General features: G+C 67.7%; 41 protein-coding genes and 7 pseudogenes. 29 read left to right on the top strand and 19 right to left on the bottom strand.

The features are described from left to right. Positions 1-83: 83 nt before the first annotated feature. A pseudogene (locus ABZ312_RS29895) lies at positions 84-706 on the top strand (transposase); the annotation flags it as partial. On the opposite strand, the pseudogene ABZ312_RS29890 reads toward ABZ312_RS29895, so the two are convergent. Next, positions 701-1,243: pseudogene (locus ABZ312_RS29890) on the bottom strand (winged helix-turn-helix domain-containing protein); the annotation flags it as partial. The pseudogenes ABZ312_RS29895 and ABZ312_RS29890 sit on opposite strands and share 6 nt — an antisense overlap. 178 nt (positions 1,244-1,421) lie before the next feature. Between ABZ312_RS29890 and ABZ312_RS29885 the strand changes: the two are divergent. Together ABZ312_RS29885 and ABZ312_RS29880 are read left to right on the top strand one after the other, a co-directional pair. After that, positions 1,422-2,432 (top strand): helix-turn-helix domain-containing protein, encoded by a 1,011-nt coding sequence (locus ABZ312_RS29885; protein WP_500356402.1) that lies wholly within the window; start codon positions 1,422-1,424, stop codon positions 2,430-2,432. A 147-nt stretch (positions 2,433-2,579) separates the two neighbouring features. Beyond that, positions 2,580-2,984 (top strand): hypothetical protein, encoded by a 405-nt coding sequence (locus ABZ312_RS29880; RefSeq protein ID WP_500356404.1) that lies wholly within the window; start codon positions 2,580-2,582, stop codon positions 2,982-2,984. A gap of 83 nt (positions 2,985-3,067) precedes the next feature. Here the strand turns inward: ABZ312_RS29880 and ABZ312_RS29875 are convergent, their stop codons facing one another. Together ABZ312_RS29875 and ABZ312_RS29870 are read right to left on the bottom strand one after the other, a co-directional pair. After that, complete coding sequence (locus ABZ312_RS29875; RefSeq protein WP_500439143.1) at positions 3,068-3,514, bottom strand: hypothetical protein; 447 nt, start codon at positions 3,512-3,514, stop codon at positions 3,068-3,070. After that, a pseudogene (locus tag ABZ312_RS29870) lies at positions 3,511-4,714 on the bottom strand (IS256 family transposase). The gene ABZ312_RS29875 and the pseudogene ABZ312_RS29870 overlap by 4 nt, the downstream one beginning before the upstream one ends. Positions 4,715-5,225: 511 nt before the next feature. Between ABZ312_RS29870 and ABZ312_RS29865 the strand changes: the two are divergent. Beyond that, positions 5,226-5,624, top strand: a complete 399-nt coding sequence (locus tag ABZ312_RS29865; protein WP_500356407.1) for a nuclear transport factor 2 family protein — start codon at positions 5,226-5,228, stop codon at positions 5,622-5,624. Between the two features lie 936 nt (positions 5,625-6,560). Here the strand turns inward: ABZ312_RS29865 and ABZ312_RS29860 are convergent. Continuing rightward, complete coding sequence (locus ABZ312_RS29860; protein WP_467714927.1) at positions 6,561-7,163, bottom strand: TetR/AcrR family transcriptional regulator; 603 nt, start codon at positions 7,161-7,163, stop codon at positions 6,561-6,563. Between the two features lie 396 nt (positions 7,164-7,559). Here ABZ312_RS29860 and ABZ312_RS29855 point away from each other — a divergent pair, with 396 nt between their 5' ends. Continuing rightward, positions 7,560-8,435: a pyridoxamine 5'-phosphate oxidase family protein gene (locus ABZ312_RS29855; protein ID WP_500356408.1), complete on the top strand. Its 876-nt coding sequence runs from the start codon at positions 7,560-7,562 to the stop codon at positions 8,433-8,435. 92 nt (positions 8,436-8,527) lie between these two features. Here the strand turns inward: ABZ312_RS29855 and ABZ312_RS29850 are convergent, their stop codons facing one another. Continuing rightward, a complete protein-coding gene (locus tag ABZ312_RS29850) occupies positions 8,528-10,753 on the bottom strand; it encodes an ATP-binding SpoIIE family protein phosphatase (protein WP_500439142.1) in 2,226 nt (741 codons plus the stop codon). A gap of 351 nt (positions 10,754-11,104) precedes the next feature. Here ABZ312_RS29850 and ABZ312_RS29845 point away from each other — a divergent pair, with 351 nt between their 5' ends. From ABZ312_RS29845 to ABZ312_RS29835, 3 genes are all read left to right on the top strand, one after another. After that, entirely contained in the window at positions 11,105-11,971 is an 867-nt protein-coding gene (locus tag ABZ312_RS29845; protein ID WP_500328729.1) for an alpha/beta fold hydrolase, read from the top strand. A 219-nt stretch (positions 11,972-12,190) separates the two neighbouring features. After that, a complete protein-coding gene (locus tag ABZ312_RS29840; RefSeq protein WP_500439141.1) occupies positions 12,191-12,850 on the top strand; it encodes an MOSC domain-containing protein in 660 nt (219 codons plus the stop codon). Then, positions 12,784-13,782: a 2Fe-2S iron-sulfur cluster-binding protein gene (locus tag ABZ312_RS29835; RefSeq protein WP_500439140.1), complete on the top strand. Its 999-nt coding sequence runs from the start codon at positions 12,784-12,786 to the stop codon at positions 13,780-13,782. Before ABZ312_RS29840 ends, ABZ312_RS29835 begins: the two co-directional genes overlap by 67 nt. 8 nt (positions 13,783-13,790) lie before the next feature. Here the strand turns inward: ABZ312_RS29835 and ABZ312_RS29830 are convergent, their stop codons facing one another. Further along, on the bottom strand, positions 13,791-14,285 hold the full coding sequence (locus tag ABZ312_RS29830) for a winged helix-turn-helix transcriptional regulator (RefSeq protein ID WP_500356414.1): 495 nt from the start codon (positions 14,283-14,285) through the stop codon (positions 13,791-13,793). A gap of 104 nt (positions 14,286-14,389) precedes the next feature. On the opposite strand from ABZ312_RS29830, the gene ABZ312_RS29825 reads away from it, so the two are divergent. From ABZ312_RS29825 to ABZ312_RS29815, 3 genes are all read left to right on the top strand, one after another. After that, positions 14,390-15,454, top strand: a complete 1,065-nt coding sequence (locus ABZ312_RS29825) for a Glu/Leu/Phe/Val dehydrogenase dimerization domain-containing protein (RefSeq protein WP_500328732.1) — start codon at positions 14,390-14,392, stop codon at positions 15,452-15,454. Between the two features lie 410 nt (positions 15,455-15,864). After that, positions 15,865-16,443: an NADPH-dependent FMN reductase gene (locus ABZ312_RS29820; protein ID WP_500328733.1), complete on the top strand. Its 579-nt coding sequence runs from the start codon at positions 15,865-15,867 to the stop codon at positions 16,441-16,443. Between the two features lie 14 nt (positions 16,444-16,457). Then, entirely contained in the window at positions 16,458-16,832 is a 375-nt protein-coding gene (locus tag ABZ312_RS29815; protein WP_500328734.1) for a winged helix-turn-helix transcriptional regulator, read from the top strand. An 892-nt stretch (positions 16,833-17,724) separates the two neighbouring features. Here the strand turns inward: ABZ312_RS29815 and ABZ312_RS29810 are convergent. Both ABZ312_RS29810 and ABZ312_RS29805 read right to left on the bottom strand, forming a co-directional pair. Then, positions 17,725-18,540, bottom strand: coding sequence for an alpha/beta hydrolase (locus tag ABZ312_RS29810; RefSeq protein ID WP_500439149.1), 816 nt, complete (start codon positions 18,538-18,540; stop codon positions 17,725-17,727). 465 nt (positions 18,541-19,005) lie between these two features. Further along, positions 19,006-19,455, bottom strand: a complete 450-nt coding sequence (locus ABZ312_RS29805; RefSeq protein WP_500328735.1) for a nuclear transport factor 2 family protein — start codon at positions 19,453-19,455, stop codon at positions 19,006-19,008. A 502-nt stretch (positions 19,456-19,957) separates the two neighbouring features. On the opposite strand from ABZ312_RS29805, the gene ABZ312_RS29800 reads away from it, so the two are divergent. The 5 genes and pseudogenes from ABZ312_RS29800 (at position 19,958) to ABZ312_RS29780 (ending at position 25,041) form a co-directional block, all read left to right on the top strand. Continuing rightward, the gene (locus ABZ312_RS29800) at positions 19,958-21,181 is read left to right on the top strand and encodes an MFS transporter (protein ID WP_500439139.1); all 1,224 of its coding nucleotides are present in this window, start codon (positions 19,958-19,960) and stop codon (positions 21,179-21,181) included. Positions 21,182-21,481: 300 nt separating this feature from the next. Further along, complete coding sequence (locus tag ABZ312_RS29795; RefSeq protein ID WP_500328737.1) at positions 21,482-21,931, top strand: Rrf2 family transcriptional regulator; 450 nt, start codon at positions 21,482-21,484, stop codon at positions 21,929-21,931. Positions 21,932-22,397: 466 nt separating this feature from the next. After that, positions 22,398-22,811 carry a nuclear transport factor 2 family protein gene (locus tag ABZ312_RS29790; protein ID WP_500439138.1) on the top strand — a complete coding sequence of 138 codons (414 nt, stop codon included), beginning with the start codon at positions 22,398-22,400 and terminating at the stop codon, positions 22,809-22,811. 146 nt (positions 22,812-22,957) lie between these two features. Beyond that, a pseudogene (locus ABZ312_RS29785) lies at positions 22,958-23,314 on the top strand (YceI family protein); the annotation flags it as partial. Positions 23,315-23,574: 260 nt separating this feature from the next. Further along, the gene (locus ABZ312_RS29780; protein ID WP_500328739.1) at positions 23,575-25,041 is read left to right on the top strand and encodes an FtsW/RodA/SpoVE family cell cycle protein; all 1,467 of its coding nucleotides are present in this window, start codon (positions 23,575-23,577) and stop codon (positions 25,039-25,041) included. 344 nt (positions 25,042-25,385) lie between these two features. Here the strand turns inward: ABZ312_RS29780 and ABZ312_RS29775 are convergent. After that, positions 25,386-25,535 (bottom strand): annotated as a pseudogene (locus ABZ312_RS29775) (zinc finger domain-containing protein); the annotation flags it as partial. Positions 25,536-26,438: 903 nt separating this feature from the next. Continuing rightward, positions 26,439-26,669 (bottom strand): hypothetical protein, encoded by a 231-nt coding sequence (locus ABZ312_RS29770; protein WP_500328740.1) that lies wholly within the window; start codon positions 26,667-26,669, stop codon positions 26,439-26,441. Between the two features lie 301 nt (positions 26,670-26,970). Between ABZ312_RS29770 and ABZ312_RS29765 the strand changes: the two genes are divergently transcribed. The 6 genes and pseudogenes from ABZ312_RS29765 (at position 26,971) to ABZ312_RS29740 (ending at position 32,409) form a co-directional block, all read left to right on the top strand. After that, positions 26,971-27,984, top strand: coding sequence for a helix-turn-helix domain-containing protein (locus ABZ312_RS29765; RefSeq protein ID WP_500439137.1), 1,014 nt, complete (start codon positions 26,971-26,973; stop codon positions 27,982-27,984). 631 nt (positions 27,985-28,615) lie between these two features. After that, entirely contained in the window at positions 28,616-29,599 is a 984-nt protein-coding gene (locus ABZ312_RS29760; protein ID WP_500439136.1) for a helix-turn-helix domain-containing protein, read from the top strand. Between the two features lie 114 nt (positions 29,600-29,713). Continuing rightward, positions 29,714-30,814 (top strand): annotated as a pseudogene (locus ABZ312_RS29755) (IS701 family transposase). Positions 30,815-31,143: 329 nt separating this feature from the next. Then, the gene (locus ABZ312_RS29750; protein WP_500439135.1) at positions 31,144-31,614 is read left to right on the top strand and encodes a hypothetical protein; all 471 of its coding nucleotides are present in this window, start codon (positions 31,144-31,146) and stop codon (positions 31,612-31,614) included. A gap of 221 nt (positions 31,615-31,835) precedes the next feature. Further along, the gene (locus ABZ312_RS29745; protein WP_018559404.1) at positions 31,836-32,054 is read left to right on the top strand and encodes a DUF6364 family protein; all 219 of its coding nucleotides are present in this window, start codon (positions 31,836-31,838) and stop codon (positions 32,052-32,054) included. After that, the gene (locus ABZ312_RS29740; protein ID WP_500328744.1) at positions 32,038-32,409 is read left to right on the top strand and encodes a fic family toxin-antitoxin system, toxin component; all 372 of its coding nucleotides are present in this window, start codon (positions 32,038-32,040) and stop codon (positions 32,407-32,409) included. The genes ABZ312_RS29745 and ABZ312_RS29740 overlap by 17 nt, the downstream gene beginning before the upstream one ends. Positions 32,410-32,596: 187 nt before the next feature. Here ABZ312_RS29740 and ABZ312_RS29735 read toward each other — a convergent pair whose 3' ends face one another. After that, positions 32,597-33,502 (bottom strand): LysR family transcriptional regulator, encoded by a 906-nt coding sequence (locus tag ABZ312_RS29735; RefSeq protein ID WP_500439134.1) that lies wholly within the window; start codon positions 33,500-33,502, stop codon positions 32,597-32,599. A 129-nt stretch (positions 33,503-33,631) separates the two neighbouring features. Between ABZ312_RS29735 and ABZ312_RS29730 the strand changes: the two genes are divergently transcribed. Then, the gene (locus ABZ312_RS29730; protein ID WP_500439133.1) at positions 33,632-35,008 is read left to right on the top strand and encodes an amidohydrolase family protein; all 1,377 of its coding nucleotides are present in this window, start codon (positions 33,632-33,634) and stop codon (positions 35,006-35,008) included. A 259-nt stretch (positions 35,009-35,267) separates the two neighbouring features. Here the strand turns inward: ABZ312_RS29730 and ABZ312_RS29725 are convergent, their stop codons facing one another. The 3 genes from ABZ312_RS29725 to ABZ312_RS29715 all read right to left on the bottom strand — a co-directional run bounded on the left by ABZ312_RS29725 (position 35,268) and on the right by ABZ312_RS29715 (position 38,900). Then, entirely contained in the window at positions 35,268-36,887 is a 1,620-nt protein-coding gene (locus ABZ312_RS29725) for a tannase/feruloyl esterase family alpha/beta hydrolase (protein ID WP_500328746.1), read from the bottom strand. A 494-nt stretch (positions 36,888-37,381) separates the two neighbouring features. After that, positions 37,382-37,942, bottom strand: coding sequence for a cysteine hydrolase family protein (locus tag ABZ312_RS29720; RefSeq protein ID WP_500328747.1), 561 nt, complete (start codon positions 37,940-37,942; stop codon positions 37,382-37,384). Positions 37,943-38,411: 469 nt separating this feature from the next. Continuing rightward, positions 38,412-38,900: a TetR/AcrR family transcriptional regulator gene (locus tag ABZ312_RS29715; protein WP_500328799.1), complete on the bottom strand. Its 489-nt coding sequence runs from the start codon at positions 38,898-38,900 to the stop codon at positions 38,412-38,414. Between the two features lie 195 nt (positions 38,901-39,095). Between ABZ312_RS29715 and ABZ312_RS29710 the strand changes: the two genes are divergently transcribed. Beyond that, positions 39,096-40,670 (top strand): MDR family MFS transporter, encoded by a 1,575-nt coding sequence (locus ABZ312_RS29710; RefSeq protein ID WP_500439132.1) that lies wholly within the window; start codon positions 39,096-39,098, stop codon positions 40,668-40,670. A 217-nt stretch (positions 40,671-40,887) separates the two neighbouring features. Here the strand turns inward: ABZ312_RS29710 and ABZ312_RS29705 are convergent, their stop codons facing one another. The 3 genes and pseudogenes from ABZ312_RS29705 to ABZ312_RS29695 all read right to left on the bottom strand — a co-directional run. Then, positions 40,888-41,133, bottom strand: coding sequence for a type II toxin-antitoxin system RelE family toxin (locus tag ABZ312_RS29705; protein ID WP_500328749.1), 246 nt, complete (start codon positions 41,131-41,133; stop codon positions 40,888-40,890). After that, positions 41,130-41,390, bottom strand: a complete 261-nt coding sequence (locus tag ABZ312_RS29700) for a type II toxin-antitoxin system Phd/YefM family antitoxin (RefSeq protein WP_500328750.1) — start codon at positions 41,388-41,390, stop codon at positions 41,130-41,132. The genes ABZ312_RS29705 and ABZ312_RS29700 overlap by 4 nt, the downstream gene beginning before the upstream one ends. A 351-nt stretch (positions 41,391-41,741) precedes the next feature. Continuing rightward, positions 41,742-42,029: pseudogene (locus ABZ312_RS29695) on the bottom strand (NF041680 family putative transposase); the annotation flags it as partial. A 1,528-nt stretch (positions 42,030-43,557) separates the two neighbouring features. Between ABZ312_RS29695 and ABZ312_RS29690 the strand changes: the two are divergent. After that, positions 43,558-46,200, top strand: coding sequence for an outer membrane protein assembly factor BamB family protein (locus ABZ312_RS29690; RefSeq protein ID WP_500439131.1), 2,643 nt, complete (start codon positions 43,558-43,560; stop codon positions 46,198-46,200). A gap of 226 nt (positions 46,201-46,426) precedes the next feature. On the opposite strand, the gene ABZ312_RS29685 is transcribed toward ABZ312_RS29690, so the two are convergent. Beyond that, entirely contained in the window at positions 46,427-47,410 is a 984-nt protein-coding gene (locus ABZ312_RS29685) for a helix-turn-helix domain-containing protein (RefSeq protein WP_500328800.1), read from the bottom strand. A gap of 1,739 nt (positions 47,411-49,149) precedes the next feature. Between ABZ312_RS29685 and ABZ312_RS29680 the strand changes: the two genes are divergently transcribed. From ABZ312_RS29680 to ABZ312_RS29670, 3 genes are all read left to right on the top strand, one after another. Further along, positions 49,150-51,195 carry a multicopper oxidase family protein gene (locus ABZ312_RS29680; protein ID WP_500439130.1) on the top strand — a complete coding sequence of 682 codons (2,046 nt, stop codon included), beginning with the start codon at positions 49,150-49,152 and terminating at the stop codon, positions 51,193-51,195. Positions 51,196-51,895: 700 nt separating this feature from the next. Next, entirely contained in the window at positions 51,896-54,682 is a 2,787-nt protein-coding gene (locus tag ABZ312_RS29675) for an AAA family ATPase (protein WP_500439129.1), read from the top strand. A 489-nt stretch (positions 54,683-55,171) separates the two neighbouring features. Continuing rightward, positions 55,172-55,831, top strand: a complete 660-nt coding sequence (locus ABZ312_RS29670; protein WP_500328755.1) for a hemerythrin domain-containing protein — start codon at positions 55,172-55,174, stop codon at positions 55,829-55,831. A gap of 158 nt (positions 55,832-55,989) precedes the next feature. On the opposite strand, the gene ABZ312_RS29665 is transcribed toward ABZ312_RS29670, so the two are convergent. Next, positions 55,990-56,133 carry a hypothetical protein gene (locus ABZ312_RS29665; RefSeq protein WP_500328756.1) on the bottom strand — a complete coding sequence of 48 codons (144 nt, stop codon included), beginning with the start codon at positions 56,131-56,133 and terminating at the stop codon, positions 55,990-55,992. Between the two features lie 154 nt (positions 56,134-56,287). Here ABZ312_RS29665 and ABZ312_RS29660 point away from each other — a divergent pair, with 154 nt between their 5' ends. Further along, positions 56,288-57,199, top strand: coding sequence for a LysR family transcriptional regulator (locus ABZ312_RS29660; RefSeq protein WP_500439128.1), 912 nt, complete (start codon positions 56,288-56,290; stop codon positions 57,197-57,199). Positions 57,200-57,671: the final 472 nt, after the last annotated feature.

Raw genomic sequence — 57,671 nt, 5'->3', positions numbered from 1 at the left:
CTCGCGGCTGGGTTCGCGCTGACCAAGTGCCGTGGAGTCCTTTTAGAAGTCATCTCAATTGGCTGGTTCGGTAGTCTGCGGGCGTGGGGATCGTTGAGCGGCTGGTGCCGGATGAGTTGCGGGCCTTGTTTCAACGGGTGGTGCCGCCTGCGCCGACCAGGCCGCAAGGCGGTGGCCGGCGACGGAACGGGGATCGGGAGGTTCTGGCGGCCATCGTGTTCGTGGCGACGTCGGGCTGCACGTGGCAGCAGTTGCCGGCGCCGTCGTTCGGGCCGTTGAGAGCGACTGCGCATCGCCGGTTCACGGAGTGGACGAAGGCCCGGGTGTGGGCGAAGTTGCACCGCCTGGTGCTCGACGAGCTCGGCTCGCGCGGCGAGCTGGATTGGAGCCGGTGCGCGATCGAATCACTGAAGGCTCCGGTCTGCCCATCTCTATCGGGATCTCGGGAGCGAACACGCATGACAGCCAGGCCCTGATTCCCCTGATCCGCGGCGTACCGCCGATCCGCTCCCGCCGCGGACCGCGCCGGCGCAAGCCCTCCAAGCTCTACGCGGACAAAGCGTACGACTACGCTCACGTGCGACGATGGTTACGGCAACGAGGCATCACCCACCGCATCGCCCGCAGGGGCATCGAGTCATCAGCACGCCTAGGTCGGCATCGCTGGAAGATCGAACGAACCGTGGCCTGGCTCGTCGGATGGCGTCATCGCGAACCCGGCTTCGTCCTCAAAGGGTCCAGGCCCCGAGCGCCGCCGCGGTGCTTCCACAGGGGCCAGACCTCCTTCTTCCACAGCTCCACGGCGCCCTTCGTCCCGTTGCAGCGCCCTCCGGGCCGGGCTCTGCCATGACCAGCCGTGCCGTTGCAGCAGCCGCCACACCCCGGCCACCGACAGGGAGATCCGGAACCTGCGGTCGATCACCGTCTGGACCCCGGCCAGGATCCACCGCTGGTCTTCCCAGCCGTGCGCGGCCGGCCCCCTGCCCAGCTCCTCCTCCAGGACGGTGAACTGCTGGGCGGACAGCTTCGGTGCCTTCGCCGGGCCGGCCGACCGCAGACCCTCGATGCCGCCCGCACGCCAGGTCCGACGCGACCGCTCCGCCGGCCGCTCGCTGACCCGTAACTCCTTCGCGATCGCGGCGGTCTTCTCACCGCGGGCGAATCGCCCTGCGGCCTCAAGCCGGACCTGTTCACGAAACGCCCGCCGCTCAGCGGTTGGGCCCCCACCCTGTGCATACCGCATGGCAACGGCATACCGCAGGGATCATCACCCGTCACTACCCGACGCCCACACGAAAACCTCAGTAACGGAAGACATGCTTAAAGTTTAGCAAAGCCATTAAGAATGGATCATTTGCCGCAGTACGGTAGGTATCTGCCGTCCAATGCAGGCTCCGCGACCGGTTCAGGAGGAAGCCCGCATGGCAGATCAACTTGACGTAGCGTCGCTGGCTCCCGGCGATCGAGCGAATGCGATCCGTGAACTCTCGGGGTCCGTCGTCAACGGCCGCGCAGAGGTGGACCTTCCGTCGGACCCGAATCGCCAGCGGGCTTACGCGACCACCAGCGCATTGGGGTCGGTGAAAGTCTCGGAGATCGGCTGGAACGTGACCCGCATCCGGCGCACTGATGCCCCGGTGGACGGGGACATGGTGCCGCAGATTCTCGTCTCCATCCGGGAAGCGGGGGTTTCCCAGTTCCACCAGGCGGGCAGACACGGACTGATAAAGGCCGGGGATCTCATGGTGCTCGACAATGCGAAGCCCTACGAGGTTTTGTTCCACGGCCCAGTACGTGGAGTTCTAGTGAGCGTTCCCACGCACATCCTGGGGCTGCGGCCGTCCCTGCTCGATCAGATCACGGCTGGTCGACTCAGTTCGGAGCAACCGGCCGTGGGCGCCACAGCAGCGTTCTTCACCCGACTGGCTCGTCATCGGGGCGCTGCCGGTAAATCCGATACCGCCCTGTTCACGGAGCCCAGTGTCGACCTGATCAGGGCCGTGGTCACCATGGTCCTGCACGGGGACGACCTGGCCAGAACGCTCCTGAACAGCACACTTCTTGAGCGTGTTCAGGAATACGTGCGCCTCCATTTGGCAGACCCCGATCTGACTGCCGAGCGTATCGCAGCCGAGCACGACGTTTCCGTACGCTGGCTCTACCTGACCCTGTCCCGAGCGGGAATCACCCTTGGTGAATGGATCAGGACGCAGCGCCTCGAGGAATGCAGGAGGGAACTGGCGTCGCCAGTGCATCAGTTCATCACGATCGAGGCCATCGCCCACCGGTGGGGGTTCGCCAGCGCACCCCACTTCAGTCGCGTCTTCAAGACGGCGTACGGCGTGAGCCCCCGCGACTTTCGGTTGGGTCAGAGTGGGCTTTCACCGGAGACAAAACATCCCAGGCAGAGCACTTTGGACGGACCACCCTGACCGTTCCGGGCCCACCTGGAAGGCGACACCGGAGCCGCCTCGCGCCCCGCTCGGAACGTTCGACTGTGAGCGGGGCAGACGACAGGGCCCCCGCCGGCCGACCACATGAGATCCGCCCCCGATGAACGCGACAGCATCCAGACCGCGATGGACCGCATCCTGGGCGGCCGACCGGAACACTCCAACGGGGCGCTGACCATCGTCGCGCTCGCGGCGGAGACACAGGTGCCCCGCAACGCGCTCACCCAGCGCCATCCGGATCGGAAGAACGCCTTCTACGACCAGGTCCGCGCCCGCGACCAGACGCCGGACAGCGAGAAGCGGCTGCGCCAGCAGGTCCGCAAGCTCAAAGAGTTGTGGGCCGCCGAAGCCGCGGAAATTGCCCAGCTGAAGACCGACGTCGAGGCGCTGGTCGGCGCCCTGCACCAGTCGATGACGGAGAACCGTCTGCTGCGCCAGCAGCTCGCCGACCGCACCGGCGTCCTCCGCACGCTGCCCACGCAATCCCGCATCGGAGACACCACACACCCGCTGCCGTCCGACCTCATGTGATCGTCTACTTCCGCAATCTCACCCGGGGCCGCCTTCACCTACCTCACCGCGTGGATGGTCCGCCCCCCCTTGCCCGGGGCAGGTCACCAGCCGGTGATGCGGGGCCAGCGCGCATGGATCACCGGGGCGGGCTCCGTGCCCTTGCTGCTGTCGACGACGTGGTAGCCGTGGTGCTGGGCGGCGGTGGCGCAGGCGTGGTTGGGCAGGATGCGCAGCCGGGTGCCGACCGGCAGGTCGGGCAGGTCGGTGCCGTCGCGGGCGGTGAGGGTGCCATGTTCCTGGCTCGCGGCCGTCATGACCAGGTTCGGGATGAGGTGGCCGGCCATGTCGGTGACCAGACCGTAGCCCTGGTCCTGGGCCTGGGCGGCGGTGCCGCGGTCGCGGGACATGGCCATCGTCTGGTCCGGATCGCTGAGCACGCCGCTGACCAGGTCGACCTCGTCCGCATCGGCGACGTGCTGCAGCTCGTCGAGGTAGGCCACGAAACGGAAGTGTTCGTCCGGATTCTGCAGGATGTCGCGGACGGTCATGCGGCTTGTTCCTCTCGCTCGACCAGGACTCCGCTCTCGAACCGTGCGCCGGCGCGGACCAGGGGCACCAGGTGGGCGCCGCTGATCGCGCGCCATCTCGCCTGGCTGGACTCGGCCAGCTTGAACACCATCGCGAGCGCGGCCGCCGGGCTGCCCGCGCCTCGGGTGACCTTGGTTCGGAGCTTGACAGTGGAGAAAGTCGACTCAATCGGGTTCGTGGTCCGTAGGTGGATCCAGTGCTCGGCCGGGAAGTCGTAGAAGGCCAGGAGCTCGTCCCGGTTCTCGGTGATCTTCGCGACGGCCTTCGGGAGCTTGGCACCGTAGGTCTTCGCGAACGCCTCGATCGCCTTCTCGGCGTGGCCGAGGTCCTCCGCGTTGTAGATCTCCTGCATCGCCTTCGTCGACCCGGGCTGTGCTGACTTGGGCAGGCAGTTGGTGACATTGCGCGTTTTGTGAACCCGGCACCTCTGCGGCCGGGCGGTCGGGAAGACCTCGGCGAGCGCCCGCCAAATGCCCATCGCGCCGTCGCCGACCACCAGCTCGGGGTCGCGCATGCCCCTGCGGCGGCAGTCGCGCAGCAGGTCGGCCCACGACTCGGTGGACTCCCGCAGGCCCTCGGCCAGGGCGATCAGCTCCTTCGTGCCATCGAGACGGACGCCGATCAGGACCAGGACGCACGAGTGGGCCTGGCCGAGGCGAACGAACGGGTCCCGGTCCTGGAAGGCGGCGTGGTCGTCGCTCCACTGCTTGGTCAGCCGGGTGACGGTGGCCAGGGACAGGCCGGCGGTACCGCCGAGGAACTGCTCCAGCGCGGGGACAAAATCCCCGGAGGACAGTCCGTGCAGGTAGAGCAGTGGCAGCACCTCGGAGACCTTCGGCGGCTTGCGGCACCACGGCGCGAGGATCTTCGAGGAGAACCGCTTGCGCTCGCCCGTCGCGTCGTCGACGCGGCGGTCGTTCCCCCGCGGGGCCTGACCTCGACGGGACCTGCGGCGGTGACCACGGTTCGGGGCCGGTGGTGGCCGTTCGGACCACCAGGCGGTGCCCGCGCTCGTCAGTCTCGGCAACCAACTCGGCTATGTACTGGTTGACCTCTGCCTCCAGCGCGGCAGCCAGCATCCGGCGAGCGCCCTCGCGCACGATCTCATCGATCAGGGAACCGGACTGGGTAGAGCCGTCTTCGGTGACTACGCTGAGCACGTGCCTTGCCGACCCGCGCTGCAACGCGGGCCTACTCGGAGACCTTACGGATCATTCGGGAAGGTACGCCCTCTGCATGCCCCCCCGGAACCGAAACGATCCACAAGTTCTGAGCATTGCTCGCGACATCCCACCGAGATCATCAATAGTCCGCCCGGATTCGGCTCGGCAGGTTGTGACGAACGTCGCTTCCAGTGCCATGCGTGCGCCTGCTAGATGACCCGCCCCCGAGTGGGAGTGCCCCCTTGCGCTGGGACGGCCGCGAACTGGCCCTGGTACTTGCCGATCGCCTTGCGGGAGGGGTGCGGGTGAGAACGGCGTCGACAGTTTTTGACTCTACGGTCCACATCTGCTCTACTGCATGTGCGAAGTGCACGGGTTTCCCCCGAAAGCTATCGAGATTTCTTGTTTCGCACACAAAAAGCCAGGCCCGCAGTGACCCGGTCATTCGTGCATCAACCTCTCGTCCTGAACTGAGACTGCATGTCTCCTGCTCTGGAAGGTATTGATCATGACAACACGTGAGATTGTGGAGAAGTTCTTCGGGCTGCTGGCCACCGGGGACCCGGATGCAGTCACTGAGGTATTCGCGGAAGAAATCGACTGGTACGTTCCCGGATCTTCTTCGCTGCCCTGGACGGGGCATCGTCACAGGGGAAGCGACGTGGCGGACTATATGCGAACCCTCGTGGCAAACATCGTTCCTGAGAGGAACGTCGACCAGGTGGAAGCACTTCTCGTCGACGGCGACCATGCGGTCATGCTGGGCCGGTTCACGCGCGTCGCCAAGAGCACGGGGCGCATCTACGAGATGCCCATAGCCATGCACTTTCAGGTAGCCGGTGACAAGATCGTCAAGATGTATCTTTACGAGGACACGCTTAAGGTGTCCGAGGCCTACGCGAACTGACGAGGTCGAAGGGGAGTTGTCCACACCTGCTTTTCACCGCGCGCCCAGGGGGCGTAAAATGGGGGGAATTCCACGTAATGGAACGCACCCACACCGGCCTCATCCCCTCCGACAAGACTGGCTGGACGACTCCGGCCGATATAAGTGACCGTTGAGGACCGGCACGCCCCTTATGTCGCTAGATTGTCCGTCCATGGACGGTATGGCGAATCTGGGTATGCGCCGCCTACCTGTCCGCATGGCCCGAGTCCGGATTCGGCAGCACCTGCGGAAGATTGGTCTTTAGCCCAAGAGCACTGGGGCGCGGCGCCAAAGCGTGACCCACAAGGCCGCCCGACGCCTCTCGGAAAACCGAGGCGGTCGCATACGTCGACAGTGGCACTCCACCGAGTTCCCGCCGAAGACAGCTGCATCATGGCCTCTTGGAATCGGACCTCCCGGTCCAGCCGACGATCGTTCGGGAGTACTTGTCCACGGCGAACGCGATGTGGATGGTTCAGCGACCCACCGCTCGCTCGGACGGGACACGGCGTCGAGGCAGTTCAGGGTCCTCTTATGGCCGTCGTTGTGGATGGTGGTGCGCATGCACCAACCGCGGCGAGTGGCGTCCAGACCGAGGTCGCGCATCAGCCGCGCGACCGGTGGCGGGCTACCGGTATGCCGGCACGTTCAGATGCCGCCAGACCTTGCGGACCCGGTAGACGCTGAAGTTGCCGGCGTGCATGCGGCTGATCTGCGCTATGAGTTCGACGTCCAGGACCGACCGACTGTTTGCAGAAAGCGGACCTTGTCAGGGCGGGGTCCTGATCATGTGCGGCCCCACAGGTGTGCGCAGGGGGATGGGCGGTCGGTCCCCAGCGATGCTCTTTCAGGGCGAGGGCACGGGGTGCGTTCGTGTCCGGAGACCCAGTCTGGTAGCAGGGCTCAGGGACGACCTCATCCGGTCTCCTGGCGTCCGCCCGGCAGCTGGTTCAGCGCGGCTCGGCCGATCTGCAGAAGCGCCGAGGCGTCCATGTTGGTCTTCGCGAGAAATTCAATGCCCTGCAGGGCTGCCAGGAGTAGCCGGCCCAACTCTTGCGGGTCAGCGCTCGCGTCGACCGCCCCTTCTTTTTGTGCCTCCTTCACGCAGGCGACCAGGAGGTCTTCAACGCGTTGGTACGTTGCCCGGGCCAGGGCGGCGACGTCGGATTCTTGCCCATGAAGCTCAGAGGTGCTGTTGACCATGAAACAGCCTCGGCGTTGCGCATCGGCTGCGTAGCCGTTGGCCACGCCTTCGAAGAGTCGAGTGAGGCATTCCATGGCAGTGCCAGGACCGGTGAGTGTCTGCTCAACGTCACGCAGTTGCTCGCTGCAGTAAGTGTTCAACAGGTTCAGGAAGAGTTGACGTTTGTCCCCGAACGCTCCGTACAGGCTGCCCTTGCCCAGGCCTGTGGCGGCAACCAAGTCCTCGAGCGTTGTGGCAGCGTAACCGCGGTTCCAAAATTGCTCACGTGCCGAATCCAGGACCTGGGTCTCATCGAAGCTTCTAGGGCGTGCCATATCGCCACCCTATCAGTTCTTGACTCTTTGTTCCATATCTTCACTTTGAGTGGCTGTCTCGTCGCATGCTGCCTCCGTCCAAGTCTCTCGCGGAGACCTTGCGGGTCGCGACGCGTCGCCGTGATTGGGATCGACTTCTGACGGATGTCAGCCTTGCACCCGCGGCGCTCTGCACCCCCCCCCAGGCCCACACCCCGCGTGGGAGCGCCCGCAACGGCTCCACGTGCCACGGCTTTATAGGCCGTCTTCTATCGCGGGCTGTTTGCCGTTGCCATATCCTGAAACGGGGGCAGAATTTCTGCCCGCACAGTTCCGCGACGGGTTTGTAAACCATCGACGCCAGGTGCGCTTATGACTGGTCATCAGCAAGATCCAGCGTCTTACCATGCAGGCGAGTTGGCCGCTCAGACCCGGGCCGGGGTCCGTCTGGAGGCCAACCGTATCCGGCCGATGATCGGGCGCGCTCTTCCCTTGGGAGCATCGGATTTTCTGGCGCGTCAAAGGATGCTCATCATTGGTGGATCGGATCAGTCGGGACGGGTGTGGGCTTCCGCCCTCTACGGTGAGCCAGGATTCATCCGTGTTCGGGATCCAAATACACTCGAAATAGCTGCCGTACCCGTGGATGTTGATCCGCTTGCCGAAGCACTTCGCACTGGCACTCGACTGGGGACACTGTCCATCGATTTCGCCAGACGGCGCAGGCTGCGTGTCAACGGCCGTGTGACACCACTTCCCGACGGCCTGCTGCTTTCTGTCGACCAGGCATACGGCAACTGCCCCCAGTACATTCAAAGCCGGACGGCGGAGTCCGCGCCAAGGGCCGGCGATCGACTCGCGTCGAGAAGTACCGACCTCGGCGGTCCGCAACAGAAGATGATTGCTATAGCCGACACGTTCTTCGTCGCGTCACTCTCGACCGATGGCGATGCCGATGTGTCTCATCGAGGAGGGAACCCAGGATTCGTCCGGGTGGTCACATCGAACCACCTCATCTGGCCCGACTATCACGGCAACAACATGCTGATGACTCTCGGCAACATCGTGGAGAACCCGGCCGCCGGACTCTTGTTCGTCGATTGGCAGTCCGCCACATCGCTCCAACTGACAGGCGCAGCGCGAATAAACTGGGATCCCCAGGACGACGAGGCGTTCCCTGAAGCAAATAGAGTTGTGGAGTTCGAAAGCAACCAGGTAGTTCAGATAGAGCATCATTCCGACGGTCTGACATGGTCTGTGCCTGGCTTCTCGCGTTTCAATCCTCCGGTTTGACGGTGTGCGTGTGCATGGGAGCGCTAGATTCTGGCCGCGCCCGCAATATCTCTCGTTCCACCCGCTTAGGCGTCTTTCTGTAGGCGTTGAAACTACTTGGTGCCGGTGAATGAAAGATCAATCCAAACCGTCTTTCCTCGGCCGTGGGGGGATGTTCCCCAGTCGGAGGAGAGATTTTCTACTATGCCGAGTCCCCGGCCGTGTTCCGCGACAGAGTTCTCTTCCTCGCTCTCGATGAATGATGTGGGAACAGGGGGCCTTGCGTTCGTGTCTTGAACTTCTATGTGAATCCGATCTGGGTATCCTCGCAATCGCAGTTCCACGTCACTGTCCGCATGAATCAGGCCGTTTGTTATGACTTCAGAGACGATCACTTCGGCGTCGCCGACGATGTCGGATCGATCTCGGTCGAGGAGATAGTTCCTTACGAATTTCCGGGCTGACTTGACGCTCCGGATGTCACGCTTTCGGATCGACATGCGGGCCACCCTGCTGAATTCTCCGTGAGTGTCTCCCCCCTCATACAGTGCCAGCAGGAGAGCGAGGTCATCAATATTCCGTCTGCCGTTCGTGACATGTGAGACCATGAGGTCTGTCAACGCGTGCAGTGAGTGATGATCAGCGGTTCCGGCGGCCTCAAGGAGAGTGCGGGCGTCGGAGACGGGATCTACGTCGAAGAGAATGCCGTCCGTGTACAGCATCAAAAGGGTGCCCGGACGTATAGTGACCTCGGTGCTGCTGTAGGCGTAACCGGACGTTACGGCGAGCGGGATGTTGGCACGTGTTGGGGGGACCACGACTCCTGCATCGGGACACCGGAGGACCGGAGGGGGATGGCCGGCGAGTGCGATCTCGCAGACGTCGCTTCCGGGGTCGACGCGCACAAAGCAGCACGTGGCGTACAGATCCGTATCCAGTTCGGCCAGCAGGTCACTGGCGCGCGCCAATACGTCAGTGGGCCGGTGCCCTTCGGCAGCGTAGGCACGGCAACCGCTACGCAACTGTCCCATGATTGCGGCGCTGTTGACGTTGTGTCCTTCTACGTCCCCGACGATCAGGCCGACCTGGCTCCCGGGCAGGGGGACCACGTCGTACCAGTCACCGCCCAGGCCGGTGCCGGCCGACTCAGCGGGTAGGTAGCGCGCGGCTAGCGTGACCTCCGGAAAATCTGGGAGGGTGCGCGGCAGGAGTTTCTGCTGAAGGACATCTGCAAGGGCGTGCTTACGTTCGTGAAGGTGGGCCCGTTCGACAGCCGTGGCGAGCTGTGCCGCCATCATCATGAGGACGGCCTGCTCCTCTGCTTTGATGCGGCGTGGAGTCCCGAAGGCGAGGAGAAGGAACCCTTTCAGACCGCCACTGGCGTTGAAGGGCACAATGGCGGCCGCTGCCGAATCACTCATGAGAGCGCAGGAGTATTGCGCGAGTGTTTTAGTATCAGGAATAAAGATGGGTGCCCTCGTCCGCAGAGTGTCGGAGCCCGTGAAAGCATCTTCGATGCTGGAGCCATGTATCTCGCGTGCCGCGGCCGCGGCCTCATGGCGACCGACGATTCGGACCCTCCCCTCCTGAACTATCGCCACCAGAAATGCGTGGGCGCGGAACGGAACCATGATGCGGTCGCGGGTTGCTCGCATCACATCGTCCAGCTGGAATGCTTCGTTGAAGGCGGCTGAAAGTTTGTGTACTTGGTACATCATCGAGAGCGCAGAGGACCCGGGCGCGTCATTGAGTCCCCAGGGATTCTCGGTGGCGTCGTGACGCGGCGGTGGGTTGGAGAGCACCGGAATGATGATGGGAGTTTGCATGAACGATGCGCCAAGGTCTTCAGGCTGGCAGTCGACCAGCTCTGAACTCAGCCGTCGGCCTAGTTCTTCCATCCGCTCGAGCACCCACAGTCGATCGCTGGGAAAGGCTGGCGCCCACTGGCCGGTGAGTACTCCGTACGTCTCCCCGGCATCTGTCAGTGGTACAGAGACGACATAATGCGGGTAAGGCATGAGAGGCGGAGAGTCCCTGTCACTGTATTCGGAAGAGCAGGGATCGGGGCGAGACACGACACGTGCCGTGCGATACGCGACGGCAGGTGAGCTGTCACTGTCGTAGGAAACCCACTCGGGCACGGTGAAGACGCTGGGCGGTGCTCCTCCCACCACTGCCGAGAAAAGCTGGGAGCGTTTTGACTGCGCGAGGTAGACGACCCCATGGAAAGCGCCGAGTTCATTCACCAGGAACTGGAAGGCCTCAACCAGTAGCAGGCTCCTGCCGGTGGGGCCTCCGGATGCCGCCGCATTGGGGCGGCTGTCACCGAACCGCTGCATGCTGCCAGATTTCCACACTTGGTGAGACGCTGCGTCCGCTGCGGGTGATCTCGTGTCGCGGATCGGCCAGGCCGAAGACGAAGGCGCCGTCCGCGCCACCGCGGACGCGATGCCCTCGGCGGCCTGACCTGGGCACTTCACCACCGCGCGGCGATGGGGGCTGCCCTCCTTCCCAGTGGCCCGTCCTCAAAGTCGGGTCTAGCGTTTGAAGGGAACACAACCTGGAGCGTTGTTCCCGCTCCGTCCACCGTCAAAGGGGACGAAGCCTGCGGTTTCTTCGACGTTGTGTTGTCACGTCGAACTGCCGCTTGACTCCCTTCACAGACTCGGGTGCTTCCTCGGAGGGCCAGAATGCTCCCTACCCACCACCGCACCGCAACAGTCGACGGCCAGCAGGTCTTCTATCGCGAGGCGGGTCCCGCCGATGCGCCGGTCGTCTTGCTCCTGCATGGCTTTCCGAGCAGCTCCCACATGTTCCGTCATCTCATCCCTGCGCTTGCCGACAACTACCATGTGATAGCCCCGGATCACATCGGCTACGGCCAGTCCTCCATGCCAAAGGTCGACGATTTCGAGTACACCTTCGACAACCTCGCGACGGTCACCGGCGGACTGCTCGACAGTCTGGGAATCAGCCGTTTCTCGATTTACGTCCACGACTATGGCGCTCCCATCGGGTGGCGGCTGGCGCTCAATCCCGCGTACGACGTCACCGCGATCATCTCGCAGAGCGGCAACGCCTACATGGAAGGGTTCGCCAAGCCCTTCTGGGACGACCTGTTCGCGTACGCCACGGCCCCCGGAGCAGACACCGAGCCTGGCGCACGAGCCAAGTTCAGTGCCGAGACGACCCGTTGGCAGTACGAGAACGGCGCTTCGGACAAGAGCCTCGTCAGCCCGGACAACTGGTTGCACGATCAGACTCTGCTGGACCGGCCCGGCAACGACGAGGTCCAGCTTGCGCTCTTCCGGAACTACCCGACCAACATCGACGGCTACCCCCAGCTGCAGGAATACTTCCGCACGAGCCAGGTGCCGCTGCTTGCGGTCTGGGGCGAAAGAGACGAGATCTTCGGGCCGGACGGTGCACGGGCGTTCACCCGCGATCTGCCGGACGCCGAAGTCCACCTGCTGCCGGCCGGGCACTTCGCTCTGGAGACGCACCTGGACACCATCAGCGGCTACATCCACGGATTCCTCGGCCGCGTCCTCAGCTGAGGTGCAAGCCGGATCAGGTCCCCGCGTGGGAGGGCCGTGCGGTGGTCGCGACCTTGATCGCAGTCAACGTCGGAACCTCAGGACGTCCCCTGGCACGGCAAGACCGTCTACACGGGGGTCTACAAGCAGACCGTATCCGGACCCCGGATGGTGAGGAGACTCAACATCGATGGGGACGGCCAGGGCGACTTGGGTGGCCACGGCGGGGAGCAGCGGGCAGTGGTCTACCAGATGGACTCTTACCGGTTCTGGGCCGGGCGGTTGGGGCGGGATGATCTGAAGCCGGGCAGTTTCGGTGAGAACTTCACGGTGGACGGGCTCCCGGACAGTGAGGTGTGCATCGGCGACCGGTACCGCATCGGTGAGGCGCTGTTCGAGGTCACCCAGCCGCGTGTGACGTGCTACCGGGTGGGTCTGCGCATGGGAGAGCCTCAGATGGCGGCCTTGCTGGTTTCCCACCGCCGGCCGGGGTTCTATCTGCGGGTCCTCGAGGAAGGTGAGGTGGAGGCTGGTCAGGAGATCGTCACGGTTTCCACCGGCCCGGAAGCCATGACCGTCGAGGACATCGACGCGGTTCTCTACCTCCCGGGGCACACACGCACCCAAGTAGAACGGGCCCTGCGTGTCCCGGCCCTGAGCCCAGGCTGGCAGGCATCGATGCGCACCCTCCTGGAACAGGCCGATGGAGACAAGGCCGCATCCTCGGGCAGCGCCGGCCTCACGGCCGCGGCCGGCGCTCCGCCCCCTGCATGGACCGGCTTCCGTTCCCTGACAGTCACGGGCATCCAGCCCGAAAGCCAGAGCTGGTCTCCGTGTCCCTGGCTTCCGCCGATGGTGCCGCGCTGCCGCCCAATCTGCCGGGGCAGTTCCTCACCGTGAAGGTACGGATCGAAGGTGATGCCTCGCCGTTGATCCGGAGCTACTCCCTGTCCGGTGAACCTGGGACGGGCACATACCGGATCAGCGTGAAGGTCGAGCCGCATGGCGCGGCCAGTAACCATTTGCGGACTCACCTCAGGCCCGGTGACATCCTCGACGTCGCCGCACCTCGCGGTACGTTCTGCCTGTCCGATGGTGAGACCCCTGTGGTGCTGCTGTCGGCCGGGGTGGGAGTGACTCCGGTGCTCGCCATGCTGCATTCTCTGGTTCGCAGCCGCTCGGGCCGCCAGGTGTGGTGGCTGCACGCAGCCCGGAACGGCACTGAGCACCCCTTCGCCATGGAGGTCCGTGAGCTCCTTGCGGAGCTGGGAGACGCCCGGTCGATCGTCTATTACAGCAAGCCGGGCGTTGCGGACCGCGAGGGCGGCGACTACACGCAGGCCGGCCGGCTCTCGGCTGATCGGATTCTCGGTCTGGGTCTCCCGGCCGATGCCGATGCCTACATCTGCGGACCGGTGCCGTTCATGGACAGCATGAGCGCCGCTCTTGTCGAAGCCGGCCTGGACGCTTCCCGCGTGCACACCGAGATATTCAGCGGCGGTCCGTCTCTCACTCCCGGGCTCAAAGACGCATCGGGCACTCGCGCTCCTCACCTGCCTCCCGGAACGCCGGGCGCCGGCCCTTCTGTGTCGTTCGCCCGCAGTGGCCTGTCGGTCCCCTTCAACGACGAGCAGGACTCGCTGCTGGAACTGGCCGAGGCGTGTGACGTCCCGGTTCAGTGGTCGTGTCGCACCGGTGTCTGCCACACCTGCGAGCTTGCCTTGATGTCCGGTTCAGTTGACTACGCGCCCGATCCGGTCGAACCGCCGGCGGACGGCAACATCCTCATCTGCTGCTCCAAGCCCGCCCAGGACATCGTCTTGGATCTTTAGCATCTGCGTCATTCGGATGCCGCGGCCTGCGCTACCCCAGGGGCCGCCACGACCTCGAGGTCGCTGGGGGACAGTGCGTGTCCGTCAGCGCAGGAGAGCGCCACGTGCACAGGAGCGTCGCAATGCCTGTGCCGCAGGCGAACCGGTCCACCGTCGGCCGTGGCGTGGCGGTCTCCCCATTCCATCAGCGCGAAGTAGGCGGTCATGAGGTCCTCGCCCGGCCCGGTCAGCTCATAGCGGTCGCGTGTCCGCTGTCCCGCCGTCTGGTAGGGGGTACGCCGTAGTAGCCCGACCTCGACGAGCTCCTTCAGGCGCTTGGCCGCTGCGGGTTCACTCAGCGGGGTGTGACGGACGAAGTCGTTGAAGTAGGTCGTGCCGTAGAAGGCCTCGCGCAGTACGAACAGATTCGACGGCGTCCCGAGTACGTCCAGGGCCCGGGCAGCCGAGCAGCGGTGGTCACTCCAGCTGTCCCGGTCGGTCAGCGATCCAGTAAGTGCGGACATCACAGGCATCCCGTCTATCGAAGCACCAGACTTATGCTAGCTTAAGCCAGCCCTGACTTACGTACTGCTAAGTCAGCTTGTGATTTCCATCTGGAGGCCTGAGCATGTCGTCGTTCGCGCTGGAGACCACGCTCGACCACGAGGAGGTGGCGGTCCGGCAGGGCCGCCGGACCAGCCTGCCGATCATCATCGCCATCCACTCCACCCGCCTCGGGCCCGCCGTCGGTGGCATGCGGGTCGCCCGGTACGCCTCCCCTGTCGAGGCCCTGGTGGACTGCCTGCGCCTGAGCCGGGGGATGACGTACAAGGCAGCCGCCGTCCGCAACGGCACAGGCGGCGGCAAGAGCGTCGTCCCGTTGCTGCCCGGAGGTCCGCAGCATCTGGACGGCAGTTTGCGCGAAGCCCTGCTGCTCGATGTAGCCGAACTGGTGCACGACCTCGGTGGCGCCTACTTCGTCGCTCCTGACGTCGGCACCAGCTCTGCCGACATCCAGCTGATGCGACGCAGAACCCCCTACGTCGGCGGCTACACCTCCATGGAGGACGGTCTGGGTACCACCACCTTCGGCACTGCGGCCGGCGTCGAGCACGCGATGAACGCGGCGGCCGAGCACCTGTGGGGAGTCCCGCAACTTCGGGGGCGCGAGGTGGTGGTGATCGGATTCGGCGGGGTGGGGCACGAACTCACCAAACGCCTGATTGCACAAGGCGCCCGAGTGCGAGCCACCGACACGGACCCCGAGCGCCGCCGGGTCGTCGAGGAGACCGGAGCGCAGTGGGTCGACCTCGAAGGTGCTTACACCCTGGAGACCGACATCCTGGCGCCGTGCGCCCTGGGCGGCGTGCTGACCTCCCAGCTCGTCGGATCCCTGCGCTGCCGTGCGGTCGTCGGCTCGGCCAACAACCAACTGGCACACGATGGCGTCGCAGAGGAGCTGACAAAGGCGGGAATCACCTGGGCCCCGGACTTCGTGGCCAATGCGGGCGGAGTCATGTACGCGTCCGGCCTGGAACTCCACCAACTCACCCCGGCGCAGTCCCTGCATCGGCTCGCATCCATTGGAACCACCACTGCACAAGTCCTCCGAGAGAGTGCGAACGACGCGACAACCCCCCTAGCTGTCGCCAACCGCATCGCGGAAGCTGCCCTGGCCGCCGCAGGCAGCTGATCGAAGAGTCAAGGCAACCGGTCCGCGACAGGCCGTTGCCGTCGAACCTCCCCTGGGAGCCGATTTCTGGGCGGCCACGATCGCCAGCCCGGCAGGCCACCGGGCGGCCACTTGCGGCAATCGAGTGGTGCAGTCCGCCGGCCTTGCCGCGCCGTCGCACTCGAAGAGAGCGAGTGCGCATGGATCGGCCGGCCGTGGCCGCGCTGGCCGGGACATGCGTCACACCGCAGCCGACCCCTTTGCGGCTGTCGCAAGGGGACCCCATGTGCCGACCCTGTGCCGAGTCCAGCGTTTGCGGCCGGCGGCCGCTCAAGATGCTTTAGTCACTAAATTTAATTGATAGGCTCCGTCCGCGGTCGAGTCCCCCCACCTCGGCCGATCATGTCGAGGGGATCAAAGGAGCAGTCCTGATGACCACGTTGAAGATCATTGTTGCCAGCACCCGTCCGGGGCGCGTGGGCCTGCCGATCGGGCAGTGGACCCATGGGCAGGCGGTTGCTCACGGTGGCTTCACCAAGGTCGAACTGCTCGACCTGGCCGAGGTGAACCTTCCGTTCATGAACGAGCCCAACCACCCGCGGGCGCAGCAGTACGTCCACCAGCACACCCGTGACTGGAGCGCGACGATCGCCGAGGCCGATGCCCTCGTCTTCGTCATGCCGGAGTACAACCACGGCTACAACGCGGAGCTGAAGAATGCCATCGACTACCTGTTCAACGAGTGGAGCCACAAGGCGGTAGGCCTGGTCAGCTATGGCGCCGTGGCCGGCGGTACCCGTGCCGTCCAGCAGATCAAGCAGGTCGTCACCGCGGTAAAGATGACGCCGATCGTCGAATCCGTCGTGGCTCCCTTCGGCTTCAACCTCATCGATGCGGAGGGTAAGGTTGCGGCCGATGAAGCTATGACAGGTGCAGCCAAGGCCATGTTCGACGAGATCGTCCGGGTGGATGCCGCACTGCGTCCGCTGCGTGAGGGCGCTGCGGCCTAGCAATCGGAGCGATCGTGAACGAAGTGCGTCGGGTCTGCTCGCGCTACCACGCGGGGATCGAACTGATCGGTGCCCGCTGGACGGGTGCGATCGTGCGCGCTTTGTTCACGGGTCAGGCCCGCTTCGTGCAGATCAAGGCAGCGGTGCCCGGCCTGAGTGACGCCATGCTCACTCAGCGATTGCGCACCTTGGAAGAGGAGGGCATCGTCGAGCGTCGGGTTGTTCCCTCTTCGCCGGTGCAGGTCGAATACCACCTCACCGCCAAGGGACAAGACCTTGAACAAGTCGTCGACGCCGTGATGCGTTGGTCCCACCGCTGGATCCCCGCCCCTCCGTCAACCACTTCGGAAGCAGGGCCGGCGGGGGCCGAAGGCGCACAAGCCCCCTGATGCCGCGTGGAGCGTGTCCGGAGACACGCTCCACGCGGCCAGGCGGGTGTATGGGCATGATCCGCGGGCGGCACCCCGGCCCCTCGTTCACGCCGGCATTCTGGGGCCGCAGGTGCGTGGAGGTTTCCCGGTGCGCGCGAACCGGGCATCCGCCAGGTGTTCTGTGTGCCGCTGCGACCCCGGCCAGGCCACGCGAGGCGCTCGTGATCCTCTGCGGGACTCTGCCACCCGTAGCTGCCTGGCTCACGTCCGATTAACGCCGGGACCCGAGCCGACGAGATTCCGCAAGACCGATCACGACGAGGCCGGCGCGCGATCACAACTTCGGCACTTGTCCAGTGGCCCGGCACACATCAAAGTCACTGACCACATGGTTCACCACTCAGTTTCTACCGCATGGTCCATAAAAGAGGCCGCGGACCCATCACACGCGAGGTCGGTGCGGGGGCGGTGCCAGCGTTCGGGGTGGCGCTGCCAGCCGACGGTGCCGGCTGGCGACGTCGGCGCCGACTTCCGCGGGCTGCATCAGCGTGACTTCAGGTCTCCCGGCTCCGCATCCGACGGATGACGACCACCCCGACCACGGATGCCCGCGCGCCATAGAGAACAGTCCAGCGACCGCAGCGCCGGCTGCGGCGAGGGAGGGTGGTGGTGCGGCCGATGCACTGCGGCTGTCCGTGGTGGTCGCATCCGCCGAGCAGCAGCGTTCGCGGAGCCGGCGATGGCGCCGACGATCGCTTCGTGGTCTCGCGGAACCGGCACTTCAACTAGCCCCCACCCGCGGGCCGGTAGGGATCATCCAGCCGCTCTGGGTGCCGGTGAGGGATGGGGGTGGTAGGGCCGCGGACGGCGCCGCATGTGGCACACCCTGGATGACGCGGCGTTCAACCCGTCACGGTCGCTTCCGCCGGCGCATCGCCATCATCAGGCTTCCGCCGAGTGTCGCCGTGCCTACGGCCGCGCCTGCCAGCAACCATGTGGGGCGCCGACCGGTCGCGGCCAGAGATGGGGCCGTCTGGGATGTGGTGGCACGTGCAGCCGTTTCGATCAGGTCGGTGACTGCTTCGGGGTGTGAGACGGGCGCGACGTGGGAGGAACTCACCTCCACGGACACTGCATGCGCACGGTTGGCCATCCATCGCTGCACCGCGGCAGGGATGTTCTTGTCGTTGGCGGTGATCAGGTCGAACGCCGGGACGGTCCTCCAGGCGGCGCCGGTGGCCTTGTCGTCCAGTGCCCTGGCGTCCACCGGGCGCTGGGTGACTGCCATGATCGACGACTTTGACAACGGTACGTCGGCGGCAAACTGCTGCGGGAACAGGTCCTCCTTGACGTACACGTCCATGCCTGTACCGCCACCCATCAGCGGGTAGGGCACCTGCTTCAGCGTTTGGGCCAGGGTGCTGCCGGGGAACTTGCCCACCAGTTCAGCCGAGCTTTCCCCCTTTTGCGGGAGGAAACCGGCCACAGGCACGAGAGCCTTGACGGCGGGGTTCCCCAGGGCGGCCTCGTTGGTGACCGCGCTGCCGTACGAGTGGCCGACGAGCACAATCGGTCCCTTGATGCTGCGCAGCACACTCGCGGTGTAGGAAGAGTCGTACGGCAGACCCCGTAGGGGGTTGGCGGGGACGACCACGGGATATCCGGCATCGCGCAGACGCCGGGCCACCTCGTCCCATGAAGACGAGTCCAAGTTGGTTCCGTGCACGAGAACCACAGTTGGTTTGGAGTGGGCTCCACCCGAAGCCGCGGGCACACCGCCGGCGAGAGCTGGAACGGCCCATGCAGGGCCGACCGCGGTGAGCACCGCCAGCATGCCGGCACCACGTTTGATTCCCGCGCCGAGACGAGCGTGCGAGCGCATTTGGTGCCCTTTCCGTTGTCCTGAGGTCTCATCGTCGGGGGACCGAGGACGTGGTGGTACCGGAGCGGGGCGAGCGGGTGACGCGGAGCCACTCCAGCGGACGCCGGTGTAGCACGCCGTTGCAGCGGAAAACCGGCATGACCTGGCTGACGCTCCAGCCGTTTGGCGGGGCCGCGGCCATGGCCGGTGCTTCCCTGGCTTGGCGCGGGTTGCAAACGGGCGACACCGCGGACCTCTGCGCGGGTGAGACGCAACATCAATGGTGCGTCCGCGAGCACCTTGTCGTCAGGGCGTGCAGGGCGGGACCGGCTACATGCTGTCGCGCACCGATTCACCCCAGGCCACTCCGTCGGTGTGCGTACTGGCGAAATCCGGGTCTTCGTAGATGTGGACCCTCTTGATGAGGTCGCCTTCGAATTCGAATACGTTACAGAACAGTCCGTAGGAGGAGACGCCGTCAGGGAAGGCCACACCCGATGTCGTCGTCCCCTTCACCGAACCTTCAACCACCACATAGTTTCCAGACGACAACACGGTGAAACCGGGGATGTCGTGCTCAATCGCCGAAATTCCCCTCCCGAGACCCTGTGCAAATGCCCCGATCTGATCCTTCCCGGTTGCGAAGCCGAACTTCGGGAAGAACATCCGGGCGTTGTCCACGAAAAGATCCAACACGGCGGGATCGGCAGCATCCACCAATCGGAAGTAGTTGACGGCTGCCTCTTCGCGCGCCCTCTGGAGATCGCTAGTACCGTTCATCTTTTCCTCCTGGTGCGTTGCATCCTTGCGCAGGCGCGTTATGCGGCCCGGCGTGATGGCGACTGTGTCGACGAGTACCGCGGCAGCCGAGTGCTCGGGCCCGCGGGAGCGGGATGAAGGCGAGCCGATCGCGCCTCACGTTGCCTATCTGCCGTGAAGCGAAAGCCGCCCATTCCTTACCAAGCGGTCCATAACGTAACAAAATTGGACCAACCTGTCAAAAACCCGATGTCGCGGCTCCCGGCCGTACCTACCCTTCGGGTCGGCGATCGGGGCCGCGGCGGGGCTGCCGCTCGGGGGTGCCTACCGCCGCCCCTGGTGTAACCTACACTGTTACAACTGCGGGTGGTGGGGCGGACCAGAAGTTCGCCGCTGGGACGCCCGCCTTTTCTCAGGTCACACCGGTGTGACCGTTGTCCGCTTCCGCCTCTGCGAAGCACAGGCTCCGCGCCTTGGCGCGGCACGGATCAACAGGGCCCAGGGCCCTCCCAGGAGAGCAAGCATGAGCAACCCTTCCAGCGTGGCTTCGCCCATTCAGGAGCCGGCATCGATACAGGACTTGGTCGAAGGTGGGCCTTCCCCGCGGGGTGGCTGGTCTGCCGTCGTCTCCGTCGCGCTGATGTCCTTCGTCCTGGTGCTGTCGGAGTTCCTGCCGATCGGGCTGCTGCCCGTGATCTCCTCCAGCCTGGGTGTGTCCATCGGCACGGTCGGTCTGGTGGTGGTCGTGCCCGGTCTGACGGCCGCGGTGACGGCTCCCTTGGTCACCATGGCATCCGGACGGCTGGACCGGCGCAGGGTCCTGATCGCCCTCGCCCTGTTCATCGCCGCCTCCAACGCCCTGGCAGCCGTGGCCCCGAACATGGCCGTGATGGCGGCGGCGCGGGTGCTGCTCGGCGTCGGCGTCGGCGGATTCTGGGCCATGGGCGCCGGTGTCGCCGCCCGACTGGTGCCCGCCGAGGCCCTCCACCGGGCCACGTCACTGATCACCGCCGGAATCTCGGCCGGCACCGTGGTCAGCTTGCCGCTCGGCGCACTGGTGGGTCACCTTGCCGGGTGGCGGACCGCATTCGTCGTTGCAGCCGGTGCCGCTCTCCTCGCCCTGGCAACCCTGACGGTGCGGCTGCCCGCCCTGCCGCCCACCGGGGCAATCCGCCTGACCACGCTCACCTCCGCTCTGCGCAATCCCGCAGCCCGGATCGCCCTGCTGGCCACCGTGCTGATCTTTTTCGGGCACTTCGCCGCCTACACCTACGTGACCCCGTACCTGGAGGAGAAGGCGCACTTCGGGTCCTCCGCTGTGACGTCGGTCCTGCTGGCCTATGGTTTGGCGGGGCTGGTCGGCAACTTCGCCGCCGGAGCGATCATCGGCCGCCGTCTGCGTGCGGTGTACGTCGCCGCGACCGTTCTGGTCGCAGTCGCTGCCGCCCTCCTCAACGTCGCAGCAGGCACGGCACCCGCGGTGGTCGCGCTCGTCAGGGTCTGGGGCGCGGCATTCGGTGCAGTACCGCTGGCGTTGCAGACGTGGATCCTGCGCGCTACTCCCGACGCGCCCGAAAGCGGCATGGCGCTCCTGGTCAGCGCGTGCCAAATCGCCCTGGCCGCAGGGTCGTTCATCGGCGGCATCGTCGTCGACGGATACGGCACATGGGCCGGCTTCGCCGTTGGCGGCACGCTCGCACTGCTGAGCACAGCCACCCAGATCCGCCCCCGCCTTCCGCTCGGCTGACCTGGACCGTGGCAGGTGTGGGGGCGTAGTGGCACCCGCCCCTTCCCCGCATCCGCTCCAGACGGCTATTCGCCTCCCTCCTGCGGACCCCACCTCGCTTCAAGGCCGCCCGCAGACGGGAGGCGCCCTACCACGCAGGGTCGGCGATGAGCGTGAGGCCGAGACTGTCGTAGCGGCGCAGATCATCTGGCGTCCACGCCCCCTACGCTGCAACAGGGCCTCGTCGCGGCGATGTAACCTTCATTGTTTCGTAGGGAGCGGGGTAGGCAAGCGGCCCCGCCAGCCGGGAGGAGGTCAAGGATGAGCGCGAACAGCAGAATGACGATCGCAACCCATGTGCTGACCTGGATGTCTCTGGACCGGAAGAACAATGAGGTCGCCACCTCGGAGCGCATCGCGGGGAGCGTCAACACCAACCCTGTAGTGATCCGCCGATGCCTAGGCGACCTCCGCAAGGCGGGATTGGTGGGGTCAAAAAGGGGCGCAGGGGCCGGCTGGATCTTGAAGCGGGAACCCGAAGAGATCACGCTGCTCGAGGTCTACCTCGCCGTGGAGGGCGAGGGCCCGTTCGCCATGCATCACACGCCGCCGAACGCCGACTGCCCTGTCGGCTTCGGAATCCAGCCAACCCTGCAGCAGGTGTACAGCAGCCTGGAGCAGCAGATGCAGCAACAGTTGGCTCGCACCACGATCGCTGACATGCTGCAAGGTGTCCTCGCTCAGCGGGAACCGAGCGCCTACTCCCTCTGAACCTCGAACTCAGACGGCCCCCGGTCCGCATGGGCGCCAACCTTCGCGTGTGAACAGGAAGCACTGGGGCGCTGCCGGAGCATCGCGAGGGCGCGTTCTTCATCACGCTGAACATGCTGAGAGTCGGCTCCTCGCGAGCCGCAGTTGTATGGTCCAGCCGCTCCAAGCGGACCACGGCCGCCGCGACCGCATGCCGGAGGCTCGGACAACTGCGATCAGGGAACGCCGCCGGACACCGTCCACCGCGCACCGCTCGACACCGTTCGGGACCCTCCGGGATCGCCGAAAGCTTCGCCCCTCCGCTCGACCGAGCCAGAGCCGTCCACGAGCAGTTACTTGACCATGCAGTCCATAACTGGTGCAATGGACCTGCGACCTCGCGGCACGCGACTGAACCGAGCAACTACGGACCCTGCCCGTCGGTCAAGCGTCCGCCCGGGGCGACCCAAACGAAAGCGCGCCACCCATGATGAGTGCCCGCGAGCTGCTGCTCGCCTACACAGCCAACATCGCAGATCCGGAGATCGCCTCGTCCCTTTTCGCTGAGGACGGCGTCCTGGAGCTTCCCTACCTGGAGTCGCTTGGCATCCCGACCGGAGGGACTGGCCCGGAGGCCATTCGCGAGTTCATCACCGCACTGCTGCAGGTCGTCCCGGACTTCGGCTTCGACACGGTGGACATCATCATCGAAACCGAAGACCAGGTCTTCGGAGAGTGGTCGGTGGAGCGGACCACGGTCACGGGCCGCCCCTTCAGCCAGACCTACGCCGGACGACTGGTGGCTGAGAACGGGAAGATCACGCTCCTTCGCGAGTCGTTGGACGTGATCCGGGCTGCGCGCGCGATGCTGCCGAACGGAGTTGCCGACATCCCCGCCTGACGCGTCCCTGAGCTTTGTGCGGTGGGGTCGCCCGCCGTTCAGCCCTGCTGACACTGTTTGCGCACGCCGCACCGGCCATGTGCCAGGACCACCTCAGTCCGCCGTGTGTCGAGCCTGCACCCCGAAGCGTGGCCGGGGCGATCACTCACCTGCGCTCCCCTGATTTTCTGGACGTCCAGGCTTATCCTTACATCCACTTCGCCAGTGAGCGCTTCGTGCACCGCAACGGCAACAAGTGGACGCTGCAGGGTTCTTTGACCATGCACGGCACCACCCGCTCAGTCGGCCTCGATACGACCTACCTGGGCGCAGTCAACGGCGGATACGGAACGGAGCTGCGCTGCGCCGCCTTGGCAACCGCCGAGCTGCACAGGGAGGACTTCACGCTGAATTGGCGATCGATGCTCGCACGTGGCATCGCGATCGTCGGCCCGCGCATCAAATTGGAGATCGACGTGCAGGCCATGTACGACGTTCCCAACATTCCCACCCCACCCGAGTAGTTCCGTGATGGCGTGCCGACGCGATGGTGTGCGGTTCCGCCGCGTGGAGAGCCAGAACGACGCGAAGGCCGGAGTGGGCGAGGCCGGCAGGACCACGCGAACCGCAAGACCTCCGCCGACGTCCATGGCTACGTCCACTACCAGCCCGGCACCTCGTCCTCCCGATCCACGACGGAACCTGACCAGCCTTGCCGCCGAGCAGCAGAAGCAGCTCTCACCATGCGGTGATCAGACAGAGACGTGAGAGGCCCTGTCAGACGATGAGTAGCAGTACAAGCACTCCGACGGACCACACGTCCACGGTCGGATCGGTCGGCGTACCGACCCGCCGCAACACCGAACTGGCCTTGCTGGTTTTCGCAGTTGCCATTCCGGTGTTCGCCTACACCAACGTGGGTCTCGCCATCCACGCCCAGATGCCCACAGGGCTGCTGGGTTATGGTCTGGGTCTCGGCCTGCTGGCCGCCGTAGCCCACCTCGTCGTACGAAAATTCGCTCCGTACGCGGACCCGCTGCTGCTGCCGGTGGCCACGCTGCTGAATGGGCTCGGTCTCGTCGTCATCTGGCGCCTCGACCAGTCCAAGCTCCTCCAGTCGATCAAGCAGGCAGGAACCGCGGCGCCCCGCCAACTGATGTACACCGCGCTCGGCATCGTTCTCTTCGCGGTCGTGCTGGTCTTCCTCAAGGACCATCGCGTCCTGCAGCGTTACACCTACATCTGCATGGCTGGCGCGCTGGTGCTGCTGCTCCTGCCTCTGGTCCCCGGCCTCGGAGCCAACATCTACGGCGCCAGGATCTGGATCCACGTCGGCAGCTTTTCCATCCAGCCCGGTGAGTTCGCGAAGATCATCCTGGCGATCTTCTTCGCCGGCTATCTGATGGTGAAGCGGGACACACTCGCCCTGGCCAGCCGCCGCTTCATGGGCCTATACCTGCCACGCGGCCGCGACCTGGGCCCGATCCTGGCCGTCTGGTTCCTCTCGATCCTCATCCTGGTGTTCGAGACCGACCTCGGTACGTCGCTGCTGTTCTTCGGAATGTTCGTCATCATGCTGTACGTCGCCACCGAGCGGACAAGCTGGATCGTCTTCAGTCTGCTGATGTCGGTGGCGGGCGCCGTCGGCGTGTCCACCTTCGAATCCCACGTCCAGCAGCGTGTTCAGGCCTGGCTCGACCCGATGCGTGAATACAAGCTCAGCCAGTCGGGCGCTCCGGGCCACTCGGAACAGGCGATGCAGGCCCTATGGGCGTTCGGCTCTGGCGGCACCCTCGGCACCGGCCTCGGCCAGGGCCACTCCGAACTGATCCGGTTCGCCGCCAACTCGGACTTCATCCTCGCAACGTTCGGCGAGGAAATGGGCCTCGCCGGCACGATGGCGATACTGGTGCTCTACGGCCTGATCGTCGAGCGCGGCGTCCGCACGGCCCTCGCCGCCCGTGACCCGTTCGGCAAACTCCTCGCTGTCGGCCTCTCCGGCGCGTTCGCGCTTCAGGTCTTCGTGGTTGCCGGCGGTGTGATGGGCCTCATCCCGCTGACCGGCATGACGATGCCGTTCCTTGCGTTCGGCGGTTCCTCCGTCATCGCCAACTGGGTGCTTATCGGAATCCTGATCCGCATCAGTGATGCCGCGCGCAGGCCCCTGCAGCCGCTGGGGAGCATGGCTGTAGCGACTCGGACCCGAGCGCCTGAACCACCGCGCGCGGTGAGTCGTGAAGCTTCCCTTTGAACGTGGACACATGGAAATGGGACCTGAGGAACTGCGGCGAGCACCCCGCGCGCGGCCAGCCGGTCGGCGGCTTCGTGGATCTCCTGGGCCGAGAGGTAGCTGACCGGCATGAGCATCAGGCTGAGGACGAAGTTGCAGGGCGATGACTCTTCGGGCCGGAGCATGTCGGCCTCTGCCAGCGTCCGTGCCAGAAGGATGGCGATCTCATCCGGGGTACCGCACAGGTCCCGCAAGACTTCGGGGTGCCACGACAGGACCGGGGTGTCCGCACGGCCAGGGTCCCACTCCATCAACACACGGTCCTCTTCGGGCGGCAGGATACGGCGCGGCGGAAGCGGTTGCAGGGACAGGTGGGCGGCACGGATGCGGTCGCTGTGCAGCTGGGAGCGACCAGCGCGATCACGTGTGCATTTCTGCCCGGGTGCGGCGCGGCACCTCGGGCAGGTGTGCGCTCGGGCGCGTGCACGCACGGCTGGCGGCACGGCTCGGCCCATCTTGTCCCTTTCACCGTTTCGGTTCCTGCGGTCGGCTAGCTCAACGAGAGGACCGCGGTGGAGGGCACAGGAGGCGGGAACATCCGTCGATCGCCTGGGTCGGGTATGCAGCATTTGCGTCACACCAGGCGCGTGATCTGAGCCCAAATCGGCAGCTTTGCCACTGTCAATCGCGAACGATTGAGGCAGACCCCCGTAACACCTCGGTTGGGCTGACGTCTTCACGTCGATCTGGGCTGACTCCAGGACGGCCTCCGTGTCATTCATCGAGACCGCCGATTTTCGCCGGGCTATTCCGTGGTGTGCTCTCCTCGGCGGCTTGGAGCTGTCGACCGCCGCAGGCAGCCGGAAGGCCGGTCCACGGCCGGCGCCGCCGACTGGGCCCGATACGTCCGGTGGTGCACCGCGCCCCCATCGATCGGGTTGTCTAGCGGAGGTGTGGGCCGTCATCCCGTGCCGGCGGTAGTTTGTTCAGGAACGCCAGGTCCGCGATTGTTGGGAGTGGCGTGACGGTCAGTTCGATTCCGTGTCTCGGCGGTGTCTGGGTCACTCAGGCCACTATTGCTCGCGAAGATCCATCCACTGTGGGGTAGCACCGTGCCCATGGAGCTGGCGGTGTCGGGGAGGACGTATGCGTCTTCGCCGAACACCCAGTGGGCAAGGTTCATCAGCGCCCTCGAGTTGTACGCGGAGCTCGGGATGAACTTCAGCCCTGCTCCGCCAGCGTAGTCACGGTAGTTCTTGACGAGCATCTTGTAGATGAGGTCCTTGTAGCGATCGGCTGCGGGGGCACCAGCGATGAGGGCAGTGGTGGCGAACGCCCCGGGTGTCGTCCACCCGTTCCGCGACCCACGGCAATGCGGCCCCTGCCGTGCACAGGTGGCGTCCGCCGCTCGACGCCGTTCAGCCGGCGGTCGGTGTCTGTTCCACGTCGACGACCTTCACCGACCTGTTACCGGAGACCTTGCCGTTTGTGATCTCCGCCTCTGGCGGGACCGTGTTGCCGGTGTGGACCTTGCCGACGCCGAGCTTGTTGGCCGTCACGCCCGTCCCCCCGAGGTTGTCGCCGTCCTTGTCCAGCCACAGCACGCAGCAGGGCAGCCGCACGGCGCGCTCGATGGCGTCGGGCAGCACGGACTTGCCTTCTGGGGCGATGAGAGTGTGCCCGGGGAGCGCGGCCCGCGTCGCCCCGTGCGCGGCTCGGGTCTCCCGGCGCCGGACTCTGGCACAACTGGCCGGCCGCGGTATCCGGGTTTTCCCGCAGTTTCCCGATCGCATGTCTGGGGGTGTCCCGCAGTCTCGCCCGGGAGGCGCTCGGTGACCGCGGCTGGGCTTTACGTTGGCAGGGTACGGGCTTCCCGGCGTCGCGCGATGCGTGGACGCGTTGCGCAGGTCCCGGGAACGCAATGGCTCCCTGGCAATTTGCGAGGGCATCGTGATCCAAGCATTCCGCACTGACATCAAACCGCCCGACGAGCGGACCGAGTACTGGGCAGACGCCGTGGGCCAGGCATTCATCCAGATGGAGGTCCGTAGCCTGGGAGAGGCCATGATCCATGGCGCCATTCGACGGGCATGCGTGGCGGGCGTCCAAGCCGGCGTCATCGAGACAAGCCCGCAACGGCTGGCCCGGACCGCGCCGCTCATCGCCGCGGACGGCGACGAGTCGCTGGTGGTGAGCCTGCAACGATCCGGTGCCGGCGTCGCGCGTCAGGACGGCCAGGAGACCCCGGTCGCCGCCGGCGAGTTCGTCATCCTCGACACCCGCAGGCCCTACGCCGTCGAGTTCACCGGCCCGGTACGACGGCACCTCGTCACAGTCCCGCGCGAGATGCTGGATCTCCCCGACTCGGCACTGCGCCTGGCCACCGGCCGGACCTACTCAACCGGCCAAGGCATCAGTGGAATCCTCGCGTCGTACGTGAACGGACTCGTCACGATGACGGATCACTGCATCTACGCGCCGACTCCGAAGGACTACCTCAGACGGGGGATCGTCGACGTGCTGACGGCACTGGTCGCCCTGCAGGGCAACATCAAGGACGAAGCGGCCACGCCTGCGGCGGAGGTGGACCTGTTGCGACGCCTGCGCAGCTACGTTCGCGCCCACCTGCAAGACCCCGCACTCTGCCCGGCCTCACTCGCGGCCGCACACCACATCTCCGTTCGCTACCTGTACCAGCTCTTCCAGGACGAGCCCATGACCGTCGGCCGTTGGATCCAGCGCCTCAGGCTCGAGGCATGCCGAACGGACCTCGTATCCCCGGAACTCGCGGGGCAGACCGTGGCGGCCGTCGCACACCGCTGGGGCTTCGCCAGCCACGCGCACTTCAGCCGCACCTTCCGTTCGGTCTACGGCGTGTCTCCCATGGAGTGGCGGCAGACCGGCGTCCTGCAGACTGATCCTTTGCAGGCCTTCGATCTCCCCTCTCACCAACACGGCGGGTGATCGGTGCTGCCGTACCGATCCGCGCCACGCGATGCGGGCGCATGCGTGGATCAGGCAGGCTCGTCCTGCGGCCTTCGCCTTGGATGGCCCGGCGCAGCCCGGGGTCGGCTTGCCCGAACTGGTCGACGACATGCGCGCTGGACTTGGTGGCGAAGGAGGCGGCCCGGTGCCGCCTGAGCTGGTTGATCGCTCGCTCGACGGTGTTGCGCTTCCTGTACCGGATGTCGCCGAAGCCGGGTGGCCGTCCGCCCAGCCCTTGCTCAGGCGGGCGGCCACGGTCTTCTCGGGGATGGTGTGCGGGATACGGCGACGACGCAAACACGCGCGGATGGGTCCGTTGCTGCAAGCCTTGTCCGCTGCGAGGCTGTCGGACTTCTTGCGGGTCAAGGCCGGCCCGAACCGAGGGAGCAGGGGCGGGCGGCCGCAGCCGTCGGCGCTCAGGTGGAGCTTGCTGGTGAACCTGCCCCGGGAGCGGCCCGGGCCCTCAGCGGCGGCCCGCCGGTGTACCGCAAGGCCAAACAGAAATAAAGATGCACAATGCAATAAAATCTGCGAAATGGGTCACTGCCGCAGTACCACGGAAAATGTGCCCACTACGCAGGCTCCGCGACCTGTTCAGGAGGAAGTCCGCATGGCAGTTCGACTCGACGCCGCGTCGTTGGCTCCTGGTCATCGTGCGGACGCGATCCGTGAATTCTCGTGGTCCATCAACGGCCGCGTAGAGGTGGACCTCCCGCCGAATCCGCATCGCCAGCGGGCCTATGCGACCACCAACGCGCTGGGGTCGGTGAAAGTCTCGGAGATCGGCTGGAACGTGGCCCGCCTCCTGTGCGCCGCTGCCCCGGTGGACGAGGATATGGTGCCGCACGTTCTCGTCCATCTCCAGGAGGCGGGGGCCTCCGATGTCCGCCAAGGGGGTAGGCACGCACTGAGAAGGGCTGGGGATCTCACGGTGCTCGACAATGCCAAGCCCTATGAGGTCCTTTTCCACGGCTCAACAGATTCGGTTCTCGTGCGCGTGCCCACGCATGTCCTGGGGCTGCGGCCGTCCTTGCTCGACCAGATCACCGCCGTGCCACTCAGTTCGGAGCGCCCGGTCGTGGGTGCCACAGCAGCATTCTTTACCCGGCTGGCCCGCCATCAGGCCGCGGCCGGCGAAGCTGAGACCGCCCTGTTCACGGAGCCCAGTGTCGACCTGATCAGGGCTGTGGTCACCGTGGCCCTGGACCGGGACGATCTGGCCAGAGCGCCTTTGAACAGCACACTTCTTGTGCGCGTTCAGGAATACGTCCGCCTGCATCTGGCAGACCCCGACCTGACCGCCGAACGTATCGCCGCCGAGCACGACGTTTCCGTACGCTGGCTTTACGTGACCCTGTCCCGAGCGGGCATCACCCTCAGTGAATGGATCAGGACGCAGCGCCTCGAGGAGTGCAAGAAAGAACTGGCCTCGCCAGTGCATCAGTTCATGACGATCGAGGCCATCGCCCACCGGTGGGGGTTCGCCAGCGCGGCCCACTTCAGTCGCGTTTTCAAGACCACGTACGGTGTGAGCCCCCGCGAGTTGCGGTTGCAACACACGGCGGGGAGAGCCGACTCTCACCAGCCTGGCTGACGCCGGGCCCCGTGCCGGGCTTCAGTGACCCAGGGGGTTCCAACGCTAGTAGTGCTTGGTCAGGTCGGCTGAGTCTGTGCGTGTCCTTGTGGGTTGGTTGGGCGTTGGGAAGGTGTGAGTCCGGACGAAGTTGCTGTGGTGCGTGATGAGTTGGAGGCGTTTGCGGCGGAGGTGTTCGAGCCGTTCGCGCGCAAGGATCAGCTGCCGGTGGGGGCAGGTGTATCTGCGTGGTCTGATGACTGACGTGCGACGCAGGTCGGTCGAGCCGATGGCCGCCGGGCTGGGAGAGGACGGCAATCGGCAGGCGCTGGCCCATTCCATCACCACCAGCCCGTGGGATCCGGCTCATATCCGGGCTCGTCTGGCGTGGAAGGTGGAATCGGTGATCCGGCCCACTGTGCTGGTCTTTGACGACACTGGTTTCCTGAAGGACGGAAACGCCTCGGCGTGTGTGTCGCGGCAGTACACCGGGACTGCTGGCAAGGTCACCAACTGTCAGGTGGGCGTCTCGCTCCATCTGGCCCGTGACCATGCCTCGGCGGCCGTGAACTGGCGGCTGTTCCTGCACCCGTCCTGGGATCCCTCCTCGCCGAAAGCGGACCCGGACAAGTTTGCATGCCGCACCGCGTGCGGCATTCCCGAGGACGTCGGGCATGTGGAGAAGTGGCAGCTCGCCTTGGACATGGCCGATGAGACCCGCTCCTGGGGGATCGATGTGCCACTGGCGATCGCCGGCGCCGGATACGGCGACGCGGCGGCCTTCCGGCTCGGCTTGAACGCGCGGGGTATGCAGTACGTGGTGGGAATCTCCAGCACCATGTCGGCCCAGCCCGGCGATGAGGCACCGACTACTCCAGGTTCGTCGTCTTGCGGATCCGGCCCGCCGGACGTGAGATCCGGCAGGCCACCGACGATGTCGAGCTGCCGGCGTGCTGGCTGCTGGCCGAGTGGCCCGCGGGTGAAAAGGAGCCGGTCCAGTTCTGGCTGTCCGACCTGCCCGAGGACACCGCGCTGACCACTTTGGTCCGTCTCGCCGAGCTCCGCTGGCGGATCGAGCACGACTACCGGGAGATGAAGCAGGCCCTGGGCTTGGCCCATTTCGAGGGCCGGACCTGGAACGGCTGGCACCACCACGTCACCCTCGTCTCCGTCGCCCATGCGTCCTGCACCCTGCAGCGACTGGGGCGGGCCCCAAAAGACGCGGCGTCGGCCTAAGTCTCTACCAGGTCGTCCGTGACCTGCAGATCCTCCTCGCTACCTGGACCGGCGCCTGCCCAACCTGCCACCGCGACATACCCAACGCAATACCGACATGACCAAGCGCTACTAGGGCGGCGTCGTGCGTGACCGAGATCCGAATCTCGCGCTCCGACAGCCGAGATGGCTGCGCAGCACCCCCTGGCGGCGGCCTCCTGCGCTCACTCCCGGTGGCACGGCGAGGCGCCGACCTGCGATGTCGATATGCAGCCCCGGCGCAGAGAGTCGGTGGCCCTGCTGCGGATGTACCGGAGGGGTCACGTCTGGGGGAGTTGTTCTTCTACGGGATGCAGATCGGGACGCCCGGCCTGCCGGCCGGAAACTATGTCTCCTTCGGGATGCACCGCCAACGACCCGAAGGGCCGCTCAACATCCTCCAGGCCGACCGGGAGCCGGGCCCGTCCGGCCTGCTGACGGTCCTGGAGGCGTGCGGTGCGATGCAGGTCTCCCTGACTCGCACAACTCCCTCGTCGGCCCGCGCCCACCACACCTTCGGTACCTCGGACCCGGCTGGTTTCGCGGCGATGGGCATCGTCGAGACCCTTGTCCGCACTTACGACATCACAGCCGGCCTCGGCTTGGAGTTCACCGCCCCCGACGTCCTGTGCGCACTGGTCCTCGGAAGGCTCTTCCCGCATGTGGAGAGCGACGAAGAGCCGTGGCCGACGCTGCTGTGGGCGACCGGGCGGGGCGACCTCCCGGGGTGGGAGTACGTGGAGAAGTGGCGCTGGTACGGGGAGGTCTGTGAGGCGGAGTGAGGCTCCTCGCGCTCGGAACCACGGGGGTCGAGGAGCATCGCGCGTCAGCGAGGACTTCCGTGCCGAGCCTGCACCCGCGGGCCCCGACCGCGAGGGAGACCTTCCGGGCCGGGCATCCGTCGACGTGGCGCGTGGGTGACAGCCGGTCCGGCGCGGGGGAGCAGACCTGGACCCTGTGAGAAGCACTACCGATCATGGCTAGCGGGAGCTAGCATTGCTGCATGGCCAAGACACAGTTGAACGTCCGGCTGGACGAGGACACCGTGGAGGCGGCCCGCCAAGCGGCGGGCAACCGGCACATGTCCCTCCAGGAGTACATCGAGCACCTGGTGAAGTCCGACACCGATCCCGTCCGGAAGGCGTTCCTCGCGTCCGCGGCGAACGTGATCGAGGAGTTCGGGGACCTCATCGAGGAGCGCGTGCGTGAACCTCGCGGTTGACCTCGGCTGGATCCTGAGCGTTGCGAGTCAGGCGGGGGAGGACGATCCGGCCCCCGACGACTTCGGCGTGCCCCTGTCGGCGGTGGAGCGCCACAAGGCCCAGTTGTTCGACCGGGACGTCTACGACGGGGCGGTGGCACGGGCGGCAGCGCTGGCGCACTCTCTGGGGCGCCTGCGGTGGCTGGAGCGGTCGAACATGACGGTCGCCGTGGCGGTGACCGTGGCGTATCTGCAGGCCGCCGGCCGCGAGGTGAAACCGACCTGGGACGAGGTGCGGGCTTTGGTCGACGAGTTGCGCGACGAGGCGTGCACCGTGCAGAGCGTGGCGGCGCTGCTGCGGGCGTGGCCCGCCTGAGGCAGTGCCGAGGAGGACCGCGGCCCAGAGAGGGCTGCGGTCCTCTGTGCGAGGCGACCGTGTGACGGAGGCCTCGCAGGGGTATGGGTGGGCCGGTCCCCGACAACCCACCGGAGAGACCGAGATGGCATGAGCCCTCCACCCGCAGGGTCGCCACCGGCAACGCTCCACGGGGCCGGGCAGGTGCTCATCCGTGACCGGGAGGCTGTGTGCCGCCCAGTACCTGGGCGAGGAAGGCCCGGGCGGTCGGGTTGAGCGGGCGGTCGTCGGGTTCGGCCAGGCCGGCGTGGTAGACGGGGCGGTGCTGCTCCACGGGAAGGAAGCGGACCCCGGGAACGCCCTCGGTGACGGACTCGGGTACGAAGGTGAGACCGAGGCCGTGGCGGACGAGGTCGAGTGCCGTGGGGATGTCGTCGATCTCGAAGGTGGTCCTGCGCGGCGGCAGTCCCGCGCGGGTGAAGGCGCAGTCGACGGCGGAGCGGATGCCCCACCCGGCCGGGAAGTCGATCACTTCGTATGCCGTCGCGTCGGCGAGTTCGGCGCTCGTGCGGTCGGCCAGCGGATGGTCTGTGGCACAGGCGAGTGCGAGGTGCTCGGTGCCGAGCGCGTGCAGGCGCAACCCCGCCAGCGGGCGGCCGGCGGTCATGAGGACGGCCAGGTCGAGGACTCCGTTGCGCAGGTCTTCGGCGTGGGAGCTCGAGCCACGGTTCCCGGGGCCGCGCAGGTGTATCTCCACGGCGGGGTGCGCCTTGTGGAACGCGCTGAGCGCGCTGAGGATGCGTTTCGGGGTGAGGCCGTACAGGATCCCGAGTTCCAGGGTTCCGCTCAGGCCGGCCCGGGCTTCGTCGACCGCCTGCCGGGCCGTGCGCACCGCGCCGATGATGCGCTGGGCCTGGGGCAGCAACGTCTTTCCGGCCGCGGTCAGTTCGACGCGCTGGGTGGTGCGTTCGAACAGCGCCGCACCCAGGTCCTTCTCCAGGGCGCGGATCGACGCGGAGATGCCGGACTGCACCAGGTTCAGCCGCTCGGCGGCCCGGGTGAAGCTCCGCTCCTCGGCGACCGCGATGAAGTGCTGAAGCCGGCGAATCTCCATGGACGGTCCTTCCCGGTTCTTTCAAGGTTTTTCAGCACGGTTCTTGCTGAACCCAGCAAAGTTTAATGTTGGACAAGCATAGTGGCCGGAAAGACACTGGAGCTCCTGCACGACCAGAAGGAGCGGAACATGGCAAGCCATCCCATACTCATCAGAGGTGGGCATGTAGTGACGGGTGACCCACGACTCGGGGAACTGCCCGGTGGCGACGTGCTGGTGAGCGGCAACACCGTCGCCGCCGTCGGTCACGGACTTCGGGCCGAGGGCGCCGAGGTCATCGAGGCGGCCGGCCACGTGGTCATGCCGGGCCTGGTCGACTCGCACCGCCACGTGTGGCAGGGCGCCATCGGCGGCGCGGGCGGCAAGGTCTCGCTCGGCGGCTACTTCCAGGTCGTGCTCGCCGGTCTGCTGGACAAGTACGAGCCGCGCGACGTCTACGCCGGTGTGCTGTGGGGCGCGCTGCAGGCCGTCAACGCCGGTGTCACGACGGTCGCCGACTGGTCCCACATCGTCACCACACCCGAGCACGCCGACGAGAACATCCGCGCGTTGCGCGACTCGGGCATCCGCGCCGTCTTCCTCTACGGTCCGCCCGTCGGCGAGGGCGTGATGAAGTGGTTCGTCGAGAGTTCCGAGCGCCACCCCCTCGACGCCCGACGGGTGCGCACCGAGGTGCTGTCGGACGACGAGGCCCGCGTCACCATGGGTCTGGCGCTGCGCGGCCCCGAGTTCTCCACCGCGGACACCACCACCGACGACATCCGGCTCGCCCGGGAACTGGCCGTCCCGGTCAGCATGCACTCCGGAATCCCGCCTTACGTGTCCAAGTACCGCACGGTGGAAGTGCTCGAGGAGTCCGGCCTGCTGGGGCCGGACGTGCACCACGCCCACGGCGCCGCGTTCAGCGACGACGACCTGCGGCGGATCGCCGCGACCGGCGGGCACATCACCCCGTGCCCGACCGTCGACATGCAGATGGCCATGGGCACCTTCCCCATCACCGGCCGTGCTCTGGCCCACGGCATCCAGCCGGCCCTGGGCGCCGACACCGTGGCCGGCGCCGGAACGGACCTGTTCAGCGAGATGCGGCTGACCCTCGCCGCCGAGCGGGCACGCGCCAACGCCGACGCCCTGCGACGCGACGAGCCGCCGATGGAGGTGGAACTCGACCACCACGACGTCCTCGGCTTCGCCACCACCGCCGGGGCGGCGGCGTGGGGCATGAGCGACCGGATCGGTTCGCTCACCCCCGGCAAGCGTGCGGACGTCATCCTCGTCGACGCCCGCCGTCCGCATCTGACTCCGCTGAACGACGCCGTCACCACGGTGGTGCTGAACGCCGGCCCCGCCGACGTGGACACGGTGCTCGTGGACGGCCGCATCCTCAAGCGCCACGGTGCGCTGACGGGACAGGCGGCCCAGGCGCAGGAGCGACTGGAGGCCTCCCGCCGCCGGCTGTTCGCCGCCGCCGGCCTCAAGGACATCCTGGGCGCCGCCTGGGTGTGAGTGCCTTGCTCCCCGGTACGGGAAGCCCGGCTCACCAGGGGGACGAAGGCGGCGGCCGGTAGAAGTCGGCCCACACCCGGCACGCCCTGCCGTGGCCCGAGCCGGCACCCCGTCGAACACGGGGTGCCGGCCGTGGAGCGTGGCGGCCCATGCCGCGGCCGGGATGCGGCGGCTCGGTTACGGCCTCAGCACGGACGAGCGTTCGCCGTTCGCCGTATGCGCATGATGGTTCGGTCCGTCTCAGGCCGTCGCGGAGCGGTCAGTGCCGGGACGGGGCGACGCAGCGGAAGCTGGAGGCCCTGTCCGGGTCGCCGTGGCCGTCGTAGCGGGAGAGTGCCGGGTAGCGGCACAGGTCACGGCTGACCTCCTGCCCGGCGGAGTCGACCAGGGTGGCGGGCAGCGTCTTGGGGGCCTTGCCGTGCTCGACCCAGGTCCTCAGCGCACCGAGGTCGTCGATCGTGCCGTCGCCCGAGTTGAGGCCGCAGTGGACCGTCGCCGGGGCGAGGAAGAGGCGGTAGAAGTCGTCGACCTTCTTGGCGCCGTCCATCGTCCACTCGACGTCCTCGCGGTACGCGACCGTGCCCTGGGCCGGGATGAACTGGTCGGCCTGGCCGTGCCAGCTCAGGAGCTTGCCGCCGGAGTCACGGAAGGCGGACAGGTCGGGGTCGTCGGTGCCGATGACCTTGTCGTACTCGGCCTCGGACTGCCGGAACAGCCGGGTGAACCGTTCGTACGTGATCGTCGACACGTCGAACGACGGCTGCTTCTTCACCCATGTGGTGACCCAGAACTCGGGCACGGGGAACGGAGCGCCCTTGACGTCGCCGCTCGCGTCGGGGCCGGTGACGCCGGCCAGGGCCGACAGGTCGGCCCCGACCGGGACGCCGGGCCACAGCTTCTTGCCCGACGGGGTGCGGGGGCCGTCCCATATCTTGCGGACCACGGCCGCGTCGGCGGCCGTGAGGGTCAGCTCCTCGCCGGCGCAGACGACCTTGGTGCCGATCAACCGACGCGGGTCGAAGTCACACCGGGCCGGGTCGTTGACCAGGCCGTCCTTGAGGCCGTCGCGCGGGTCGCACGCCTTCACGGCGGCGTCGGTGAAGGCCTTGAACTCGCAGGCCGTCGGATAGGTCTTCTCGTTGTTCATGACGACTTGCGGCCACAGGGTGGCGACCTCGAACTCGTCCCAGTTGACGGCGGGCGCCTTGGCGAGGATGCCGTCGTAGTCGTCGGGGTAGCGCTGGGCCTCCATGTAGCCCTGGCGTCCGCCGGTGGAGCAGCCGTTGAAGTACGCGTAGGCGGCGCGCTTGCCGTAGACGTCGTCGACGACTTGCTTCCCGACGACCGCCGCCTCGTGCTGGGAACGGGAGGCGAAGTTCTTGAGCAGCGCGGTGTCGACCTGCCCGTCGTCGTTCAGCGCCCAGTTGACGTCGAGGACGTCGCCGACGCCCGCGTCGGTGGTCGTCACGGCGTAACCGTTCTTGACCGCGGTGGCCATCCCGGTGCCGTTGTCCCCGGCCGCGTACGCACTGCCGCCGAGGGCCTGGAAGCGGCCGTTCCAGTTGGTGACGGGCAGCCAGGTCCGCACCTCGGCGTGGTCGTTGTCGCCGGGGTGGGTCAGGGTGACCGTCACCTCGCAGTAAGCGGGCACGCCGGTGACCGTGCCGCCCAGGAGTCCGTTTCCGTGAACGGTGCCGCCCTCCTTGCGGGCCGCTGTCACGGACTCCGCTTCGGTGCCGGCCGGGGCCTTCACGGACGGCGTCGCGCAGGTCGGCGCCACGGAACCGGAGCCGTTCCCGGGCTCGGCGGACGCGGTCGGCAGGTAGACCGCCGCGGCCAGTGGCACGCAGGCGGCGAGGACGGCCAGAGCTCGTTTCATGGGTTTCCGTTCAAGTAGGTCGGCGTGCGCGGGAGGTGGCAGCGCATGGGGAGGGCGGGGGAGTGATGCCCGGTTCGGCGAAGCCCGAGACAGACCGTATCACCGGTTAAGCAGGTGACGGAATGAGGCGTGACGCGAACGGAGGCGGTGAAGGCTGGCGTTGGCGACGGAGGTCGTCGACAAGGTGTGCCTGTCGGGGGCGCTGGTGGCGCAACGGCGCGACGGTCCCGGAGCTCCGGCGCCGGTCAGCCGTCGCTCCCGTTCGTTGCCAAGACCTGCGGGCGCCGCTACGCAGTCGAACGCTGTTTCAGCGCCTGCGGCGGCTGGGCCCGACCCCGGCCAGCCTCGCGGCCTGCCGCCGTCACGGGCTGGCTCAGGGGGTGAGCGGCGCCGTTGCCCTTCCGGCGGCCTCGTTTACCGCGCGCCGGCCGGCATTCCGTGTCACCCTCGCGGTTCGCCTTGGTGGCGTAGCGTCAGAATTTGTTCTGCGGATTTCAGTTCGTGGCGGCGAGTGCGGACAGGATGTCCTTGGTGGTGCCCGTTTCGGAGATGCGCGGATAGATCCTGGCGATGGTGTGGTCGTGCGCGACGCCGTCGGTGTCGGTCACGGCGTCGAGCGCGACCGTGACGTTGTAGCCCTGCTCGTGGGCGTCGCGGGCTGTGGACTCCACGCCGCTGCTGGTGGCGATGCCGGTGATGACGACCTGCGTCACGGCCCGCGCGCGCAGCCACTCGTCCAGGCCGGTCTTGGTGAAGGCGCTGCGTGCGTGCTTGGTCACGAAGTGGTCGCCCGCGCCGGCGTCGAGCTCGGGGGCGAGTTCGGTCCACTCCGGGGTCGGGGTGGGGAAGCGCGCGCCGAGGTCGTTGCGTCCGGCAGGGCCGCCGGCGACGTTCACCAGGACGACGGGCAGGCCGCGGTGACGGAATTCCGCGAGCAGTTCGGCGTTCCGGGCGAGTACGTCGGCGGCCGGGTGCGCGAGGGGCAGCCCGAGGATGCCCTTCTGGAGGTCGACGACGATCAGGGCGGGCTTCGGGTCAAGGGTGGTGACAGGCATGTCTCTCCTTGGTGGGGTGCTTGGCCTGCGGGCGTTTCGCGGAGGCCGGGCTCCTGCGGGGAGGTCGTTGGCCACGCGCGTGCGCACCGGTCGTCCTTCGCGGGCCGTCCGGCGCGCAGGCCCTGCCGTGAACGGTTGGAGTGTCCCCGGGGTTCTGGGGCCGACCGCGGGGCGATGGGGCCCGTGAGGCTTGCGCTACCGATCTTGATCTGTCACTCGACTGTAGCACTTATGGAATGAGGTTCCACCCCTGTGGGACATCGGCGGTTGGGTTGCGGCGTGGATGCGTAAGTGTGGCGTGCGCCGCTTGCGGGCCCGCCCACTGGCTCCGCGCGGCCCGTCGGGCCGGGGCTGCCGTGTCGACGTGGTTGCGCAGCGAGCCGCTCGTGGACCGGCGGGCTTCGGCCACCCCGGCCTGGCGCGTCCGCGCGGAATCGCCGGCCGCGGATTCGCGGGAGCCGCCGGTGTGTCAGGACGCTCCGAGGCCGTGCAGCAGGGTGTCGACGACGACGTCCGCCGCCTGCGCGGGGCTCAGGTCGGGCAGTTGCCGGGCGACCAGGTGCATGAGCTGGGGCAGCAGCGCATTCGTCCATCCCTCTGCGAGACCGGGGCGCAACAGGCCTTCGCTGGTGGCGCGTTCGAGGAAGGCGTCGACCTCGCGGACCGAGGCCTCGCGGCGCGCGTGGACGCTGTCGTCGGTGAGCATGCGGGCGAGGTCGACGGGCCAGGTGCGGTTGACGGCGATGATGTTCTCGACGTAGCGGTGCAGGGCGACGGCTACGGGCGCCTCGCGCAGCCGGGCGTCCTCGATGGCGTGCTCGATGGCCGTGAGGCGGGCTTCGTAGATGGCCGCGAGGAGTTCGTCGCGGGACGTGAAGCGGCGGTAGACCGTGCGCCGGTCCACGCCCGCCTCGGTGGCGATGCTCGCGATGCTCACGCCCGGGTCGGCGGCGAGCATGCGCGCCCCGGTGGTCAGGACGGTTTCCAGATTGCGTGCTGCGTCGGCTCTCACCGGAACGAGTCTAACGGCCGAGTGTGAAACCTATGACATCTAACGCCTCTCAGACGTAGAGGCCTTCGCTGTAAGTGCTACATTAATGTGGCAGATGGCATTGGTAATGCCATCGCGATGGGCCCCATCGGTCAACGGCGGATGGCACAGCGTCCCTGCGCACCACTCCCGGAAAGGCACGTCTCGATGTCGAAATCACACGAGTCCCCATCACCCGCGCCCCGCGGCGTCGCAGCGCCGATGAGCGCGCTGATCCTGGCCGTCCTCCTCGCGGCCCTGGACCAGACGATCGTCTCGACCGCGTTGCCCCGCATAGCGCAGGACCTGAACGGATTCGACGACATAGCGTGGGTCAGCGCCGCGTACCTTCTCGCGTCGACGGCCGCGACGCCGCTGTGGGGCAAGCTCGGCGACATGTTCGGCCGCAAGCGGTTGTACCTGGCCGCGACCTCGGTCTTCCTGGCCGCCTCGGTGCTCTGCGGCCTGGCGCAGAACCTGCCCGAGCTGATCGGCGCCCGCGTTCTGCAGGGCGTGGGCGGCGGCGGCATGATCGTACTGACCTTCGCCCTCGTCGGAGACATCGTCGCCCCGGCCGAACGCGGCCGTTACCAGGGCATGTTCGGTTCCGTCTACGGCGTCGCCAGCATCGTCGGCCCCCTACTGGGCGGCGTCTTCACCGACCAGCTGTCCTGGCGGTGGGCCTTCCTGGTCAATCTGCCCGTCGGTGTCATCGCCCTGCTCGTCGCCGCGCGGTCGCTGCCCGCGGCCACCCGGGGCGCCAAGGCCCGCATCGACTATCCCGGGTCCACCATCCTGGCCGCCATCGCCACGGGCCTCGTCCTCGTCACGTCCTTCGGCGAGCGCTGGGGCTGGGGCTCACCGGCCATCGTCGGCCTGATCGCGACGACCGTCGCGCTGGCCGTGCTGCTGGTGCCGGTGGAGCGCCGCGCCGCCGCCCCGGTCCTGCCGCCGGCGATGTTCACCTCCCGGACCGTCGTCTTCTCCTCGCTGATCGGGTTCTTCGCCAACGCCGCGATGTTCGCCGTGCTGGTCTACCTGCCGACCTACCTCCAGATCGTCCACGGGGTCTCGGCCACTCTCTCCGGTGTCCACATGCTGCCCCTGGTCGCCGGCCTGGTCGCCAGCCAGTCCCTGGCCGGTCGCTGGGCCGCACACGTCGGCCGGCTGCGGATGATCCTTCTGGCGGGCCTGCTCGCCAACCTCGCCGGGCTGCTGCTGCTGGGCACCATCGGGGCGGCCACCGGCACCCTCGTGCTGAGCGTCTACTTCCTGGTCACCGGCGCAGGCATCGGCATGGTGCCCATGGTCGTGCTGACCACGGTGCAGAACAGCGTGCCCGCCACCGATCTCGGAGCCGCCAGCGCCGTGGTCACCTTCGCCCGCTCCATTGGCGCGGCCTTCGGTGTCGCCGTCTTCGGCAGCTTCCTCAACACCGGCTTCGCCGACCGCACCCGGGGCCTTCCGGCGGGCGGCGGCTTCGACGCCACCCGCCCCGACACCATCGGCCGGCTGCCCGTGACCCTGCGCGACAGCGCGCTGGACGCCTTCGCCCACGCCACGGCCACCGGGTACCTGTGGATCGCCCCGACCCTCGCCGTGGGCATCGTCCTCGCCCTCTTCCTCAAGCCGGCACGGAAGGCCGGTGACCGCGCCGACGTCCCCGGCTCCGTCGACGACGCCGTCCCGGCCGCTTGAGCCGGACGACGACGCGCCCTGGTCCGGGCGGTCGGGGAGGTCCGCGAGCGGATCTGCCTGGACACCTCTCTGAGCGGCCTCGCCCGAGACCGGACGGGCACCTCGCCGGAGATGACGTCGCGCATCAGAACCGCGGCGTCCTCCGGCCGGTAAATCAGGGTGTGGCCGTTGACGCCCAGGAACGCGACCGCGGTGAGCCGTCCGAACCGGGCCTCGGTCAGCGCACGCGTCCGAGGTGGATGACGCTGATGCGGATCTGCTGTTCGCTGATCTCGTACATCACGCGGTAGGCGCCGATGTGGATGCGCAGCAGGTCGGCGCTGCCGAATGCGCCGTCGGGGCGCGGGTCGACGGCGAGGTGGTCGACGGCGGCGAACACCTGGCGTACTCCGTCGGGGTCGTCTTTGGCGAGCCGTTCTGCCTGGGCGAGGGCCTCGGGCTCCCAGATGACCTCGTAGCTCACGCCGTGCCCTCGCCGAAGATCCGCCGGTAGGCCTCGTCGTGCGGGACACCGGCGTCGTCACCTCGCGCCTGGCGTGCCCGGTAGGCGGCCAGGGCCCGCAGCTCCTGGAGTTCCAGGGCGTCGGCGGGGCTGACCAGTATGGCGACGGTCTGGCCGTGGTCGGTGATGGCGACCGGCTCGCGGGTGGCGCTGACTTCGCGGGCGATGGCACCCAGGCGGGCCCGGGCTTCCACGATCGAGTACGTCGTCTCCGTCATGCACACCACCTTACATAAGTGTGCACATCGTGGGGGAGGCCGTGCCAGGACACACGCGGGTGCTGCCCCTGGGGCAGCACCCGCAGATGCGTGGTCGAGGGCGCGCTGTTGCGTTCACGCGGTCCGGTTCGCGCGGCCCCGTAGACCGTCGATAGGCCGCCGCACCGCAGCCGGATGCACCAGCAGGCGTTGCCCGGCCAGGTACCGAAGAGCCCGGCAGGCAAGGCCAAGCCGCGCCGCCACCACGTTGCAGTGGTTTCTGTGTTGTTCGAGCTGGATCGATTCGCCGAGGCCCGGGACGAAGTGGATGCGCTGGAGCCACGCTTGGCCGCGACACTGGGCGAGCTTCACACCCGGCCGGGACGGTTTCGGTGCGGCCGCCGGACGGGCCGTGGTCGCGTGGACGTTGCGAAACCCCCGCCGCACCCGGGCGGGGGTGAGGCGGCGTGGTGCGGCGGGACGTTCCCAGGGCCGGCGGAGGTCCTCGGCAAGGGGACGGGCGAGGCGAAGCTGGGTGTGCGCGGCGATGATGAGCCAGGTCCACAGGTCGGCGCTGTCGGCGTGGCGGACCTTCGGGGCGGTCCAGCCAAGGCCGTTGCGGTAGATCACGGTCGTCAGCTGGTGCTCGGCGGCCAGGCGGTCAGCCATGGCCTTCGCGGCCGGCAGGGCCGTGGTCTGGCCGGCGGCCAGCAGCGGCACCTCGCGCCGTGCGGCGTCCCGCACGGCCCGGTAGAACGCGCCGGCCATGCGCTGTTCCTCCTGCGAGCGGCGCAGGAAGTCGGCGTAGGAGTCGGAGGCCAGCGACTGCAGGGCCTCGCGGTGGATGAGCGTCCACGAGAAGTGCCCGCCGACCGCGCGCGCCGCGGCCCGGGCCCCTTCCTCGTACAGGTGCGGCAGCTGCACGGACACGAACGCCCGCGCTTCGCTGTCGACACACTGCTGCAAGTCGGTGATGGCGGCCTGGAACTGGGCGAGACGGCCGGCGGCCTCCCGGGACCGGGCGTTGTCGCCGATCGCCGCAATGACGGCGGCCTGCTGGTCCGCGAGGCGCTGCCAGGCGTCCTGCAGCACCGCGGCGACCCTGGCAGCCACTGCCAGCCATCGGCGGGCACCTGGGCCGAACCTCTCGGAGCTCTCCGCACGGAACACGGGCGTCGTCGCTCTCACGAGCACGGCAGGACAAAAGATGCCCCGCGGCATCGCGCGGACCAGGCCGGACGGTGGGGAATCGCGGCTGTTCCACTTGGCGGTGCCGCCACCGTGCCCGATCCCGGGCCGTCCGCTGCCCACGGCACGCCATCCAGGCATGAAGATCACGCACTGCGGCTGGAGCGCTGGAAGGCCAGTGTCAAGCACATGAACTTCCGTGCCACGCTCGCCGGGAGGCCACCCAAGCGTGGATGCCGCCCCGAGCGTCGACCGCGCATTGGATCGCGACCTGCGACTGAAGGGCCTCACCCTTTCTGCGAATGCGCCGTCCAGCGACGTCAGGCGTGATGTGCCGATTCCGAAACTGGGCCAGAACGTCGCGGGGGGAGGGTGAGTCATGGCCGAGTGAAGGAATGTGCGGCTGTGGCGGAATTTGGCGTAGTGAGCGCTGTCCTGCCGGACTACCTCCTGAGTCGGGCAGACAATCCGCAACCCTCTTAGGGGGGGGCCGATGAGTGAAAGACCTCGTCGGCGGCATCGTTCGGACCCTTGGGGTGGCGCCACTCGCACGCGGACAGTTCCCAGTCGGGGGCGATCGTGATGGTCGCGATGCTTCTACCCGGCGGCGGAGTGTCCCCGGACTCAGAAAATGATCAGGCGGCCCTCGGAAATGACCTCGCTGGACTCGCTTCCGCGTTTTCCGTTCGGGGCAATCCTCATGAGGCCCCGGTCCACAGCTCCGGGACATCCCAAGCCTCATGGAAGCTGCGCAGGAATCCTCGCTCCACGCCTGCGAACCATTATCGAGAGCCCCAAAAACGGAGCCGCGCTGATCTCAGTTCCCATCCGCCGAGGCTGCACGTCGCACGCCAAAGGCGGCCCGCCGCCCTGGCAGGGCGTCCCTATGCTCTCGATCGCAAGATCAGCAAGCATCGGGAGGTGCTCCTTCATGTCCATACCCCGCATACCCGCCCGCGCAAGGCGAAGGCGGGTGCGTGCCGGCGTGGTTGGGCTGGCCATGGCCGGACTCATGGCGTCCCTGCCCGCCAACGCCGTGGCGGCGACGGCCGCACCGTCCGCGACCGTCGCGGCCCCGGTCGCGTCGACGGCATCCGCGTCCGACTGGCCGTACGCGGGTGGCGACCTCGGCGACACGCACAACGCGGCCGCCGAGCGCACCATCGGCACGGACAACGTGGCCAACCTGAAGACGAAGTGGACCTTCACCACAGGAGACAGCGTTTCGGCCACGCCGACCGTGGTGGACGGCTACGTGTACGCGCCGGACTGGGCAGGCAACCTGTACAAGGTGCAGGCGACGACCGGTCAGAAGATCTGGAGCCACCAGATCAGCGAGTACACCGGGATCGCCGGCGACATCTCGCGGCTCAGCCCCGCGTACTGGAACGGCGAGATCGTCACCGGGTCGGGCGAGCAGCGCAGCGACAGCACGGACGGCGCGTTCCTCTTCGGGATCGACGCCCTGACCGGCACCAGGCTCTGGAGGACCCAGATCGACGCCGACCCGGCCGCCATCGTGACGTCGTCGCCCGTCATCGCCGACGGTGTCGTGTACGTCGGCGTGTCGTCCAAGGCCGAGAAGTTCGCCCCGCCGTACACGTTCCGCGGCAGCGTTGTCGCCCTGGACGCCGTCACCGGCAAGAAGCTGTGGAAGACCTACGTCGTTCCCGAGGGCTACACCGGCGGCGCTGTGTGGGGCAGCAACCCGGTGGTCGACGAGAAGACGGGGCTGGTGTACGTCGGAACGGGGAACAACTACACCGTGCCGCCCGGCGTATGCACCTCGCCCGACGAGACCGACTGCGATCCCGGGGCGGCCGACAACTACCAGGACTCCATCGTCGCCTTCGACATGCACACCGGCGAGATCGTCTGGGGCACCAAGACCCTGACCGCCGACACCTGGACCGTCGGCCAGCGGTTCGGTGACGACTTCGACTTCGGCGCTGGTCCCAACCTCTTCACCACCACCGTCGACGGCAAGACCACCGACCTGCTCGGTATCGGCCAGAAGAGCGGCGTCTACTGGACGCTCGACCCGGCCACCGGAAAGATCGTCTGGGCCACGGCGGTCGGCCCCGGCGGCAACCTCGGTGGCCTGCAGTGGGGCTCGGCGGCCGACGGCAAGCGCATCTACGTCGCCAACACCAACACCAACCACCTGCCCGTGACTCTCACGTCCGCGACCGGGCAGAAGTCGACCACCACGGGCGGTTTCTGGGCCGCCCTCGACCCTGCCACTGGGAACATCCTGTGGGAGACCGCAACGCCCGACTCGGCCTCTCCCATGTCCTTCGTGTCCAGCGCGAACGGCGTCGTCTACGGCGGATCCACGAATCCGACCGGCAACAACATGTACGCGCTCGACGCCGCGACCGGCGCCATCAAGTGGGGCTTCCCCAGCGGAGGTGCGGTCCTCGGCGGCGCGTCGATCGTGGACGGCTCGGTGTACTGGGGCTCCGGATACCACACCCAGAATCTGGGCCCGTTCTTCCCGTCCAAGGGTGACAACAACAAGCTCTACGCGTTCTCCCTTCCGCAGACCCTCCCCCAGACGGTCTACGTCTCGCCTACCGCGGTCGCTTCCGCAGCGAACACCAGCTGCAGCACTCCCGCCTTCACCTCGATCAATGCGGCTGTCAAGGGGGTGGCCGGCGGTGGTCGAGTCGTCGTCTGCAACGGCACGTTCCACGAGGACATCGCGGTGTCCAAGCCGCTGGCTCTCGAAGCCCGTTCGAACGTCACCATCGACGCAACCGACCTCATCAACGGCATCGAGATCAGCGCGCCCGACGTCACGGTGACCGGGTTCACGGTGAAGAACGCCGTCGGCGAGGGGATCCTGGTCAACAGTGTGAAGAACGCGACCATCGCGAACACCATCGTCACGGGCAACAACACCGGTACGGGCCCGAACGCCGTCGCCAACTCATACGCTCCGTGCCGGCCGACGCAGGACAAGCCCGGTGACTGCGGCGGAGGCATCCACTTGCTCGGCAGCGCCAACGCCACCGTGCTGGCCAGCACCGTCAGCGGCAACGGCTCCGGGATCGTCATCAGCGACGAGACAGGTCCCGCCTCGGGCAGCACCTTCAGCGGGAACTCCGTACACGGCAACGCCCTGGGCTCCGGCTTCACCCTGGTCTCCCGCAACGGGGCGGCGGCTCCTGGAGGCGTGCGCGCCCCCAGTGCCGGTGGCGTCTTCGGCAACAGCATCACCAGCAACAACGTGTTCGACAACGGACTTGAGGCGGGCGGCGGCGGGATCACTATCGCGTCGGCCGTGGCCGGCGGCGCGGTCTACGGCAACACCGCGCAGAGCAACGTCGTGACCGGCAACGGCTGGGCGGCTGTGGCTGTGCACGGTGGCGCGTCCGGCCTGGACCTGGGCGGCAACGTCGTCAGCAACAACCAGATCGGCACCAACAACGTCGTGGGGGACACCTACACTGGCACCACGCACGATCTGCAGACGACGGGCCTGCTTGTGAGCACCGTGGAGCCGATGTCCATCCAGATCACCGGAAATACGATCTCCAACAACGTCCTCGGCATCTGGACGCACGGCCCGGTCACGGCGGCCAACGCCGCCGGAGCCAACAACTTCAGCAACGTCACCACCCCGGTGTCCGCTCAATAGAGCCCGCCCACCGCCACGGCTTGCCGTGGAAGGCACGCCGAGCCGCGTCCTGCCGAAGGCCCATTCGGCAGGACGCGGCGGCGCGCCGCTGAGAGCCGTCGATCCTGCATCGAGGCGAGCAGCGACGGCCGGCGAAGTAAGGTCCACCCGTGGACGAAAGCCCGGTTGTGGACCGGGAATCGTCCGCTCGCGGCCCGGAGCGGGAAGCGCCCGCTCCTTCGCGGCATCAGTGAACGAGCGAGCTCGGTGTCTCGCCGAACTGCCGCTTGAAGGCCCGGCTGAAGTGGCTCACATCGGCGAAGTGCCATCGAGCCGCTACGGCGGATACGGTGTACCTCCCGCCCAGTGCGACGAGTTCTTCGCGCGCTCGCTCCAAACGGCGCCGCCGGACGTATGCCATCAGGGACTCATCGACTTCGGCGAAAGCTCGGTGCAATGTGCGAACCGAGACCGACAGGGTCCTTGCCACCTCGGCCGGAGACAGGTGAGGGTCCAGGAGCCGGGCTTCCACACAGTTGCGGGCAGCCGTGCGCAGCGAAGGGCGGAAGGCAGGGTCGGCGGACACCCCCCGGGCCATGAGCGCGCCTGCCAGCAACTGCACGACGGATTGCTGAGCGGCGTGGACGCCTGCCGGACTCAATTCACCCCGCATCCTGCGGATCAGATGAAGCTGTCCCAGCAGCAGCCGCGCCTCGGGAGCTTTCTGGGAGATGACCGTGAGCGTCGGCAGCTGGTCGAGTCCGGTGCCGGTCAGTGTTTCCGAGGGCAGCAGCAGTACCCGCGCCCGTGTGCCGGGGCGATAGGAGAACTCCCGCGGCACCTGTGCATCCCGTACGCACATCGTGCCCGGTGGGACCTGAACGGTACGACCTGCTTCGGTGAGGCTCAGCCCGCCACTGTGCATGATGTGAACCACCGTGCGTCGCTCCGTGGCCCGCTTCATGCCTATGACGCCTTCCACCGCGTCGCCGTATTGCTCGCTGACGGCAATGTCCCCGATCTCGGAGGAGTCCACCCAGCACCGGTAATGGCCTGTCGTGTACTGCCGCGGAACTCGCAACGAGTGCACGTGCCAAGGACGAGCGTCGTTCAGTCTCCGCCACCGCTGTCTCAGCAACTCGTCGCGCTGCGCGTGAGCCAGTGCAACCTGGATGTGCATGCGCGGTGAACTGGAGTTGGACGGCGAGTCGACGCCCGAGATGCCTGGCATGATCACATCCGGAGTGTATATGGTCACCTGACTGCGATCGTGCGCCGGGAAACCACCGGGAACCACACCCACGCGCCAAGTCCGTCGGCATGTAGGTCGGTAGCCGGATCAAGCAGTCCGATTGTTCCGGAAGAGCTGGTACGGAAGCGGGCGGAGATGCGGTGCGCGTGCCGGTCCGTGCCGGTGACTCTGCTGATATGTGCGCCGACCTTCGAGGTAGGACAGGCCGTGCGAGCCCGTCAAGCTTGATTCACAAGTACCGCTGGCCATGCCAAGACGCGTAGCAGCCGTCAGTCGGCCGTGGCAGGGCCGGCCCCGCTCGCCCTGGGTGCGCGGCGAATTCGGGCGGCCTCAGCTGAGCCGCTCACCGTGTCCGACGGCGATGCCCTCGGGGCCACGGACGTAGCAGAGCCGGTTGACGTTCTCGTACTGGTGCGCCAGACGTGCTGTTTGCAGCAGCAAAGGGCGGTGGCGAGACCGAGGAAGGCCAGTCATCGAGGGGATCGCGGTCCAATCGGTGGTTGAGCCGGCGGTAGTCGGCCCGCCAGGACACGGTGCGCCCGGGCTCACCTTCGGCGCCGGAGGAGGAGCCGACCGACGCGGCGTGGCCCGGCAGCACGGACGCCTCTGGCATCACCGCGGCGGGCACCACCTCAGCCCGCTCCAAGGCGCAAGGCACCACTGCAGCCGTCCGCTGCTGCGGGACGGCCGACACCACCCCCGGCACCTTCAGGCCCAGCACCTCCCGCTCCTTCCGCGGCACAGGCCTGAACCGGTCAGCCGGGCTCTGCATATCGACCGCCTGATGCGGACGTACTCAGTTGTACGTCGCGGTCGCGATGACTGGCTGAGAGCTGGGGACTCCCCAATGCCGGTATGACCTGCGCACCCCCGATGACCATGACCACCAGGCCTACAAGGCGGATGTCGGCGTTCAAAACCGTCCACGCCCACCAGTGAGAAGACCCCCAGCCGGTCATGGCTGCCCTGGTGCTGATCGTGGGCGCCGTCGACGAGCCGACCCTGAGCGCGGGACCGGCGCCGTGGGAATGGGCGCCCGGCCGCCGCCGGGGCAGAGTCCCCGTGAGCCGACGCCACGTGGTCCGCACCACGGACGCAGGAATCCGCACGGCGCCCTTCGGCTGGTCATGCCCATTCCACCGTTTCGGCGAGGCGGCAGGGCGACGGCAACCGGTTCACCGAAGAAGGATGACGGGGGCTGCCCCACGGGAAAACAGGTCATGTTACTCATGTTCGGCCACGCGTCGATGCGTACGCTCACCTTCGCGGCCATCACCGGACTGGGCTTCGAACGGGATCTGGTTCGGATATGTCGTATCCGCACATGACGACAGGCTCATGGCGATTCGGAAGGTGAGAGGTCTTGCATGCCCGCCCATGAGCTGTGGGAACCCGCCATGACGGATCGTGGTGGGGTGTGCGCGGACCGGCGTGAATCAGACCGCCGGAAAGCCTGCTGGCATGCCGTGTCTGCCGTCCGGATTCCATCGCGTGCATGCGTTCAGTGCGGTCCCAGGCCGACCGCGTGGGATCGGCGGGCGCACCGCGGGAAGTAGCGGCGCAGCCTCTGTGGCCAGTGCCTGTATTTCGGCGGAAGCCGGCGATGTGGTGACCCGTTCCGGGTGCCCTGCATGACGATGGGCTCGCTCACCGGTGGATCCGGACACGGGCGGGCGTACAAGCCGTCGGAGAAACGAACATCAAGGAGTGGACAGCACGTGGCAGCGCATAAGAGGCGGACCTTCTTCGGGATCGCGGGAGGCGCCGTGGCCGGCGTGGCCGGCTACGGGGGGATGAATCTGCTGGCCGGTGGGGGCGCCGAGGCCAAGGCTGCGGTGGACACGTCGGCGCGGCTGAGCGGTGGCAAGGCCCTGGACCTCGAGGGCCCCTCCTCGCCGCGGGTGACCGAGCTGACGCCGTTCAAGGACGAGCTGCCGATCCCGCCCACTCTGAAGCCCTCGAGCCGGGACACCACTGAGGTGCGCCTGGTCGAGATGAAGATACGTCTGCACTCGCAGCTCCCCGCGACCCGCATGTGGACGTACGAGGGCTACTTTCCCGGCCCGACCATCGAGGCCCGGCGTGGTCAGCGGTTCCGGCTGGCCTGGCGGAACGAGCTCACCGGCACCAGCCCCGTCAAGGGCGTCTTCGTGGAGCCCGAGGGGCCGCCGCCGGGCTTCCTGTCCCTGAACACCCCCGGCTCGCGGGGCGCGAAGGAGCGGCCCGAGGTGGCCGCGCTGCCCGCTTGGACCTCGGTCCACCTGCACGGCGGCCGGCAGCACGCGATCTCCGACGGCGCCCCGGACTCGGGTGTGACCCGCGGCAGCGCGCAGCTCGCCGAGTACACCAATGACACGGCCGCGGCGCACCTCTTCTACCATGATCACGCCATGCCGGTGACCGCGCTCAACGTGATGGCGGGCCTGCTCGGCAACTACATCATCCGTGACGAGAACGAGGACCGCCTCGATCTGCCGCGCGGCCGGTACGAGATCCCGCTGACCATCGCCGATGTCAACTTCGACACCGACGGCAAGGGGCGGATCAACGGGCAGCTCCTCGCGAAGCGGATCCAGGTCGGCCCGTCCATCCCCGGGGTGATGGCGGCCGCCGTGCAGTTCCAGGGCCCCTACACCATGGTCAACGGCCGGGTGTGGCCCTACCTCGACGTGGAGGCCACCGCCTACCGCTTCCGCGTGGTGAACGCCTCCAACGCCCGGGCTTACATCCTCGCTCTGGTGGACGAGGAGACCGGGCAGCCCGTCAAGGGCGCGATCAAGGTCATCGGCACCGACATGGGCCTGCTCGACAAGCCGCAGGGCGTCGAGGGGAGCCTGACCCTCGCCCCTGCCGAGCGCGTTGACATCGTGATCGACTTCGCGGCTTTCCGCGGCCGGCGGCTCAGGCTCGTCAACGTCGCGCCCGGCGCCCCCGGTGCGCCTCCCGCCCCAGCGGGCACGCCCGTGCCCGCGGCCGGCGTGCCGTACCCGCAGGTCATGCAGTTCCGCGTGGGCAGGGGGCGGAAGCAGTCCTACGTCGCGCCGAAGAAGCTGGACCCGCGGTTCAGGCGCCTGACCGCGTCCGACATCCCGCAGGACGCGGTCGAGCGCTTCGTCATGCTCTCCTTCGACCCGATGGGCATGCCGACGATCATGGAGCTGCAGGAGGCTCCGGCGGGCACGGGCACGGGCACCGGCAAGGGCGTCGTGCAGCTCGCCCTGCCCGGCGGAACCCGTACCTTCCGCGTCGTGGGCAAGCACTTCGAGGACGCCACCAACTTCTTCGCCGCGGCGGGGAGCTGGGAGAAGTGGACGTTCATCAGCGTGGGTCCGGTGCAGCAGCAGATCCAGCACCCGATGCACATCCACCTGATGAACTTCCAGCTCCTCGAGCGCCGCATGGTCGACGGCACAGCCTTCGACACCGCGCTGGGCGGCACCACCCGGCCGATCATCATCAAGGACGCGATGCCGATCGCCGTCAGTGAGTCAGGATGGAAGGACACCGTCAACATGCCGGCGAACTCCATGGTGACCGTCGCCGGCCAGTTCGGACGCGAGACCGGCCGGTTCATGTATCACTGCCACATCCTCGACCACGAGGACGAGGGCATGATGCGTCCCTTCGTCGTCATGCCGCCGGAGGTGCTCACCCTGCAGAACATGATGCTGAAGATGATGAACACCCCGGGCAAGCCCGCCGCCGGCGGTGGCGCCGTGCCGCCGATGGACCACGGGGCGATGGACCACGGGGCCATGGGCTGACGGGCTGGGTGCGGCGGGCCTCCCTGTCCAAGGCCCGCCGCACGGTGGCCGCGACCGGAGGAGCACGGGAGGAGTCCGGCAGCGGTCAGGAGAGGATGGAGAGGGCAGGGCCGTTCCCGGCTGTTTCCCCTCGGATCCTTCCGTGATCGTGCCGCCGCTCAGGAACGGTGCCCCCCAGCACACACCCGCCGGGTCTCCGTCGGACCACCTGGGCGGCCGACCCAGAGTACGCGACGAACCCGTCTCGGCGAACCGGCTCGAGATCCCTCCCAGGGCCCCGCGTTCTCGCGACCGGCGCTGAGATGTCACGTGAGTCCGAGGTGGCCGGTGGACGCAGCGTGGCCACACGCCGGCCGGCGCACGCGTGCGACGCCTCCCCGCCTGGGCGGTCCTGCCGACACCGACCGATTCGGGGCCGCATCACGCCAGGAGGCGGACGAGCCGCCAAGGCCACAGGGGCCGTGAGGGGCCCGGCACAGCTGCCGCGCCTGGAACGAAACGCCGGCAGTGGGCGTTCAAGGAAGACGGTGGGCGCCTTACGGCCGGCTCGGACAGCGGTCCGGTCCGGGGCCCGGTCCCCGGCAGCCGTCCACCGCGGTCTGGACCCGCTGCCGCTCCCCCGGCAGCGGCCGAACAACTGCACCACCGGGGCGGACAGACGCTGTGCGCCGTGTGTGATCCAAGTAATTGGGAGACGTTCGTGAGCCGCGATCACCGTTCGCACGACTGCGAACCGGGGGAACTGGTCGGGCGTCAAAAGGACCTGGAGCTGATCGACGACCTTTTCGACCGTCCGGCGGGCGCCCTCGGGGCGCTGCTGCTGTCGGGCGAGCCCGGGGTGGGCAAGACCGCCCTGCTGGACGCGGTCGCCCGGCGCGCTGCGGCGGCCGGTGTCCGCGTCCTGCGGGCGGCGGGCGCGGAATTCGAGACGGGTATGACGTACTCCGCGCTCAACCAGCTGCTTCTCCCTCTCCATGAGGAGATCGAGGCGCTCGACGACCTCTACCGTGAGGCACTGCGGGTGGCGCTGGGGTTCGGCGCAGGTGCAACACCGCAAAGCCTCGTCGTCGCCAATGCCGCACTGGCGTTGCTGCGTCGTGCGGCCGCGGAGCAGCCGTTGTTGCTGGTCGTGGACGACCTTCCCTGGGTCGACCGGGCCAGTGCCGTGGTCCTCGGGCTTGTGGCCCGCCGCCTCACCGGCACCGGTATCACCTTCCTGGCTGCGGCCCGCGGGGGAAGCAGGGGCTTCTTCGACGGCACGGGCCTGCCCACACACGAGGTCCTGCCCCTGGACCGCCGATCCGCGTGCCGACTCGTCGGGCTCCGTCATCCGGGCCTGGTGTGGAGCGTGGTGGACCGGGTCCTCACCGCCGCCCACGGCAATCCGCTCGCGCTGCTGGAGCTGCCCACCGCCTTGACCGGGCCCCAGCGTTCCGCGCTGGAGCGCCTCCCCGAGGTCCTTCCCTTGGGCCGGCGCCTGGAAGCCCTCTTCGCCGGGCGCGTAGCCGGGATGCCGCCCGCCTCGCGCCGTCTGCTCCTGATCGCCGCGCTGGACGGGACCGGTGACCTGGCCGTCCTGCAACGCGCGGGACAGCACCCCTCTGTCCAGGCCACGCTGGTTGACCTGGGCCCCGCTGAACAGGACGACCTGGTCCGGATCGACGACAGCGGCCACCGCCTGGGTTTCCGGCACCCGTTGATCCGCTCGGCGGTCGTCGGAGCCTCCACCACCGCGGAGCGCCGTGCGGCACACTGCACCATCGCCGACGTGCTGCATGACCAGCTCGAACGCCGGGCATGGCATCTGGGCGAAGCGTCCGTGGAGTCCGACGAGGAGGTCGCGGCCCTCCTCGAACGCAGCGCCCACATGGCCGGCACACGCGGTGACTCCTTCGCCGCGATCCGGGCCCTCACGCGGGCCGGGCACCTGAGCCCCGCGGCGCCCGACCGCGCCCGCCGACTCGCCCAGGCAGCCTTCATCAGCGCCGACGCGACCGGCGAACTGGTCAGCGCCTCCCACCTCCTCCAAGACGCCCGGCAAGCCGGCACCGACGACCACGCCTCCCTCTACTCGGCGGCCACCACGGTCCACCTCATGCTCAACGGCACCGGGGACATCGACCCGGCCCACCAAGTGATGGTCAACGCCATCGAGAAGACGCTCCACCGGCGTGGCTCCTACGATCCCGCGCTCGACGAAGCCCTCTACGTGCTGATCCTGCTGTGCCACTTCGGTGGCCGGCAGGAACTGTGGCAGGCCTTCCACAGGATCGTGGCACGCCTTCCCGACGTGCCCGCGGTGATCACGGTGTCCGCGGTGGCGCTCGGCGATCCCGCACGGGTCGGCGTCGCCGCGCTGCGCGAACTGGACGAACTGCTCGCTGGGCTTGCCCATGAGAGCGATCCGACGAAGATCGTCCGCATCGGCACCGCGGGCGTCTACGTGGACAGGCTGTCCCGTGCGCGCGACGCTGCCCGCCGTATCCATGGCCAGGAACAGGGCGCAGGCCTGGCCGTCAAGAAGCTCGGGGTTCTTCCGCTCCTGTGCCAGGACGCGTTCAACACCGGCCGTTGGGACGAGACGATCCGCCTGGCCGACGAAGGACTGCTGCTCAGCGGGCAGGTCGACTACCCGTCCTACACTTGGTACTTCCGGTACGAGAAGGCACTGGTCGCGGCGGCACGCGGTGATGTCGGTTCCGTTGTGGAGACGGCCGACGCGATGACGTCCCAGGCGGCGTCCCGGGGCGTGGGCCACATGATGAGTACTGCCGCGCACCTGCGGGTGCTGGCGGCGCTGGCGGAAGGGGACTTCGAGAGCGCGTTCCGGCACGCGGAGGCCATCAGCCCGGCCGGCTCGCTGGCGCGCTACGTCCCGCACGCGGTCTGGGTGGTGATGGACCTGGTGGAAGCCGCCCTGCGCACCGACCGCCGGGCGGCGGCGACCGCCCATGTGCGGGCCGTTCAGGAAGCCGGGATCGCACACATCTCGCCACGCCTCGCGCTCCTCGTCGGCGGCGCCACGGCCTTGGCGGCCACGGACACCGACGAGGCGACGGCACTGTTCGAGCGGACGCTGTCGCTTCCCGGCATCGACGACTGGCCCTTTGAGCGGGCCCGGGTGACCCTCGCCTACGGCGAACGGTTGTGGCAAGCGAGGAAGACCAAAGCCGCCAGAAAGACGTTGGTGACCGCGCTGCACATCTTCGAAGAGCTTGGCGCGCGTCCATGGGCCGACCGGGCCGTACGCCACCTCAAGGCAGCCGGGTGGGCGACCCGGCACAAGTCGGACCCCGCCGGGCTCACGCCACAGGAATCCGAGGTCGCCCGGCTCGCTGCCTCCGGACTCACCAACAAGCAGATCGCCGAGAAGCTCCACCTCTCCCACCGCACCGTGAGCGGCCACCTCTACCAGGTCTTTCCCAAACTTGGGATCACCACCCGCGCCGCGCTGCGCGACGCCCTGGCCGACCTGGACCGGCCCTGACCACGTCGCCGCGGTTCCGTCCGGCCTGACCCGGCAGCCGCGCCGTCACCCCCCGCCCCAAGCGCCCCCGCCGTCTCGACGGCACCGGCCGTAGGGCGCCGGCCCCTCGGGCTGAACGAGAGAACGACAAAGCCCTCGAGGCGGATCCTCGGCACCCGGTTCAGTTGAGATTGCTCCGTCATCCCTTACCTGGGCCGCGTGGTCAAGTCATCTGGCCGATGCACGGGGATGCGTCCTCTTGGCATGCTCCTCTGGCGGCTGCGGCCCGTTCTCCGTTTCCGGCAAAGCAAGCGCCTTGATTCGTAGCGCTTGGCCTGCCGGAAAGCCCCGCTCGGCAGCCTTCTTCGACGGCGACGGTATCGCAGCCCACCGGGCGGTCCGGTCCTACACGACGTCGTGCCCGGTCGACGAATACCGGCCGCATCCCGTGGCGGGATGTGCTGCCGCGATACAAGGGAAGAGAACATGGCTCGACTCGTCAATGAACCTATGGCCGACACGCGCGACATGTACATGGCCCACGCGGGGCTGCGCCGGGAGTTCCGGCTGCTGCCCGGCCTCATCCGGTCCGTCGCGCCGGGAGACATCCGGCGCGCGGAGGTTGTCGGCGCCCACGCCGCTCTGGTGTGCGCCGTCCTGCACCAGCACCACGAAGGCGAGGACCTGCTGCTGTGGCCCAAGCTCGTGGAGCGCGGGGGCGCGGAGGCGGCGGCCATCGTGCCGACCATGGAGCAGCAGCACCGGGCCATCGAGGACGGACACACGGAGGTCACCGGGCTGCTCGGCGGCTGGCGCTCAACCGGGCAGGGCGGCGAAGCGCTCGCTGACGCGTTCGAGAGGCTGACGGCCGCTCTCGTGGAACACATGGCGCTGGAAGAGGAGCAGATCCTGCCGCTGGTCGAGAAGCATCTCACCGCGAAGGAGTGGCACCAGCTCGCCGAGCACGGCAAGGCGGTCACTCCGAAGAAGGTCATGGCGCTCGTCTTCGGAATGGCGATGTACGAGGGCGACCCCGAGGTCGTCAAGGCCGTCCTCGCGCTGGCCCCCCTGCCCGTTCGGCTGCTCGTCCCGGCCATGGCACGCCGCCAGTATGCGGCCCACGCCAAGCGGGTCCACGGCACTGCCACACCGCCCCGCATCGGCGCCTGAATTCCCCTCTCGGAGGCTGTGGTCTGGGATGCCGGGCGGGGGCCAACTCCGCCCGGCGTGATCAATTCATCTACGAATGAGGCCGCAGCCGGCGGCTCGCGCACACGCAACAGGGCCGGGCGCCCACGATGACGCCCGGCCCTGCTGACGCTTCCCGACTACTTCTGCGGGAGCAGCACGTCATAGACCTCGTCGATCTCGCCGGAGCTCGTCCATCCCTTGGCGAACGCCACAGCGCCGGTGCCGTAGCCCAGGGCGTCGCCCAGGACCTCCACCACGTCTTCGATCAGCCCTGCGGGCACGCCGACCGCATGACATGGCGCGCTCCACACAGCCTGACCCGCGTTGTCCCGGACAGCGCGCAGGGTGCGACAGTGGCGTCGAAGGAGATGGCGGCCACACTCGGCAGGTGCGGCCGCAGGAGGCTGCCCACGTACGCCGCAGCCAGGACCCGCCATGGATCTGGACCTGCGCAAACTGCGATACTTCGTCGCCGTGGCCGACCAGTTGCACTTCGGCCGCGCCGCCGATGAGCTTCACATCGCACAGCCGGTGCTCAGCCGGCAGATCCGTGCGCTCGAGCAGGACCTCGGCGCCTCGCTCTTTACCAGGGATCGCCACGGCGTAGAGCTGACAGATGCGGGCCGGCAACTGCTGGCCGACGCCGGTCCGCTGCTCGCCTCAACCCACGCGGTCCGCCGCCGGGTGTCCGCGGCCGCCGGCGGCAAGCGGCGGCTGATGGTCGGTTTCCGGGCCGGCGTTGCAGTCACCCCGGCGACCCGTGCGTTCGAGGACCGGCACCCGGACGTGGTCGTGGACGTGCAGCGGATCGAAGGGGACGACCAGGCTGCGATGCTGCTCGACGGCCACATCGACGTCGATTATGTGCGGCTGCCCATCGACGAGGCCGGCCTGCGCGTCACCCCGCTGTACACCGAGCCGCGGGTAGCAGTACTGCCCGCCGGACACCGGTTTGCCGGCAAGGAGCAGGTCACCGAGGCCGACCTGGCCGGCGAACCACTGGTCTGGCACGGTGACCCGAGCACGCAGCCCACCAAGCGCCCGCTCCCCAATGCCGGGTACCTGGTGCGCGGGGTGGACGAGACGCTCGAGCATGTCGCGGCCGGACGGGGCATCTCCTTCCTGGCCCGTTCGGCGTCCGTGTTCTACCCGCATCCGGACGTCGTCTATGTGCCCATCCCGGATCTGGCTCCCGACCAGGTGTGCCTCGCGGTGGCGGCATCGCACAACTCGCCGGTAGTAGAGGACTTCGTCACTGCGGCTCAGTCGGCGGCCGAGGTCACGGCAGAATGCGGGAACTATGAGATGTGGCAGCTTGGAGGCGATGTCGTCTCAAGGCACGCCTGAGTAGTTCGGCTGACCCCCGCTCACCATGCGCTGGAGAGTGAAGTGGCCGCACGGAGTGGTGCCGTTGCGGGTGTCCTCTGAGCCGGCCGTTCTTCGGCCGGCAGTTGCCCGAGGGGCCCGAAGCACCTGAGACCGACTGGACGTACGTGCTGCGGACGCGGCTCAAGTCGGCTGATCGCCGGCGGTCCGCCGTTCGTAGTGTCGGGAGCGGTCCATGGGATCCAGAACCCGACGGAGGGTTACAGCCGGACGTGCTGGCTGCCCGCCTGTTGGCCTTCGTTTCGGGCTGGCGTGGCCCAGATGGGCCACTCGCTGATGATCAGCGTGGATGGTTCAGCTCACTCGGTCCAGAAGTCAACGCCGTGCTGCCCCGCGAGGAGAGCGCCGCGGTGGAGTGGATAAGAGGGGTGGCAAGTCTCCGGCTCGTTGAGGTTGTGAAGATGCGGGTGGCCCGCCAGCGACGCTGGCGGGC

Source organism: Streptomyces sp. NPDC006207 (assembly GCF_040613835.1).
Classification (GTDB): Bacteria; Actinomycetota; Actinomycetes; order Streptomycetales; family Streptomycetaceae; genus Actinacidiphila.
The sequence above is the reverse complement of the archived record's forward strand: the minus strand, read 5'-3'. Positions and strand labels throughout refer to the sequence as shown.

Excerpts from the sequence above, each read along its gene's own strand:
- ABZ312_RS29885 (WP_500356402.1), top strand. The coding sequence starts at position 1,422 with ATGGCAGATCAACTTGACGTAGCGTCGCTGGCTCCCGGCGATCGAGCG.
- ABZ312_RS29880 (WP_500356404.1), top strand. The coding sequence starts at position 2,580 with ATGGACCGCATCCTGGGCGGCCGACCGGAACACTCCAACGGGGCGCTG.
- ABZ312_RS29875 (WP_500439143.1), bottom strand. The coding sequence starts at position 3,514 with ATGACCGTCCGCGACATCCTGCAGAATCCGGACGAACACTTCCGTTTC.
- ABZ312_RS29865 (WP_500356407.1), top strand. The coding sequence starts at position 5,226 with ATGACAACACGTGAGATTGTGGAGAAGTTCTTCGGGCTGCTGGCCACC.
- ABZ312_RS29860 (WP_467714927.1), bottom strand. The coding sequence starts at position 7,163 with ATGGCACGCCCTAGAAGCTTCGATGAGACCCAGGTCCTGGATTCGGCA.
- ABZ312_RS29850 (WP_500439142.1), bottom strand. The coding sequence starts at position 10,753 with ATGCAGCGGTTCGGTGACAGCCGCCCCAATGCGGCGGCATCCGGAGGC.
- ABZ312_RS29845 (WP_500328729.1), top strand. The coding sequence starts at position 11,105 with ATGCTCCCTACCCACCACCGCACCGCAACAGTCGACGGCCAGCAGGTC.
- ABZ312_RS29830 (WP_500356414.1), bottom strand. The coding sequence starts at position 14,285 with ATGTCCGCACTTACTGGATCGCTGACCGACCGGGACAGCTGGAGTGAC.
- ABZ312_RS29825 (WP_500328732.1), top strand. The coding sequence starts at position 14,390 with ATGTCGTCGTTCGCGCTGGAGACCACGCTCGACCACGAGGAGGTGGCG.
- ABZ312_RS29820 (WP_500328733.1), top strand. The coding sequence starts at position 15,865 with ATGACCACGTTGAAGATCATTGTTGCCAGCACCCGTCCGGGGCGCGTG.
- ABZ312_RS29805 (WP_500328735.1), bottom strand. The coding sequence starts at position 19,455 with ATGAACGGTACTAGCGATCTCCAGAGGGCGCGCGAAGAGGCAGCCGTC.
- ABZ312_RS29800 (WP_500439139.1), top strand. The coding sequence starts at position 19,958 with ATGAGCAACCCTTCCAGCGTGGCTTCGCCCATTCAGGAGCCGGCATCG.
- ABZ312_RS29795 (WP_500328737.1), top strand. The coding sequence starts at position 21,482 with ATGAGCGCGAACAGCAGAATGACGATCGCAACCCATGTGCTGACCTGG.
- ABZ312_RS29790 (WP_500439138.1), top strand. The coding sequence starts at position 22,398 with ATGATGAGTGCCCGCGAGCTGCTGCTCGCCTACACAGCCAACATCGCA.
- ABZ312_RS29780 (WP_500328739.1), top strand. The coding sequence starts at position 23,575 with ATGAGTAGCAGTACAAGCACTCCGACGGACCACACGTCCACGGTCGGA.
- ABZ312_RS29760 (WP_500439136.1), top strand. The coding sequence starts at position 28,616 with ATGGCAGTTCGACTCGACGCCGCGTCGTTGGCTCCTGGTCATCGTGCG.
- ABZ312_RS29750 (WP_500439135.1), top strand. The coding sequence starts at position 31,144 with ATGCAGATCGGGACGCCCGGCCTGCCGGCCGGAAACTATGTCTCCTTC.
- ABZ312_RS29745 (WP_018559404.1), top strand. The coding sequence starts at position 31,836 with ATGGCCAAGACACAGTTGAACGTCCGGCTGGACGAGGACACCGTGGAG.
- ABZ312_RS29735 (WP_500439134.1), bottom strand. The coding sequence starts at position 33,502 with ATGGAGATTCGCCGGCTTCAGCACTTCATCGCGGTCGCCGAGGAGCGG.
- ABZ312_RS29730 (WP_500439133.1), top strand. The coding sequence starts at position 33,632 with ATGGCAAGCCATCCCATACTCATCAGAGGTGGGCATGTAGTGACGGGT.
- ABZ312_RS29725 (WP_500328746.1), bottom strand. The coding sequence starts at position 36,887 with ATGAAACGAGCTCTGGCCGTCCTCGCCGCCTGCGTGCCACTGGCCGCG.
- ABZ312_RS29720 (WP_500328747.1), bottom strand. The coding sequence starts at position 37,942 with ATGCCTGTCACCACCCTTGACCCGAAGCCCGCCCTGATCGTCGTCGAC.
- ABZ312_RS29715 (WP_500328799.1), bottom strand. The coding sequence starts at position 38,900 with ATGCTCGCCGCCGACCCGGGCGTGAGCATCGCGAGCATCGCCACCGAG.
- ABZ312_RS29710 (WP_500439132.1), top strand. The coding sequence starts at position 39,096 with ATGGCACAGCGTCCCTGCGCACCACTCCCGGAAAGGCACGTCTCGATG.
- ABZ312_RS29700 (WP_500328750.1), bottom strand. The coding sequence starts at position 41,390 with ATGACGGAGACGACGTACTCGATCGTGGAAGCCCGGGCCCGCCTGGGT.
- ABZ312_RS29690 (WP_500439131.1), top strand. The coding sequence starts at position 43,558 with ATGGCCGGACTCATGGCGTCCCTGCCCGCCAACGCCGTGGCGGCGACG.
- ABZ312_RS29685 (WP_500328800.1), bottom strand. The coding sequence starts at position 47,410 with ATGCCAGGCATCTCGGGCGTCGACTCGCCGTCCAACTCCAGTTCACCG.
- ABZ312_RS29670 (WP_500328755.1), top strand. The coding sequence starts at position 55,172 with ATGGCCGACACGCGCGACATGTACATGGCCCACGCGGGGCTGCGCCGG.
- ABZ312_RS29660 (WP_500439128.1), top strand. The coding sequence starts at position 56,288 with ATGGATCTGGACCTGCGCAAACTGCGATACTTCGTCGCCGTGGCCGAC.